Genomic DNA, 55,730 nt, shown 5'->3' on the forward strand with positions numbered 1-55,730 from the left:
AATAGCTTTAGCCATGTCACGCTAGAGACAGCTCAAAACTGGCTTGAAGCCGTCGCCGTCTACCACAATTCACGACAAACTTAACGCGACCAAGAGTGCGGCCGAGCATGGTTGAGTTGGTGACTCGAAGATGCTCGACCGCGTGGTTGCGAAAGCAAGCGATCAAGAAGTCTTTTCGTGTGAATATACGCCGACGGAACAGTGCATCGAAGCGGCGCTTTTGTATCATGCCGGTCTCTCATATCGGCGCGTTGAGCGGGTAGTCGGGCGTTCATACGAGGTCGTGTGCCAGTGGTATCACCGCTTGGCGCACCTATTCGACCCAGAATGCCATCATCTCACCTTGACATCCTCTCGATCTAAACATTATATTTAACTCCTTTTGAAATAGTGTACTGATATGAACATTGGTGTGCTGTATATTGCGTCGGGACAACAATATATTGACGAGGCGATTTCATCTGCATCTAACTTAAACACCTATGACATATCATCTACTCTAATCACACCGGCAGATGAGGAATTTGATGCGAGAGATGAACTTCCATTTGATAATGTAATTCGAAAAGACGGATTCCGAAATGATCTCGGAGATAAAGTTAAATATATTTCTGAATCTCCTTACGAAAAGACTGTATTTATTGATAGTGATACCGCGATCGTTGGAGATATTTCTCCATTATTTGAGTTATTGAATCGGGTAGATATTGCAGTGGCTCGTTCCCCTGTTGATGTTGTTGAATTTGATGACATTCCAGATTCATTCCCCGAGCTAAATACGGGTGTGGTTGCTTATGGAAATTCTAAAGAAGTTAGAAATTTGTTTGAAAAATGGGAAGAAATATACAATATATATTTGAAGAGTGGCTTTCCGGATGACAAGGATAGGAACCCTAAAAAAAGGCTACTGAATCAACCATCTTTCCGTAAAGCGCTATATGAAAGCGACATCTCTTATTCGATTTTACCTCGGGAGTATAATTTTAGAGGCCCAGGTGCATCTGCGTCTAATAAAGTAAAGATAATTCATCATCGAAGGCTTATTAGTAACTCTGAGTTTTTAAACGAAATAAACGAAGTAGAGGTTCTCCGTTGTATATGGAGAGATAAGTTGTATCGAAGAGGTCACAAAGATGTTGTATTCGGCAATAATTCGCTACTTGTTAGATCCATTTACCATCTGAATCAAATTCTCCCTATAGAAGATTGGCTACAAGCGACAGGCCAGTTTGAGAGAGCCAAGTATTATTATAAAAAATATGTAGACAGAAGCGACAGATCTATTTAAGACTAGCTCTCTTATTTTTTAGCACGAATAGAATTTATTGCTTTTCTTGTGGTAGTCCAAATCCCTTCTTCTTTTGCAGATTGTAGTGTGAATTTGCCAAGTCTTTTCAATTTGATTAGATATTTGACTGGAACAGTGATTGATTGTGCAATGGCATTGCCTATTGTTGATGTTGGGACAGAAATAGTGAATCCTGCCCCTTGAATGGATGATGGATCCCCAGACCCGTAGAAACTACGTATATCGCTTGACCCATTAATCCGGTTCGAGAGTGTTTTGAGCGTCTCTAAATCTTTGATATAGTTGGAGTGAAGAATTTTCACTTCACCGACAGCGTGGATTGGCCAGTTAACTGGGAAATTGTAATTGTGTGAAAATGAAATGTATTGAACGTCTGTTTGATAGAGAGCAGGCCTGAAAGAGGCTTGATCTCGCTCAATCGCGCAGTCCATATGAATATCATACCAATTTTCAAATAGCTCTCGGGTTTGATCAGTATCCTTGTAGGCAATTACACCTGTTTGAAAGATCGGGACGCTCTCGGGCACCTCACTAAATGAATAATGTTTGGCTACTCGATGTTCCCATTCATAGGGATCAATCGCCGTGGCAACATCGGCATGATCAAGCATTTCAAGTAGTTCAGTGATATTAGCTATTAGAAATATATCGGTGTCAAAGTAAAGTGTACGTTCAAATGGGGACTTAGTGATGTATTTCGGTTTGTCTGCAAACGAATCTTCCGGATCTTCAGCAACTATTGTGTAGTCAAAAACCTCATCTTCAACTGATCGGTGAGAAACAACGGCAATAGGAAGTTCTGTATGCCTATTTACAGTCTTCGCTGAAAGCTTTGCTTGGTCAAGATACTTTTCGCCGGTTGCTATATACAGTATTCCTTCTGATACCATGATGCTAGTATATTAGATGATAACTGATATAAAATGCTTTGTACATGGGTATGTTGTACTGAGTGATTGGTGTGTAGAAACTACCAACTACCAACTACTGAGTATTTTAACAGAACATGAAAAATGTTAGTTCCACTGGGAACCCACGATTGGAGAACGATCGTTGTAGCAGTGAATACACTCTCAATTTTCTCTAATACCAACGATTATTCCGAATATTTGTCTGTGTTAATTTATTTCAGATGTTATTATTCACTTAATGGTCAGACTATTTCATTTCGGATGTACTTGAGCTCGTCCCGTTGTGTTTGCTTTGCTTCATCAACGGCTTCCCTTCTGATTGTGGCGCCTTCTGTTATTTCACCACTTACGTATCCATCGAATAGGAGATCTCGGTCAGTATCAATATGAAGTTGCGCCGTCCCACCGTATACAAGCGTGGGGACACATGCGTGGATGCGATCGGAATGCGTCATTTCAGCATTCTTGTAGAGGTGGAGATACTCACGCAGACTATCCGAGATGAACAAGTCGTCAGAATTAAGCTTCGGTGTCGGCCGACCCAACTGGCGACCGAAGAAATCTCGGAGTACGCGCCGACCTGTACCTCGGAAAGGATCATCATATGGTCGATGGCTAGCAGTGACTGTATTAGGTCCTGGTTCAAGATGTTCTGGTTGCTCTCGTTTGTCAAAGGTATACGCCACGAAGGATTTTTCCAAGTCTGGTGGGGAATACCAGTCGTCGATAAAAAATCCACAATCTATACCATCGTGTGCAAAGTCCACGCAGTCTTGGTAATTAGTGTATGCGGTGGCATCCCGTGTAATCATAGCGCGTACGGGGTACGATTCAAGAAAGTCACGGGCGAATGAAACCGACTCTTGATCGTAGCTCAGACTGCCTGTTCCCAACAAGACGATAGGAGTATCGTTTCGTTTGCATTTGTCGAAGAGGTATCGATGGAGTTCGATCTGAGCGGGAAGAAGAAAACACCCAACAGCCACGAATAAGTCGAAGTCCGTATTCGAATATAGGTCGGCGAACTTCCTTGATGAGTAGTGGTCGTACGAGACAGGAAGCCCTAATTTTTGTTTGATGCCATACCAGAGACTCCGCCGTTCGCGGCGATCGGCAGCCCACGCGGAATAACCACTGATGGGGACGAGTGTGGCATCTGGAAAGGCTTCTCTGAGGAGGTTCTCGCCTCCACGATAGACAACTTCCTCACCAACATTATAGAATGGAATGTGAAGGACACCTATTTTCTTCGTACCCATACGGTGTCAGACCACAAAGAAATACTAAAATATTTCGAGTGAAATTTACATTAACATTTGTTTAGTAAAATCTCTTACGTCCAATGAGATGTACATTATGATAGCGTCCTAAGCCCATCTTTGTACCGTGTTGAGCTCTCGTATCGGCGCGCTGAGCGGTTAGCCGGGCACTCATTTGGGGCCGTGCGCCAGTGATATCACCGCTTGGCGTACCTATTTGAACCGGATTCCGACTACCATTCGACCGTCGCTATGAGACCAAACTGAAAGTCGAAGAGACCGAGGTCTACGTCTGGGCCGCAGTCGATGTGGAGACGTTTGAACTCATCCAAATCGAGGTTTCTCCCGGGCGATCTTACCTCGACGCCTTGCTGTTCGTCAAACAAGTTCTCAAGCGGTGTCTCGGTGAACCAGTTGTTCTCGTGGATCGCGGACCGTGGTACAACTGGGCGCTCAATGACCTCAATCGCTGTGAATCACGTCGTGAAACGTGGGGGAACGGTCTCTAGTCGAAGCTTGGTTCGGCCTTCTCAAGTACCGAACCAGGCTCTTCTATAGCCGGTTCCCCCACCATAGCTCCTGGAAATCAGTAGATCGCTAGGTCAAAGTCTTCGCAGCTCTTCACAATGCCATCATCTAACCTTGACACCCTTGTTCAGAAATAGCCAAAAAATTATAACAATTGAATCATATACTACGCACAATGTCTAAACTTTATATCAACGATTATTCACCCATTCTGTATCCCAGGAGTTGCTTGATTCTCTCAGATTAAATGTGCACTCCGACATCTCCATCAACGGACGACTGAAGTTCTTGCAGGAGACTTGACGATCTCAGCAGCAGACGCGGAAGCCACATATTCGGAAACGGTAATACCCGGAAATGAACCGGACGAACACGAAATGATTGTAGACCTTATTTCTAGGCTTGACTTTTTGATGTATTCTGGGACGTAGGGGCGGATAAAGGCCTCTATACCTATTTGTCAGGTGATGTTATTGGAGATGGTAACATCGTAGCTTTTGAACACATCCGGTACGACGAGCGGCGTTAAATCGGAATATCGACAGAAACGGTATTTCAGTCCCAACCCGATCTGAAAATCTATCAAATATGATAGGATCTATTGGATTCGGGTACCTCATCGTCCCAGAATCAGAGGGGAGCAAAGGAACATTCACAGCGGATACTGCCGAAGGAGATTGACTTGTCGCCAATGGGGAGGTCCTTACCCCAAACATTCTCAAAATCGATGTACGAGGGGGGGGGCTGAGCACGATGTGCTCAACGGATTGTCTGACACACTTTCCAATACGACATGCCGTCTTGTGTATTGCGAGGTCCATGATCAAGTGACAGAATACGGCGAGACAAAGGCCGGTGTGCTTGATTTAATCGATTCTCATGGTTTTGATGTTGAGACGCTATTCTCACGGGATGGATCTGGAGAGAGATTCATTCGTGGCATAAAGAATTGAGTGATGCTGTTACAGCCATCATAGTTGATCAAATGACATTCTGACACTTCAACAGACTATTTGACTAAGAACATCCCGAAATCTTCTCGAATCAACCCGAATGTCTCTCTCCCTTCCGTTGGGTATGTCTCCGACGGGCTCCCCGGAGAGCGCCGTATAGTCGTGACCGAGAACGTGTGCTAACACGTAGTATGGACCCTTCACAACGTTGTTGAATATTTCGACGACGTCGAGGTCCGAACTCCATACCAGTCCCGTCAGCCCCGCACCGTGGGGTCCGACAATTCCCTCGACACTACTGAACAGACGGATCTGTTCGTCTAACGAGAGGGTCTCACATTCGACAGGCTCTATCCCGTACTCTTCGAGTACGGGCTGTATTTCGGCGTAGTTCGCGACGCGTCGAGTGTCCGCGTTCTGTCTCGAAACGTACACCCAGTCCGGACCGGTATCGTCCGATAGATCCAGTCCATCAGTAGCCTCGTTTCTGAGCCACTCCATCGCGAGTGGCGTCGGATCGGGGAACGACGGAACGATCAGGCGGTCCACGTGTAAGGGCTCTCCATCCCACTCGATGTAGTCGGCATCGTCGTACCCGAGCAAACGCAGCGATTCGGTGACGTACGATTTCGGATCCGACGGGATAAGTAACGGAACGTCGCGTCCGGTCCGTCGTTCGTACTGCTTGATTCCGCGAAGTTTCAGCAGCTCTTCGAGCGTCCAGTGGTAGAAGTTCCCCCAGTATCCGTTGACGATCGCCGCAACGGGGATCGCTCGCTTCGACGTCGGAGCCCGTCCGCGAAGAAGTGCTGTACCGACGGTGATCGGCGAGCCGGATATCGCCTGCTTGATTGCGCCCCCAGTACGCCAGCCAGCCCCGTCTGTGAACGAGTTGAGCGTGTCGACGAGCACTTTTCCGTCGTCCGCTATCGCGATCGGAAACTCTCCGGCGACGGTGACGTCTGGGACCGATGCCACGAACGGTTGTTCGAACGAAAATCTGGGATAATAGTTGTATTCGAGCGACGGATCGTCCTGGAGCGGTGCGATCTCTTCGTTGAGTCCGTAGTGGAGACCGTCGAGATCCTCCGCAAGCTCCTCGTACGTGGTACAGTACTCCGATTTGAGCTCGTCCGACGTAACGAGGTATCGGGGATACGCGGAGTTGATCGCGTGTCCGACGACTGGCCAGTCGGCGAATACGGGATGATTGAACGTTGAGCGAACAAGCGAACGGGCGCCGTTTTTTTGGTAATGTCGTCGGATATCTCGGAGGATTGACTGATTCTTCATCTGTTATCGTTAGAAGAACGTTGTTTGATCCCGTACGAGCGATTCAGAGATAACCGAGCGCTTCCAACTTCTCGTCTCGATCCGTCTCTTCCTCCTCGGTGTCGTAACTTTCCGGCGTGTACGTGTCGCTGTCGGTAGCCGTCGTCTTCCACCACGGGACCTCTCGGACCGCGGGGTGGATGTGATCGCGCGGATGCCCCCAGCGTCCTTTTTCACCCAGATAGTTGCCGTGGTCGGCCGTAACCACGACCTCGCGTGCGTCGATATTGTCGAGCAGTAGCTCCAGATCGTCGAGCACCGGATCCAGGTTCTCCCGATACGCCTCCCGTGCGGTGTCGGGGGCGATGGCTCCGGACTTCACTGCCGCCCACTCGGCCTCTTCTCGCTCTTCTCCGGGTTCTCCCTCCTGTGGACTGAACCCCGTGAACCGATCGGCGTGTTTTCCGATCGGCGGCAGGTGTGGCTGCATGTAATGAACGACGTACCGATCGAACTCCCCCTCCCTGATTGCGGTTATCGCACGGTCGGTTATCGGTCTCGGCGGAACGGTTTCGAGCTCTTCGTCCCACCCGTACTGCCAGACTCGATCGACGTCCCCGAGTTGGGATTTCGGGAGTTCGTTCGTAAATACGTTCCCCGTGATGTACGCCGTCTCTTCGAGTAGGTCTTCCGGAGCGGACCCGAAGGTTCGTCGTATCCAATCGGGCGACCACGAGCTCACGCTTGTCACCTTCTCGGGTTTCCCGAATCCGATCGAATGAGATGAGATCCGGTCCGCAGCGAGGTCGTACCGACACGCGTCCAGAATGACGGCGACGTCCCAATCCTCGTCGAAGAGATGTCTCGACTGTCGTGGCGTGAAAACGAACTCGTCGTAAACCCCCTGAAGACGAAAGTAGAGCCAGGTCGGGATTTGCGTGGGATTCCGGATCCCTTTGGAGATGAGCTCTCCTAAGTCCATCACTTCACCCTCACGTGTCAGTGGATAAATACGCTTCGGGATTTGACTCTACAGAACTTATGACCCAAGAGAAATATATCCGGGTATGGAAGTTGAACGCTGGCAGTCGGGGCCGGATCCGTCGATATCCGTCGTTCTAGCCACGATTCCGTCTACGGACCATTCTGACGTTGTAGAGAAATTGAAAAACCAGTCGTTCCCAAGGGAGTGGGAGATCGTGGTCGTTGTAGACAACGAACCGACAGACCGACGTTGTGAAGCCCGGAATATTGGACTCCGTGAAGCGAAAGCGGATATCGTTGCGCACACAGATGATGATGTTTCACCCCCAGAGGACTGGTTAGACAACATCTACTCGGCATTTGAAGCGGACATCATTTGTGTTGAGGGTCCTGTTCAAGGCGGGATGGACTATACAGGGACTGGTCTCTACCGGGGTTGTAATATGGCTGTCCGGCGGGAGGAGGCCTTACGTGTTGGCGGATGGGATGAGGAATACGCTGGATGGCGGGACGATACGGAGTTCGGATGGAGACTTGAGGAAGATGGACATGGACGATGTATCTATGCCGATTCTGTTGTTATGGTGCATCCCCCAGCTCCGAGAACCGATTTGAGAATCGATCAGGAGATTGAATTATTTCACAGGTATCCTGATCGATATCGGGATCGATTACCTGACAGCACGAGAAAAGACGTATTCTTGCTATTGAACAGGAGCGTGTGGGGTCAACACCTACTCAGGGCACTGTTCTAGCACAGTATTATATTTACTTCCTGAAATCAGCCACGGTGAGATCCAGCTACGCATAGAACGCTGTCGTCCCGCCGTTCTGATATACCCGATTATCTGACGGTCGCTCTGGTGATGGAACGAACACGTACGTACGTCCTCCGATAGTTAGCCCACCCGATATCCCAACCCCCCTCCTGTGGGACCATTCCGAATACACGACCAGTGTTTCGGCACCGATACCCGTGCGATTGGCGACACCTCGTGCTGGACTTATCCTATCTATCGGTACGTCACTGGTCGGAGCGACAATACGTGACTCGTTTACGGCATACTGCTCAGACCACTGATCACCTTCCGTTATTGAATTTGTATCGAACTGCCTGATATCGGGGATTTCGTCACTTACTGGCGACGTGGCCCGTTCCGCTATTGGGGAGGCGAGGCTGGAGACCGCGAGCAATACGACGAGACTGGTGACGATGAGTCTGCTCCAATTGATCGACGTATCTCCAAATATCTGTAACTCCCGTTTCCTCGCGACATCGAATGCGACTGCGATCGCGATATTAAACCCGAACAACATCAGAACACCGTAGAACCGTTGCGGTGCCGTATCGACCGAGTTCCGTAAGAGGGCGACCGCGAGAAGTGCCCCTAGGCAGACGAGCCAGAAGAGGACGAGATCGTATTCCCACTTCCGCCGCTGAAACATCCAGATCGAGCCGATGACAGCGAGGGCAAAGACGATCGTCTGTGCCGCTGTACTAGCGATTAGTACATCGATCGCAAGCTCGGAGAACCTACCTGGACCTCCTGATCCTCCTCCTTGTTCGGATGGAATAACAATAGAGGTGATTAGGCTTGAGAGGCGACCAGCCAAGGGCCCCTGATGGAGCGGATTTCCAATAACTGCTAGAAAGTATACCGCTACAAATGGCCCGAGAAGCCTTCGCGACACGAGATCGTACTCATCTGCGAAGACACGTCGAGCTATTACAGCGTACCCAAAGATTGCGAACAGAAGTAGCAGTGCTGCTCCGGCACTGAATCTGTGACCAAATACCACGGCCGGAATAATGGCTATACCAGCGATGAACCACCGGCGAATCATTGATTTCGGTATTCGACCGGATTTATACAGATGAATGGCAGTGATTCCGAACAAAACTATCAGTGGATAGAAATAATTGAGCTTATTTGGGTGCATTCCTCGGCCGATTGTCCAACTAGATATCGAGAAAATGAGCGCAGCAAAAAGGGCGACCTCCCTTGAGAGAGCTGATAATGCCCGATCAAGTATCGAAAGAACGAGGATCGTCCCCGTCAATAATGACGTTGCAAGTACAAAATACGCAGTCTGTGGATCAAATCCAGTGAGTCTGGCAAACAGACCGGTATGAATGAGATGGCCCATATATGCACCCGTGTCATCATAATACCCAATTCTGAGGATTCCTTCGATTTGTGGAATATATCCATAATACGTATCGATAGCGAACATCCCTGCCGGAAACAAGAATTGAACGCTCCAGAATGTGAGAAATGAGAGAACTAGGATTTGTGGAATAACTCGAGATCGAGAAGCCCCACCGGCGATCTGATATCCAATGAATCCCGCAAACCCTCCGAAAAAGACGTACTGGGCAACTGGACGCTGATGTAACGTAAAGCGAAAGACCCAGATCATCAACACGATATATATACACGTCACAATAACCGGTACTTGTACGGGAAGTTGAGCTGATTCGATAGGTTGTTTGTTTTTATTTTTGAACCAGGGCCGTATTACTGCCCAAATAAGCATAAATAGGGATCCAACGGTGAACCCGGCGATCGGTCCGACAATCGACCAGAACCCTCGTTGTACAAAGACGTAGAGAAGACACGCACCGAAAACGAGCGCGATAAATGGAGACGCATTACGTACCCATCGAAGCCCACGGATGTGATACCGCATCTAACTCACCACCGGACACAGACACAGTGCTACGACAGATACTGCCCGGATCAGATCTCTTCTCATTTATATCCGAGATTTTTCAGTCGTTCATTCACGGCGTCCGAGCTGCTGCCCGTCTGAAGGTCCATCGACAATGCGTGTTTGTGTTCACGCATGAATCGGTCCAGCTCGGTTTCGAGTTCCGATACATCGACAGACCCATACTCATTAGCTCGCTCCTGTGGATCGGTCTCCAGTTGGTAACACTCGTTTCGTACGTTTTCACCAGTGTTTCGATCAAACGTTTTAATCAATTTTCGATCGGGCGTACGTACTGCACATTGGAACGTCTCGGTAGATGGGCGGGGAGTCATCATATACGCGGTCCGACCTGCGGTTAGTCTGTCACCGTTCCATTCATCTGGAACAGGTTGGTCCGCTACCGAAAGCAACGTTCCGGGGATGTCGATCTGACGGACGGGATCAGTTCCTTGATCGGCAGGCAGGTTCTTCGAAAAGAACGGTACTCTCACACATTCGTCGTACAGGCGCTCATGACCGTAGTGACCGTGATCGAACTCGTCGCCGTGATCACCGGTAACGATAACAGCAGCGTCATCATCAATGAACTCGAACAGGCGTGGCAGTTCCGAATCCATTCGCTCGACACACTGTCTGTACAATCGATGTTGTACGTCCATGTGCCGCTGTGCAGTGTCGTCTCCGTGGCGCTGGTACTCAATAATGGAACTATACGATCGAATCAATCCGACATCTGCTCCTCGTCGTAAGCCCGGATAGTACGGTTTGTGCGGTTCCATCAAATGTACCCAGAGAAACCGCGGACCGGACTGCTGATCGTACCATCGTTCTGCGCGGTCGAGAACTTCAGTCGCTGAAACCCGTTTTCGGAGAAGTGCGGTTCGATACCCGCGGTTCAGCCATTTCATTACCGAGTTTGTATGCCACTCTTCGTCCGTTCCCGACAACCCGCCGTTCCAGAATTCGTCGAATCGGTTCCGCCACTTATTGAGATACGGATTGAATGCCAGAAATGCCCCAGTACTGTATTCGTTTTCACCGAGAAGATCCGGGAGCGATCGAACGTCGTCGCGTACCAATCCAGAATCATCGTATGTCTTCGTATAGTACGATCCGCTCAGAATTGCGGGAAAGACCCAGTTGGTCGCAGCTCCCGCAGTGACGGCATCCGTTTGAATCCCGTCACTGAACGCCTCTGTAACGTTCGGCATGTGGTCGACCATGTCGTGACGGAGTGCATCGATCGTCACGAGAATGATATCCTGAGTCATGAACCTTGGTTAAATTCGTTGTGGGTGTCCATTTTCAAGCGTACCCGAGGTCTTCGAGTCGCTCTTGTACTGCACCCCGATCTGACTCCGGCATCACCAGATCGACCGCCCCACGGTCTTGTGGAACGATCTCTTCAACACCCAGATACTCCAACAGTGCCGGAACGACATCGAGATGTCGCTCCAGATCGAGTGGCTCCGTCGCGCCCCAGACCCCCTGTCTCGTGTCGTGATCCATCCGCATGTCCTTGTCGAACCGGTAGTCCGATGCTGGACGCATTCCGTGGTCCGAGAGCACGAGCGTCGCGTCCGGATCGATCGCATCAACGACATCGGCAGTCAGCGTGTCGATCAATTCGTACGACTCCTCGAGGATGTCCATATCCGTCGTCGCGTGCATGATGTCGTCGAGTCCCCGCAGCATCAGGAATCCGAACTCGAAGTCCTGATCGGATTCCGTCTCCTCGTAGAGCTCGACGTACTTGCGCGCGTTCGCTTCCATCCGAGATTGGTGAGTAGTACAATATGGCTCTTCAGCAACTGACGAATCATTGACTGGTGAGTTCATGTCGACGTAGTAGCCCGCGTTCTCGTCGTCGTACACGAACTCCTCGTACTCGCTCGGATAGACGACAGGGCTCGACGCTTCGGAGGGTTTCGGTGCCGGAATCCCCGACACCATCACGCCGTTCGTCTCCCACGTCGGATACGTTAGGGGGAGTCCGTATATGAGTCCGTCACCGTCCAAGTACTCCCAGATGCGCTTGAAACCGATATCCGTACTGTCGATCTTTTCGCCCTTCGATCCCTTCTCGCCCGAACCGACCGTTCCCAACACCCGCCCGATCATGATACGGCGGAGCAACGGCGGGAGCCACTGTTGAGTGGCAATTTTCGTTATGAGGTTCGAGGCCGGATGATTGGAGTACGGACCGTACACGAACCCGAGCATTCCGTGCTCTTCGAACGACGCTCCCGTCGAGAGCGTCGTCCACGCGTTTGCGCTACTGATGTACCCTGCCTCGTCGAACGGGTACTCAGGGAGGAGTCCACCTCCGTGTGGAAGTGACTCCCAGAACGGGAGATCGAACCGAGAGAGATGTTTCTCGGTCGCAGCATCCCATCCGACAACTAACACGTCCATCGTTGTGTCTGTCTAACATAACCCCCGTCTTAGAATTAACGAATATACCACGCTTTTTGTCCGTACCGTCTACGATATATCACGATCGATAGACCTCTTTGACGCGAGCCGCGATAGTGTTCCAGTCGTGGGCTTCTGCCCACTCGCGAGCGTTACTCGCCAACCGGTCATACGCAACCGGGTCGTGGAGAGAGTCATCGATCCGCTCCGCTAACTCCTCGACCCCGTTCTTCGGTACCAAGTAGCCCGTCTCGCCGTCGTCGATCGCGGTCGGAATACCACCCACGTCGGTTCCGATCACGGGCGTTCCACACGCCATCGCCTCCATGAACACGATCCCGAACCCCTCGTACTCCGAGGGCAACACGAACAGGTCCACCGAGGAGTACAGCGACGGCAGTTCCTCGTCGGGAACGAACCCGAGGAACCGAACGCGATCGGCCACGCCGAGCTCGGTCGCTAGCTCCCGGAGCGACGCCTCCAGTCGTCCGGTCCCACCGATCAACAGCTCGGTGTCGTCCCGATCCAACTGCGCGAACGCCCGGATCGCCTTGTCGATCCCCTTCCGCGGATCGAGTCGGCTCACCACGAGGACCGTCCGCTTCGACTCGTCCACGGCTGGATGTCCCTCTTCCGTCGGCCGAAACCGCTCCGTGTCGATCCCCGGCGGCACGGTCGTGAGCTTCGCCTCGTCGAATCGGTACAGGTCCCGCAACTGCTCGCGCGTGTGGTCGCTCACCGCGATAATGTGGTCCGCGCAGCGCCCGCTCACCGCGTCCATGGCCACGTTCACCGGATGGAAGAAGTACCGAAACAGGTAGTCGGCGACCCCGTCCGGGTCCACCGACCGCGCCTCGTCGTAGGACGTGCCGTGACTCGTCAACACCAGCGGCGCGTCTAACCCCTTGACGAACCACGGCCCGAACGCGATCGTCGAGGCCGGCATCAACGTCCCGTGGATCACGTCGTACCCCTCGAAGTCGATCCGGAGCCGACACGCGATGCTGAAGTACACTGTCGAGAACACGACGAGCGGCCGAGCCTTCGTGAGCCGGGTCACGTCGACGTTGGGGTGTGTCTCGACCGACTCGTCCGCCTCGGACACCGCCTGCGTGTACACGTCGACGTCGTGGCCGAGCTCGCCGAGCGCGTTCGCGAGCTCGTACGCGTACGTCGCCCCGCCGCCCGTCCGAGGCGGGTACATCTTCGTGATCAGACAGATTCGAAGCGGATCGTCGGTGTCACGCTCCCCGCCGCTGTCCCCGTCATTTCTACCCACCACATCCACTTCCTCGCTCACAGCGATCCCTCCGTTGCGAGCAGGTCGCTAGTCGCCGCCTCGATCGTCGCTTTCTCCGTTTGGGTCGTCTCGTGTCGATCGAGCAGGTCCGCGAACAGCGACCCGACCTCCGGATACTCGGCCCGAACGTCGGTCGTCTCGTCTGGATCCGCAGCGAGATCGTAGAGCCGCTCCGCTCCGGTCTCGACGTCGCTGACGAACTTCCAACGGGACGTTCGGACCGATCGCGTCCGGTTGTTCTCGGTCTTCGAGATCACAAACCGTCGCGTGTGATCTCNCATCAGAGATGTGTATGAGAGACAGCTCGTCGACCGTTGCCGACGCGTCGAGCCCGTGAACGAACAGCGGCACCCGGAGGTTCTCCTCGAACAGCGTCTGCTCGTGGCCGAAGTTCCCGTGTTCGCCGATCGCCTCGCCGTGGTCGGAGGTGAACACCGTGATCGGGTCGCGATCTCGGGTCGCTCCGTGGATCGCGTCCACGAACGCGTCGACCGACCGGACCGCGTCCCGGTACGCGCCGCCGATCAGCTCGCGGGCGCGCTCCGGCAGCTCTTCATCGGCGGTCTCGCCCTGCCAGTAGCGTAAGATTGCGTAGTACATCTCCCACGCCGCGGACTCCTCGCGGTACCGTCGCGGCGTGATGTACGGCTGGTGGGAGTCCAAGATGAACACCCAGAGGAAGAACGGCTCGGGGAGGTCGGAAATCGCCTCCTCGACCAGATCGAACGATCCGGGCCACTGTGAGAACCACTCCTTCTTCGAACTCCATCCGAAGGGATCCCCGGGAAGGGTCTCGATCCCCGTATCTGCGAGCTTGAACAGCGTCGAGTCCGAGAGGTGTTTCGCCGAGACGTCCGGACTGTCCGCGCTGATCTCGGTGAACTCGTCGAACCCGAGATCGAAGCTGCTCTCCCTGGTCGTCCACGGATTCGCGGTGAACGCCGCGGTCTCGTACCCCTGACGCTGGAGCCGCTCGCTCAGGTGGGTGAACCGCCGCATGTGCTCGCCGATCCGTTCTTGCCGACCCTGCCAGTCCGCCATCGTCCACGACTCGTCGTCGGTCATGAACTCTCCCGTGAAGAACACGGGCACCGATGACGGCGTTCGAGGGCCGGGCGCGACCGCTTGCGTGAACGAGACCCCCTCGTCGGCGAGCCGCTCGATCGCCGGCGTCAGATCCGACTCGGCGTTCACGAACCCACAGTGGTCCGCACGAAGGCTGTCCGCCGTGACCATGACGAGATTCCGCTTATCTCCCGCCACGTCACTCCTCCAAGTAGCCGAGCGACTCGAGCCGCTCCTGAACCCCTTCTCTCGAAGTCGACGATTCTGCGGACCGGTCTGCTTCCCGCTCGACGCGCGTCACCACTTCCGAGAGCACGAACTCCGCATACTCATCGACGGTTTCGAACTCCGTGTCTTGAATGCGTGTTTCGATGCGGTCCGCGAGGTCCTCAGAAACAGTTAGGTCAGTCATGTGTGGTGATCCGACTCGTTCGGTCGAGTGATCTGCGCGTATATATCCCGTGTGACCGTTCTGTGCGTCATCTCGTCCGCGTCTTTCGCTGTGAAATTCTTCGAGTCGCTCATTTGTATCCCAAGGCATCGAGCCGCCGTTCGATCTCCTCGTCGACCTCCCCATCGTCCTCGACCGACTCCCCGTTCTCGACGCGGACCCGCTCGTCGACGTGCTCTTCCAACTCCTCACGCAACGCCGACCCCGCACACCCCCCGAACTCGATCGTCCCCGACTCCCGGTCGCGCTCGCAGAAACACTTGCCCCCGGCAATCCGTGACGCGTACCGCCGGAGATGGCTGTGCTCGTCCTCGCCGCGCGCCTGGCAGAATACCGTCCGGTCGTCCGGGAACTCCTCAAACAACGACACACCGTCTCCCGCCTCATCCACACCGACTATCGCCTCGATCGTCGCGGCCACGTCCAGCGTGCTCGCGGTCGTCGCAACCTCCTCGCCACGACCACCTGGCGGCCGCACGTACAGCGGCACCTTGGTGATCTCGTCGTGGAGGTACCGCGGGTGTTCGTAGTAGCCGTGCTCGCCGAAGGCGTCGCCGTGGTCCGCGGTGACGATCAACAGCGACTCTTCCAACAGGTCGCGCTCCCGGAGCGCCTCCAGGAACTCCCCGATCTTGGCGTCGTTGTACCGGATCTCGGCGTCGTATAGGTCGATCAGCAGCTCGCGCTCGTCGTCCGTGATCGACTCCGGGTCCTTGATCGCGCGCTGGTACAGCGACTGCGCCTCCCGTCCGGACACCGACTCGTCGGCGTATAGCGTCGCGTACTCCCCGGGCGGCTCGTAGGGCCCGTGGGTGTCCATGTAGTGGTTCCACAGGAAGAACGGCTCGTCGTCGTCCACCGAGTCCAGCCACGACAGCGACCGCTCGTTGATCTCCTCGGCCCGCGCGTAGTGCCGGTTCCGGAGCTTGTCCCACGCCCGCTGGGCGAGCGCGACCAGCTTGTGCTGGCCGAGATGGAGGTCGTCGTCGAAGTGGTCGAACCCTTCGTCGAACCCGTACGCCCGCGAGACGAACGGGTTCGAGTGGAATCCGGCGGTCGCGAACCCCTCCTCTGAGAGCGTCGACGCCACCGTTTCCGTCGCGAGCCGATACCCGTCGTCGACCGCGACGTCCGGGTACTCGCCCGTCAACAGCGCGGGCACCGCCTCCCGGGTGTGCGAGCTCGCGCTGTAGGCGTTCTCGAACCGGATCGCCTCCTCGGCCAGGTCGTCGAGGACCGGCGAGGTCTCGCGGTGGTAGCCGTACGAGGAGAGGTGGTCCGCACGGAGCGCGTCCGCGGAGAGGAGAACGACGTTCCGCGGTGAGTCAGTCATACACCTGATTCTGACAGTCGGTCAACTTGAACGTGTCGGGCTCGGAGTTTACGAGGCGTCACCGAGTTTCGGCTCTCGCGTTCGATACCGATGGACGCCCCAGATCAGAAGCGCGATCGCACCCGTCAGGAACATCGGCTCCGGCTGGGTGCTCAGATACAGCCCCGGACTCGGGACTCGGTACTGTGAGAGCGGCCAGACGAGCTGGACCGAGCGACCGGTCGGCGTCAGTAACAGGCTGTCGGCGAGCAGGTGACTCCCTGCGCCGACGCCGAGGAGAAGCCCGCCCCGGCGGCGTTCGCTCGAACCCAGTAGCACGAGTCCGATACACACGCTCAGCAACGTCCCCCCACCGGTGGCTAGACTCCCCCAGTCGAACGGCACACCGAGCAGCCCTTCGACGGTCTCGCTCGGAAGGGCGAGATCGATCTTTACGATGTCGGGGATGAACGCTCCGACCATCCCGAGGGTGACGTACGGGGTGGTGAGCCACTCGACGCGCCAAGACGCGACTCGACAGAGGCCGTACGCGATGAAGACGTGCGCCAGCAGGTCAGGCATCGTTCGACCCCCACCGCCGCTGAACCCACGCTACTCCCTTCCGAACCGTCAGCGGTTCCGTTCGCGGTTCGAATCCCAACGTCGACCACTCCATCGTCCAGTGACGAAGTAACCGAGTGAGTACCCATAACCCGGCCAGAAACGAGATCCCCCACGCGTACCACCGGCCCTGTTGTGGGACGACGAAGGCGTTGTGCGCGTCGATAGTGGTCCGATCCACCAGCGTGCCGTACACCCGGACCTTGTCACCCGGTTCCGGTTCGATCGTCGCGCCGGTGATCGTGACTCGGTCCGTCCCGTCTATCGTCTCGACGCGGATGACCACTGGATCGGTGTCCTGGACGATCCCACCGGACTCAACCGGGCCGTCGAGATAGCGATCGGGGTCGTCCAGGAACTCCGTTTCGTCGGCGAGCTCCCACGCGTCTTCGTTGACGGGCTGGACTGCGTACAGCGGGAAGAGTGCCGCCTGTCCGAGCAACAGCAGGCAGACAAGCGCGATGCGAGCGCGCGCGGTTTCGAACATCAGACAACTATCGTTTGGAATCATTTAATAAATAACCTGGAATTGAAACGCTACGAATATGAATCCGTTTTGTCTCGAACGGTATCCGCTCGTACAGAATCGGTAACGCCGAAAACGATCCACGAGATCGGTACCTGCCTCGCCGATCAAGGCCACGAGGCCCCCTGTACTGACGGCAATTTCGGGATAGACCCGCGTGATCACCACGGGGATAACCCTTCGATAGTTGCGCCCGAAACGGGCCGCTACGCGGAGGATCGACGCTCCATCACAAGCCCTCGACTTTGCGATCCGTGCACTCCAACACTACAAAAACAGCTCCGAATGACGAACGCGACGTTGTTGTACGAACGAGTGATCTAATCACCTCCTCCACGGGCTCGAGAACATCACTCGACTAGAGACGGCCGACAACCCGTTCAATTAATTCGCGAATTGAAAGATACTCCCGAAGCGCCGTGTTCAAGATGCCACCCCGCGACGCTACAATCACTTGACAATGCGCATCGCTTTTGTTAGTAATGTGATTTTTCCGTTTATAAAGGGAGGCGCCGAAAAGCGCATCCACGAGATCGGCACGCGCCTCGCCGATCGGGGCCACGAGGTCACCGTGTACGGCCGGCACTTCTGGGACGGCCCCGCGGAGATCACCCACGAGGGGATGACGCTCCGCGCGGTCGCGCCCGAGGCAGACCTCTACGAGGGGGATCGGCGCTCCATCACCGAGGCGATCGACTTCGCGGTCCGCGCGCTCCCGCCCCTCCGCAGGCGCCTCCGGAACGACGAACACGACGTGGTCGTCGCCAGCGTCTTCCCGTACTTCCCGGTCCTCTCGACGAAGCTCGCGAGCCTGCGGACGGACACGCCCGTCGTCACGACCTGGCACGAGGTCTGGGGCGACTACTGGGAGGAGTACCTCGGGCGCCTCGCGCCGTTCGGCAAGGTCACCGAGCGCGTCACCGCGCGGACGCCGCAACACCCGACCGCGATCTCGGCGATCACGGCCGACCGGCTCGCCGCCATCGGTCCCGACCGCGACGACATCGAGATCGTCCCGAACGGGATCGACGTCGAGCAGGTCCGCACCGCGCCGCTTCCCGGCCAAGGCTACGACGCGCTCTTCGCGGGCCGACTCATCGAGCACAAGAACGTCGACGTGCTCATGGAGGCGTTCGACGCGGTCGCCGCCGACCACGACGCCACGCTGGGGGTCATCGGCGACGGCCCCGAGCGCGAGCGACTCGAAGCCACGCGCGACGCGCTCGCGCACCCGGACCGCGTCGACTTCCTCGGCTTCCTCGACGACTACGAGGACGTGCTCGGACACATGCGGGCCGCCGACGTGTTCGCGTCGCCGAGCACCCGCGAGGGGTTCGGGATCACCTTCCTCGAGGCGATGGCCGCGGACTGCACCGTGATCGCGGCCGATCACCCGGAGTCGGCCGCCGACGAGGTCATCGCCGACGCCGGCTTCCTCGTCGAGCCCACGGTCGACGCGCTCGCGGAGCGACTCGACGCCGCGCTGGGTGGCGCCCGACCGCCGGCGTCACCCGCCGACCACGCCGAGCAGTACGACTGGGACGCGATCGGCGCGCAGGCGGAAACGGCCTATCGGCGCGCGATCGACGGCGCGTGGTGATGACTCTACCCAACTATTGTTTTCTCTAGCAAAGATATTTTACACGTGACCACGTACCCATCACTATGCCTACCAGCGATCCCCCGGAGAATCTCTGGGAGGGCGACGTCAACGAGGCCGTTATCGAGCAGTGGACTGACGACACGACGGCATTCGACCGGATGCGACAGGTCGTTACCGTTACGACCGAGCCGCAATCCGCCGAGGAGATCGCCGATCGCGCCCGCGTCAGCCCGCCGACGGCGCGCAAGTATCTCTCGACGATGGCTGCGGACGGTCGTGTCAAGCGCATCAACACTGACACCGGCAGTCAGTACATGCGCGCCCCCCAGATGCTCGCGATGCGTCGTATCGCCGCGATCCACCGCGAACACACGAAAGCCGAGATCCGCAAATCGATCAAGGAGCTCCAAGAAGAGCGCGCGAACATCAAGGAGACCCACGAGGTCGGAACGATCGACGAACTCACCCTCGTGCTCGACGCGGGCGACGACGGCTGGGTTGATGTCGCGCGCTGGCGCCAGATCGAGCAGAACCTCGAGATTGCACAGGCCGCGCTCGCGCTCTACGGGTTCGACCCCGACGATAGCCACGCAGCCGCAGTGCGCATCGCTGAGTCCACAACCGAGCGCCGAGAGCGTGGTGCATTCGATGACGAAGCCTCACGCACCACCGCGTAGATGGACGAAGACATCGAGGGGGATGTCGGGTCGCTCGACATCGCAGCTCTCGAAGAGATCCGAGAGGAGTTCCTCGCACTCGATGGGCTCGTCGACGACGCTAGCTTCGACAGCCTGCTTGACCCGACCGAACTACGAATCCACCTCGCCGACGGCATCGCTGACGCAACGTGGTGTCGGTTCGACATCCGCTGGTATCAAACGGGGTGCTACAGCGTCCACCACACGGACGAGAACGGTCTCGACTTCCGGTTCGACCATCATCCAAAACCCGATGCCCCGGATCGACATTTCCACCACTCGCCCGACGCCGATTCCGTAACGGTGTCCTGTATCGAGGTAACAGAACCGAGACTCGTAGCTCGAGCTGTCCACCAACTCTGGCGACGCGCCTATGAAACCGGAGAGACTGTCTCCCTCAACATGGCCGAGAACCCACCCTAATCGGAGACTGGGCCCGGTTCACACGACTCCAACGGGTACAGAGAGGACGCGGCACTCGCCGCGAGGCTGACAAAAAACTCCGGGCCGCGACCGCGTCAGTTCACGGCGCTCAAGAAGAACGACGAGAACACGAGCTGGACGCCGATGACGACCGACGTGAACGCGATCAGTGCGCTCGGCGTGAACGGGACCGCGCCGAACCCGCTCAGGGTCCACTGCACCACCAGCCAGGTCGCGTACACGGCCCCGCCGGTGAACACGAGGAGACCGATCGTTGCCCCGCGTTCGAGCGTCGCGTGCTCGGTGATCCAGTTGGTGACCGAGTCGGACGGGCTCTTGATCGGGTCGCTCGCGACGCTGGCGAAGACGCCGAGCGACCCGACTTGGATGCCGAGGATCGTGAACAGGCTGCCGGCGATCATCGAGTTGATTCCGAGGCCGACGCCGTTGATCGGCGTTCCCGTGTGTCCGATCCCCATCACGAGCGCGCCGAACAGCGTGAGCAACAGGCCGGGGATCGAGAACAGGTACGCCGGCGCGTTCACGAGCATGAACCTGACGTGTCGCCACCCGTCGCGGAAGCTGTCGAGCGTCTCCTCGCCCTCCCGCTCGTGGTAGACGATCGGGACCTCCTCGATCTCGAGGTCCCGGGCGCCGGCGTCCATGATCATCTCGGAGGCGAACTCCATCCCGGTCGTTTCGAGGTCCATCGCCTCGTACGCCTCGCGGGTGAACACTCGGAACCCGCTGTGGGCGTCGCTCACGCCCGCTCGGTAGAAGGTGTTCAGGAACCGCGTCAACAGCGGGTTGCCGATGTGTTGGTGCAGCGTCGGCATCGCGCCGTCGCGGATCTCGCCGTCGAGCCGGCTCCCCATCACCATGTCCGCGCCGGTCTCCTCGAGGTGGTCTAAGAGCCGCGGGATCTGCGTGAAGTCGTACGTGGTGTCCGCGTCGCCCATGGCGATGTAGTCGCCGCGCGCCCGCTCGAACGCGTACCGGTACGCGTAGCCGTACCCCGTCCCGTCGGGCTCGACGACGACCGCGCCCATCTCGCGGGCGATCTGGGGGGTTTGGTCCGTCGAGCTGTCGCTGACGACGATCTCGGTCGGGATCTGCAGCTCCTCGATCGCGGTCCGGATCCAGCTGATACACGTCTCGATACCCTCCTCCTCGTTGAGCGTGGGCATCACGACGCTCAGTCGAGGTGTCGTCTCCGAATCGGGGCCGACGAGGAGGTCGTCGGCGGAGCCGCGTTCGTGGGTCGCCGTCGCCGCGGCTCCGGCTGCCCGGTCGTCTGTCTCGCCGTCGTGAACGTCGGTTGACGTTGCCATTCAGCGTCTTCTGGATTGACATTACCTAACTATTTTAAGGTTTTGTATGTCGGTGTTTCGTGGTCGTTTGGTGGGTAATTCAGACGATTCTGTGACGAACGCGCAGATAAATGTCACGGACGATCAAACAATACTGCCATCGAGGGGACAGATCGGTCGCGAGACGCCGGCCGATTCGGGGGTTTCCGCGGAAGAGTTATATTCTCGATAACACTATCGCCTCCCGAGATGGCGCAGACACCCAGCGAGGGACTTGCCGCGCTCGCGGGACTCGCCGCGTCGATCGAGGCGGCCGGAAACGAGATCGAGGACCTCGACGTGACGTTCGAGAACGAAGCCACAAGCGGGAGCGCCCGCGTGACGGTCCCGCTCGTCCGCGGCGACACGCCTTCGGGCGTCCGGATCGACGCGGAGCGGGTCGCGATCGCCGACGGGAGCCTCCGGATCGACGTCGACCTCCGCACCGAGCCCCCTGACGCCGCGGCATCGGCGACGGGCGACGCCTCCGCAACAGGCCCCTCCGCAACAGATCCGTCCGCGACCGGGTCGAGCACCGCTGACACGGCCGAACCGCCCGTCACGGACGGACCGGAGGAGACGACCGAGCGGCCGGAAGACACGGGTGACGAGTCGAGCGACGCCACCCGAGACTCCCCGCCGCCGACGACTCGCTCGGACGACGGAGCGGAAGCGGACGCGGGGGTCGACGACGACCCGACTGCGGCGAGAAGCGACGGGGCGGGGGTCATGGCCGTCCAGAGCGGCTCGGCGGACGGCCCGGGCTCGGCGGACGCCCCGAGCGCGGACGTCGACTCCCGACCGGCGTACCGGGACCCCGATCGGCTCGAAGCGGTCTACGACCCGGACGCGACGTTCGCGGAGATGACCGAGGAGCTCGGCGTCGACGTCACGCCCCAGACGGTTCGCAAATACATGGTCGAACACGGCGTTCACGAGCCGAAACCGCGAACGGACCGCCTCCTCGAGGACGCGGCCGTCGATTCCCTCGACTCCCCCGACCGCTCGCCCGAGGCTGGCGGGTATCCGAACGAAGAGGTCGACAACGGCGCGAGCGACGACGACTCCGATATCGGCGGTGACGCCACCGCCTCCGACGCCAGCGACGCAGAAAACGGCGATGTCGATAATGGCGACGCAGAAAACGGCGACGGCGACGGTGGCGATGTCGACGGCGGCTCCGCCGCCGGCGACGAGGCTGGAGGCGGCGCGGACAGCGGAAACGGGAAGCTGGCGGACGGAGCGTCGGCGGAGACGGCCGCGGCGCGCGAGGCCCACGACTCCGAGCCATCGGTCGATGCGATCCCCCACACCGCGCTCCCTCAGGGAGTCACGCCGGCGGAGCTCGTCGACGCCGTCACGGACTCGCGGACCGTCTACGAGGTGCGGCGCGAGCTCGGTCTCGAGGACGAGCGGGCGCGGGCGCTGCTCAAGCGCTGTGACCTCATCGATCTCGTCACCGGCCGGATCGATCGCGGGGAGATCTCTCCGACGGAGCGAGAGGTCGTGGCGCGGCTGGTTGACACCGCCGAAAACGCCGACTCACTGGAGGCTTGAGACGCGCTCCGGTGGGCCCGATGAACGGGTCCGACCGACGCGAGCGGAAGGCGAGGACCGACCCGCTCGACGCGGCGCTTTCCGACGGGGACTACCCCGAGAGATACGGCTCGCACACGCGGGCGAGCCCCTCTTCGAAGGAGATCTGGGGTTCCCACCCGGTCTCGGAGCGGAGCTTGGAGATGTCCGCGTACGTGTCGTGGACGTACACGTCCTCCGGGATCGGGTTCTCGACGTACGTCGGCTCGATGTCCGTCCCGAGCTCCGCGTTGATCAGCTCGACGAGCTCGTTGAAGTCGTACGGCTCCTCGGTGCCGACGTTGTAGATCCCGTCGAGCCGCTCGTCGCCCGCGACCTCGAGCGCGCGGACGATGTCGTCGACGTGCGTGAAGTCCCGGGTCTGAGTCCCGTCGCCGTACACCTCCGGCCGCCGCCCGTTGGCGATGTCGTCGGCGAACTGAGCGATCACGTTGGCGTACTCGCCTTTGTGCTCCTCGGCGCCGTCGTATCCCTGGTACACCGAGAAGAACCGCATGCCGGCACACGACAGGTCGTAGTGGTTCGAGAAGTACTCGGCGTAGCGCTCGCGGGCGAGCTTCGAGGCCTCGTAGCCGGTGTTCACCGCGACCGCCATGTCCTCGGGCGAGGGCTCGGTCCGGTCGCCGTAGATGGAGGATGTCGTGGCGTAGACGACCGTGTCGCACCCGTCCTGTCGCGCCTGCTCGACGGTGTTGACGAATCCCTCGACGTTGACGCGGGCCCCCAGCTGCGGGTTCTCCTCGTGCATCGCGTACGAGGAGAGCGCCGCGAGGTGATACACCGCGTCGACGTCTGTGGGGAGGTCCTCGTCCAACACGCTCGCCGAGTGGTAGGTGACGCTCTCCTCGAGGTTCTCCGGCGTCCCGAGGTACTCGTCGTCGACGACGATCACGTCGTTGTCGGCCGCGAGGTGATTCGCCAAGTTCGACCCGATGAACCCTGCGCCGCCCGTGACCAACACGCGCTTGTCCTGCATGGTTCAGGAACGACGGGGGACTCTCAAAAAATATCCGGTTTGACAGGAAAACGGGGCGTGCACGTGAACGGTATATCGCCGTCTCGCGCTATCGGCGCCGGATGTCAACTACGCCCCACCCGTGACGAGCGTGGACGGTCGCTTCCGCGAGGCCCGTCGGCGATCGCGCGGTACGGGCGGTGCCGCCGTCACTGCCGACGGCGCTTCTGTCTGGAGTCGAGTTCTCTCGGGCCGACGTATCGGTCGGGGACGGTTGTGGCGGGTCGTCTCCCGATTCGCGTCCAGCTCTCAGTCGAACCACTCGACGTGACCACAGTTGGGGCATTCGAGTTTCGTGACCCACTCGCTCCCGCGGTCGTGATTGTGCGGAGGAACACTCAGAATATTCACCTGTTCGCTGCCGCAGGACAGACACGTCGAAGGTTTCATCACACAAATTTATATGAATTTACAATATCTATTAAATTTTTCTATCACCCAATAATGCAAAAATAAATCCGAGAAAACTATAGCTAATACAGTCTAATGTGGCTGTTGAATCCATCAGATCACTCTCGAAGAATACGGACGGCAGACGCGGGGCCGTACGTACTGTTCGCACCGGCGGGTCGTGCGATCGGGGTCAGCCCAACACTCGATTAGTTCCCGTCTCGGTCGTCGACGAGCTCGTCGGTCGCGGCAACGGCCTCGTCGGCCGTCTCGGCCGACACGTCGTTCGGCGCGAACGCCGCTGCCTCATACGCTTCGGTAATCTGTTTGAGCCGCGTCGTGTCGATATCGTCGTCCCGCTTTCGGCGTTCGTAGAACTCCCTGTGGGTGTCCGTCGACGGTCCGCTTCCCGACGACAACCACGCCCGGACGCCCGCATACGCCAGCTGGACCGCCCGGTTCAGTCCGCCGGCCGACAGCGCGGTACGGACTCGTTCGAGGAGTGACGGACCCGCAGTTGCGCCAGCGTGTGCGTCCGTTTTGCCCGCTCCGGCTCCCGAGCGAGACCCCGATCCGCTCGCGGCAGCCGCCCCCGCTTCAGTGGGCTCACCAGTCCACGGTCCGATCGGGCCGAATCGGGCGAGCAGACGCTTTCGGAACGCGACAACCAGGAGCGCGACGAGGGCGAACGAGACGATACCGATCAGGACGCCGTCGGTGAGTTCGATCACCGGCTCGTCGGCGCTCCCGGGGCTCGATCCGGACCGCTCCGCCGGAAGCGACAGCGACTGGCTGTCGGAGCTCTCCTCGAGGTTCGTTCCGGTTCCCGAAAAGGTCGCGGTGAGCGTGGGCTCGTCGCCGCGCTCGATCGCCTCCGGCAGCGTGAACGTCGCCTGGTAGCGGCCGGAACCGTCGGTCACCGCCCGTCCGAGGTCCGTTCCCCCGACGGCGACTCGGACGGAGCGTCCCGAGATTCCGGTTCCGTCCGCGGTCGTCAGTCGCCCGGACGCAACGACGGATTGGTTCGTCGCGTTGAGCGCCGCGTCCGCGGAGAGGTCGGTCGGCGTCGACTGAACGGCGACCGGGACCGACGCCGTCGATGCGGCGACCGCGAGGTCGTCTCGATCGACCGCGACCCGGAGCTCACGCTCGCCGGCCGGCACGGTCGCCGGCAACTGTCCAGCGAGGACGGCCTGGCCCTCCGAGTCCGTCTCGGCGGTCGCGATCCGGTTCCCGGAGGCGGTGAGCACGAGCGGGATCCCGTCCAATCGGCCGTCGGCCGCGGCCGGCACTCGAACGGACGCCGCGGTGCGAACCGTCTCGTTGAACGCCACGGTCTCGGTGGCGTTCGAGACGGCTATCGCCGTGTCCGCTTGGTCGGTGATCCGCACGGAAACCACCTCGCTCGTCGGGAGGTACGGATCGGTATCGGACGGCTCGTACCGAACGGTGAGGTTCGAGTCGTTCACTGGTGCCGACACCGGCCGGTACGTCGCCTCGAACGTTCCATCGCCGTTCGTCCGCGTCGTATCCGTGTCGTCCCCGTATCCGACGCGTATCACGCCGTCGTCTATCGCGGTGCCGTTCGCCGTCGTGAGCCGACCCGAGACGGCGACGGGCTCGCCAGTGGAGACGGTCGTTCGGTTCGTCTCGACGGCGAGCTGACTGTCGGTGAACTCCCGAGCTTCGATCGCGACCGCCGCTTCCCCGGCGGTCCGGCGGATCTCTTCGACCGCTCCCTCCGCTTCCTCGAGGTCGACGCCGGCCTCATCTCCCAGCACCGCGTACTGCCGTTCGAGACCGGTCGTCGTCTCGTTCACCTCCGCTGCGGTCTCCAGAAGCTCACGAGCGAGCTCACGGGCCCGCTCGTCATTCCCGTTCTCAACGGCCCGCTGATACTCCTGAACGAGCGCGTCGGTCTCCTCGATCGAGCCCGCCAGCTCGCGCTGTTGTTCTCGCGTCAGATTGAACTCCCGTGCCAACTCATCTTCGTCGAGGTCGCTGGCGACGACGCCGTACTTCTCGAGGAGGTCCCCGTACTCCTCGCCGAGGGGTTCGCGGCCGGATTCGTACTCGCCGTCGCTGAGCGCGATCGCGCTCTCGGTCAGTCGGTCGCCGAGTCGCGCGGACAGGTGGCCGGCGACGCGGCGGTCGTCGCCGGCCTCGTCGACCTCGTCGGGGTTCTGGTGCGGGACGGTTGCGTTCGCCGTCTCGTTGCTGGTAGCCGGGGCCGATCCCGTGGGGGTCGCGACCGCGACACCACCGATGACGGCGCTCGTCACGACGACTGCGGCGAGGATCGCAAGGAGACGAGACGAGCGATTCGACACGATTCTAGTCGCGTCCGAATGAACATAAAGACCACGAGGCAAATCCGATCACGTCGATCTGAGACGCCGCGTCGGCGCGTCGGCGCGTCCGTTCTACCGGAGGGGCATCATGAAAGCCAACGTTCAGTACGCTTCGAATTAACGGTAACCCAATGGAGGTCACAGATCGCTGGTGGGCGACCGCCGGATCCGGCGTCGTCCTCGTCGTTCTCGGGGTGCTCACCGAGCGACCGATCCTCCTCCTCGCCGGAGCGGGTCTCGGCGCGTGGCTGCTCGGCGTCGCCGGGGTCTCCAGCCGGGAATTCACACGGTTGGGAGACCGCCTTGAGATCGCCTACGCACTCGAGGCGGACACCGCGATAGTTGGAACGACCCGTTCGGCGACGCTCGCGGTCCGTCGGCCGACCGCGGCGACGATGGGTCCGGTGTCTGTCCGAGCGGGGACGCCGCCCGGCGTCGCGGTCGACTCCGAGGGCCGAACGGTCGAACTCGGACCCGACGAGACGACGGGCGAAACGACGTTCGACGTCGAGTTCCCGGTGGCCGGCCGGTTCGTCTTCCCGTCGCCGCGCATTCGGGCGACCGACCCGTTCGGGTTATACCGGGTACAGTTCACCCGAAGCGGGTCGCCGACGGCGACCGTTCGGGCGGAGACGCTGGACATCCGCATCGGGCGAGGCGGCCGTCGTTCGCACAGCGTGTACGGCCAGCACCGCTCCACGCAGCGCGGGCCTGGCGTGACGACCCACGGTATCAGGGAGTACACCCCGACGGACGACCTCTCTCGGATCGACTGGAAAACGACCGCACGACTGGCGACGGCGTACGTCCGGGAGACGGAGCGGGAGACCGATCGGCGAACGGTTCTCATCGTCGATCACCGCGGCGTGATGGCGGCCGGCGACCCGGGTGAGACGATGCTCGATTACGCCCGTGAGGTCGCGACGAGCGTCGCGCGCACGGCGTTCGAACACAACGATCCGATCGGACTGTACACGACGGGCGATCAGGGGCTCACAGAGACGATCGATCCGGGAACGACGGTCCAGGCGTTCGACCGCGTCGAAACGCGACTGTACGAACTCGTTCCGACCGACGACCCGTCGACGTACGGTCGTCGCTCGGCCGACCGCGCCCGCCGACTGGCGACCCGGATCGAGGGCGACGACAGTCGGTTCGCACGCGTGCTGACGCGATACGTGGGCGACCCGAACGCCTACGTGCGACGCACTCGAGGGCATCCCCTCGTCGGCGCCGTCAGAGCGGTCCACAGCCGAGTCGGGACGGACGGACTGCTCGTGATCGTCGCCAGTGATCACGACCCCGCCGGGATCGAACAGGCGGTGAAATCGGTGGTTCGGGCCGGCGGACGCGCGCTCGTCATGCTGACGCCACGGTGTCTGTTCGACCCGACGGACTTGACCGACCTCGACGACGTCTACGAACGGTATCGGGCGTTCGAACGGTTCCGCCGCGAGCTGGACGCCCACCCTCGCGTGACCGTGTTGGAGATCGCCCCGGGGACACGCCTGGACGCAGTGCTCACACAGCGTCGAGCCGACCGAGGGACGGTCCAATGAGCGACTCAGTATCACCAGGCTCGGCATCGGGCGACCTGCCGGTGCTCCGCCAGAGGCGCGTCCGCGATCCGGTCAGCCTGCTCGGGCTGGTCACCGTGCTCGCCGTGGTCCTGGTCGTCGGTCCGCTCCCTGCCGTCGGGCTGTCCGTGCTCCTGTTGCTCGTCGCCGCGTTCGTTCCGTCACCGCTCGCGTTCGTTGCCGGACAGCTCGCCCTCCTCCCCGGGCTGACGAGCACGGACCTCGTTGCCGTCGGCGTCTCCCAGCTCGCCCTCGTCGCGGTCCTCACCGAACCCGCGCGATCGCAGAACGCGTACGCCGCCGTCGCCGGGACGCTGCTCGCGTACGCGGTCCTCGCGGCTCTCCTCGTCATCGGTCTGCGACGCGGTCCGCTCGTCGCTGGCGGGCTCGTCTGTCTCGCGGTCGCGTTCGGAACGTATCTCGCGCGCCGAGTCACGCTCGTCCGTCTCGGACTCGTCGACGGCGAGTCACCCGGAGAGACACGCGACGGCGACGGCATCGAGGCCGCAACCGATCGCTCCGCAAACCAGACACGCTCCGAGTAGAGACGAAAGAATGAACCAGTGGCTCACGGAATGGATGACAGCACGATGAACAGCCCCAGTGAAACGGAATCGCCCGCCGAGACGGTCCCAGGCGAGTTCGAAGCGCGGACCGACTCCAGCGAGCTCCGGACCCGACTCGCGATACTCGAAGCCGAGAACCGACAGCTCCGCGAGGAGTACGTCCGCGCACAGCAGGCGACGTATCGGCGGACGGCGGTCGGGCTGTTCGTCGTCGGGGCGCTCGCGATCCTCGGCGGCATCGGCTTTCCGGACTCCCGAAGCGTCCTCTTCGCGCTCGGTGGCACCGGGGTCTTCGCCGGCGTGTTAACCTACGTGCTCACGCCGGAGCGGTTCGTGTCGGCTCGCGTCGGGTCTCGCATCTTCCAGGCGCTGCGCGCCGACCGAGACGCCATCACCGACGAGCTCGGTCTGAGCGGTGACCCGGTGTACGTCCCCGGCGACGACGTCCGGCTGTTCGTTCCCCGGTACGACGCGAAACCGCTGCCCGACGAGTCGGCGTTCGCCGACCTCTTCGTCGTTCCCGACTCTCCGGAGCGAGGCGGCGTCGCGTTTCATCCGACGGGAGGCCCGCTGTTCGAGGAGTTCGAGAACGCCCGGGACCGATCGCTTGAGACCGATATCGACGCGGTCGCACCGGCGATCGCAGACGCGCTCGTCGAGCTGTTCGAACTCGCGGACGGCGTCGATTACGACGTCGACACCGCGACCGGTCGTCTCACCTTCGAACTCAGTCGTCCGGGACTCGGCGATCCGACGAGTCTCGACCATCCGATCCCCTCGTTCCTCGCCGTCAGCGTGGCTCACGCCCTCGATGAACCCGTTCGCGTTGACGTGACCGACGCCGACTCGCTTTCCGTGACCTGTCGATACGGTCGGCTGGAAACCGGGCAGGAGACGGAGAAATCTGTATAAAAACGGTGGGTTTAAATATTAAAAACTGGGCCGATCTCACTCCTCGGCGCGCGTCTCCCTGCCGTCACCGGCGTGAGGTCCGCCGTCGCTCTCCTCCGAAAGCGACAGATCCGCGCTCGGCGGAGCGACGCTCTCGAGTATCTCGTCGATGACCTCCGTCTTCGATCGATCGGCGAGTTCCGCGTCCGTCGTCCTGATCACACGGTGAACCAGTACCGGGACGGCGAGCGCCTTGACGTCGTCCGGGATCACGTACGATCGGCCGCGGATCGCCGCCCGGGCCTTCCCCCCTCTGAGGAACGAGAGCGTGGCACGGGGGGACCCGCCGTATCGAAGCGCCGACGCGTCTCGCGTCCGGGAGACGATGTCGAGGATGTACTCCTTGACCGGCTCAGCGACGAACACGTCGCCGACCGCGTCGCTCGCTGACGCGAGATCGTCCGGTTCGACGACCTGCGAGACCTCCGTCGCGTCGAGCGTCAGTAGATCGTCAAATCGGTCCAGAACCTCCCGTTCGTCGGCCCGGTCGGGGATCTCGACCGTGTACTTGAACTGGAATCGGTCACGCTGTGCCTCCGGGAGTTCGAACACGCCCTCCATCTCGATCGGATTCTGCGTCGCGACGACCATGAACGGGTCCGGGAGTCTGAGCGTCTCTCCCTCGATGGTCACCGTCGACTCCTCCATCGCCTCGAGCAGCGCGCTCTGGGTCTTGGGCGTCGCGCGGTTGATCTCGTCGGCGACGACGAGGTTCGCGAACACCGGCCCCTTCCGCAGCTGGAACTCGCCGGTCGCCTGCTGGTACACGTTCGTCCCCGAGATGTCCGCCGGCACCATGTCCGGGGTCATCTGGATCCGGTTGAACGACAGCCCCGACGCCTGCGCGAACGCCCTCGCGATCGTGGTCTTCGCGACCCCGGGGATCCCCTCGAGGAGGACGTGCCCGTCAGTGAGGAGCGCGATGGTGAGGCCCTCGATGACCCGCTCGTTCCCCACGACGACGTCGTCCATCGCCCCACCGATCGCTTCATGGATCTCTGCCGGACTACTCATTCGTTTCCTCTCGTGACTGCTTGGTTAAAGTGTCTGTCATCATACTCCGGAGGCGCGCCTCGTCCAACTCGGGGTACCGGCGTTTCAACGAGGAAAGCACCGCGGCCTCGTCGACGACGCCGTCCGTCTCGTCACCGCTCGCCCCGACCAGCCAGACCGGGAGCCGTTCGCGTCCCCGTGGCAGCACCGCGAACAGCCCGGCACGTGCCGTCGCGCCGAGCGTTCGGGATCGGCCCAGATACGCCCACACGGCGACGACACCCAGAACACCCGCCCCGATCTGCAGCGGTGGCGACGACCGCAACGCCAGGGACGCGACCGCAAGCGGGGGCTGGTCTCCCGACCGAGAGTAGTCCAACAGCACGCGTTCGCGTTCGCTCAACAGCCCGGTCGCGAACGCCTCGTTATCGGGCTGCGTCAACATGACGTTGATGAACACGCTGGGGTCTCCGACCGCGATGACTCGCCCGTCTCCCACGCTTTCAGCGGTCACGACGGGATACGTTCCGAGTTCGTCGGTGAGCGAGAGGTTCCCCGTCTCGTTGCGATCGAGATAGGCGAACTCGGAGGTGGTCGCGATCTCGGTCGCGGAGTTCGCGTCGATCGCCGTCGGGTAGTTCAACGTCAGCTGTTGGACCGCCTCGGTGTACGTGGCGTTCGCGACGTTCGTCGCGATCGGCAGCGACGGCGATCGGTAGTAGTGTCGCTCGTCGCGGATCGGCGAGCCGTTGAACCGCGCGTCCGCCCCGATATCGGCGAGCAGAGCGTTTCCGTGCGGTCCGAAATCGTCCGCGACCACCAGCGTCCCGCCCGCTTCGACGAACCGTTGGACGCGCTGGGAGTCGTTTCCGGTGTATCGCTCTTCCGGGGCGATGACGACGGCGACCGTCTCGTTCGCGGATGCGGTCTCGTACGCCGTCGTGTCGAGCGTGATGTTGCTGACGGCCTGCTCGTCGGCGTGTTCCCGGAGGTCGCTCGTTCCGTCCCACTCGAGGTTGTACGCGCCGAACGCGGCGGTGGTCGTGCTCGCCGCGACGACGAGCGTGAGCCCGACCGTGATCGCCAACGCGTACAACACGAGCCGCGGGACCGGTGGCGTGCGCATCTAGATCACCCCCTCGGGGAGAATTTCGAGGATCCGCCTGACGACGATGTAGCCGAAGGCGGCGAGGCCGACGCCGATCACCGGCAGCAGCCGACGCCGCCAGCGCGGCGTCACGTTGAACGGCGCCGTGAGCTCCACGACGACGAGCAGACCGATGAGCGAGACCACGAAGAAGAGCTCCAGGGTCAGCGACCCGAGCGCGGTGAGGAGGACGATCGCGCCGAGCATCCAAGCGACGACCCCGTACACGAACCGGCGTCGCTTCCCGAGGGCCATTACCCTCGTGTTCGTGTACCGAGGCATCAATCCACTGGTGTGTACTCCGCCGGGAACGAGTCGTAACCGACCAACCCGCTTTCCGAGACGTCCTGACGACCGAGTCGCTTTTGTCCACCGTCCCGCTTCGACTGGGTATGGTGGACCGTCGGGAGAGCTGGCTCCTCCTCCCCCAACCCGTTCGTCGGCTTCCGGCGGACCTCGCCGCGGTGGTCGTGTTGACAGCGCTGACGCTCGCGGCCGTGTTCGTGCCGGTAGTCGACGAGACGCCGCTTCGAGTCGGGTTCGGGCTCATCTTCGTGCTGTTCCTGCCCGGGTACGCGTTCATCGCCGCGCTCTTCCCCGAAGCGGGGTCGGGCTCCGCGACGGACGAGACCGACGACGGGTCGGACGGAACGACGGTCGACGACGACGACTCGAAGCCGCGTCCGGTTCCCGGCACCGAGGCGGCCGACGAGAGACGGACGGCCGCCGAGAACGCCGGAAGTGAGCCGTCCGGCTCCGGGGCTCCCGACCGGTCGGGGATCGACGGGGTCGAACGGGTCGCGCTCTCGTTCGGGCTCTCGATCGCGATCGTGCCGCTGATCGGGCTGGTGTTGAACTTCACGCCGTGGGGGATCCGCCTCGCGCCGGTCGCGACGAGCGTCGCCGGGGTCACGCTCGTCTGTGTCGCCGTCGCCGCGCGTCGGCGCTGGGAGCTCCCCCCGGACGAGCGGTTCGCGGTCCCGTACCGCGACTGGATCGCGACCGGGAAACGGGAGGCGTTCGATCCGGACGATCGGACCGACGCGGCGCTCAACGTCGTGCTCGTCGTCTCGGTCCTGCTCGCGGTCGGGAGCGTCGGCTACGCCGTGGCCGTCCCGCCGCAGGGCGAGCAGTTCACGGAGCTCTACCTCCTCACCGAAGATCCCGACGGCGAGCTCGTCGCGGACGGCTACCCCGAGACCATGTCGCCCAACGAGAGTGCGGAACTGATCGTCGGGATCGGCAACAACGAGTACGAAACGACGGAGTACTCCGTCGTGGTCCAGCTGCAAGAGGCCGTCACTGAGGGCAACGAGACGACCGTCGTCGAGCGGACCCGGCTCGATCGGTTCGAGGCGACGGTCAGCCACAACGAGACGCACCACGAACCTCACACCCTCCGACCGACGCGGACCGGCGAGAACCTCCGGGTCCAGTACCTTCTGTACGACGGCGAGGTTCCAGACGAGCCGACGGAAGAGAACGCGTATCGAGAGGTCCACCTCTGGATCGATGTCGAACCCGAGTCATCGAACGAGTGATATCGGCGGGGGTTCTCCCGTTCCGCGCGAAGGGTCGGATCGCCAGCGAGGTAGCTCCGATTACTTCACGCGACGGCGGCGGACCCGCACGACGAGCGCGATCGAGAGGAGAGTGGCCACGATGATCTGGACTCCGTTTAGCGGAACCGACCCGGAGGACTCGGACACGGACTCGGAATCGTTTGGCTGAATGGCCTGCCCGTCGGTTTCGTTCTCGGTCGTCGAGTCAGTGCCGTTCTCGGTCGTGGAGTCGGTGTCGTTTTCGGCCGTGGAGTCGGTTCCGTCGTCGGTCCCCGAGTCGGTTCCGTTCTCGGTCGTTTCGGAGCCCGTCTCCCCGGTGTCGTTTGTCGTGTTGTCGGTGGGATCCTCGCTTCCGTCGTCGGAGCCGTCCCCGGTGGTCGGCGCTCCACCACCGTCGGTCCCGTCGGTCCCGTTTTCGCCCTCGCCGTCGGTCGTCTCTCCTTCGGTGACCGTCACGGTGTGTCTGTCACTCACCGAGATGATGTCCAACTCCCCGTTCGCGGTCTCTTCGTCCTCGTAGACGACCCCGTAGAGCCGATACTCGCCCGGTTCGTACGCAGCGCTGACGTCGGCGACGTACTCGCCGTCGCCCGCCTCGGTGGCCTCGATCCGAGTCCGCGTCGAATCGTTCGCGATCACGGCGTCGACTCGTTCGATCGCCGGAGCGTCCGCGTCGTCGTGTTCGCTCGTCTCGATGTCGATCGAGGCGGTCTCCCCCTCGGTGATCTCCGCCGGAGCTGACAGCGTCGTGTCGTACGCCGCGATCACGACCGGTTGGATGGTTTCGAACTGATCCGTACTGACCACGACGCTGTAGGTTCCCGGATCGAGGTCGGTCGTCTCGAACGTCGTGGACGTCTCACCGCTGACGCCGAGCTCGCGGCCGTCTGGGAGCCCGTCGCTGTTGTAGAGGAACACGTCGTACGGGTCGTCCGTGCTCGTCGAGATCTGCGCCTCGATCGCCTCTCCGGGGTCGATGGGGGCGACCGACGTGACCGTGAACTCCTGGCCAGCGATCTCCGTCGTCCGATTGGGGACGTCTATTTCACCGTTCTCGACGGTGATCGTGAAATCGCCGTCCGCGTCGGCTACTCCCGGGACACCCACGACTAGAACGGCGACGAGTAGAAGGCCGGCGATAGCGGGGCGGCGCATGAATACGTCATATCGACAACAGAGTTGAATCTTTCGTCCGTCTGCGTTCGTTCGCGGGAGAGCTGAACGAACGGCGGCGTTCAAGGAGAGAGCCGAAGCTGCTCGGTAACGTCCGCGATCAGATAGTACGCGGTCACCGCGAGGACCGCGACCGAAAACGCCGTAAAGAGGTGGAGGTTGATCGAGTTCGGTCCGGCCCAGTACGGCGCCGGCGGTCGAGGAACTGGAGCCAGAAACGGCCAGAGCAGATCGCTCGGTACCCGCCCGGAGGCCAGGGCCGCGTAGTTGTCCGCGATGAGGTGTGACGCGTGCGCGAGAACGAACACGACGCCGCCTCGGCGGCGATCCGTCTTCCACCCGTACGCGAGGACGACGAGCCACACCGGGATCGCGAACGGCAGCGAGTGCATGAACACCCGCCCCGTCGGAATCAGGTGTAACTGGTGCGCGAGCGGTTTGTCGACGAGGTCGGGGAACTGACTCCCGACGAACGCGACGGCGCCGAGTTCGAGCGACGGGAGTCGCCGGGTTCGAACGAGGAGATAGAAGGAGACCAAAAAGAGGGCGACGATGAAATGCTCGATGGGACGCATTCGTCTCTGCGTTCGTCTCATCGTTCATAGCTTCACCGTTCGTGCGGTCTGGTTCCGCGGTTAACCGGAGATTTCGCTGACGAGTCCGGGCTCGAGTCGCCGACACGGATGCGTCGGCAGAAGCTCGCGGACACACTCACGAACGCCGAAGCCGGTTCGCAGGCACCGTTGAACGCTCCTCTCCAGGCGGAACACCGCACGAAACGGTCGGTCGCTGGAGACCGCTTCCTGATCGAGAGCGGGAGTGGGCGCTGCAGTCTGGTGGCGGCGACACAGTATTTAAATGGCGACGAGCGACGGCGACAATCGCGTATAAAGAACGTGCGGTCCGCGCGCCGCCGGCCGCCGACGAACGCGGCTAACAGCAGCCGTCGTCGTCGGCGCCGCAGACGCTCCCGTAGTCGATGCCGGTCTCGTCGCCGATCGCCTCGTTACACTGCATCACCATGGTGGTGAACGCGAACTCCGAGGAGGACTCCTTCGCCGCCGCGAGTTCCTCGCCGAGCCTTTCGGCGGCCGCGACGACCTCGTCGTCGGTGACTCCGTCGTCGCCGGCGTCCTGACCGGAGGCGCTCAACAGCACCCACCTCCGGTGGACCGCGCGAACTCCTCGCCGATCTCGTCGCTGACAGCGTCGTTCGTCCGCTGGAGCAGTTCGACCAGCTCTGTCTGTGCTGCCTGCTGGCGCTGGATCGGCTCGGTGTTCGACAGTTCGGTCTGGAGCTGCTTCAGCTCGGCCATCACCGACTCGTCGAAGCCGCCGCGCTGCAGCTGCTGTTGCTTTCGCTGGTACTCGCGAAGCAGCGCCATCGCGTCGTCGTCGTCCTGTAACGCCTCGTCGGCCTCGGTGAACCGCCGATACGTCTCCGACTCGCCGAGTGCGTCGAGGAACTCGCGGAGCGCCGCCTCGACGTTCGCCTCGGCGTCTTCCTCAACGGACACGCCGGTGTCGCCTTCGGCCGCGTCCTCTACATCCTGCACGTCGCTCACGAGGGCGTCACCTCCGGTGCGTCGGCCTCGGCAACGTCCGCGAGCCCGGTGATCTCCTCGCCGAAGGCGCTGAGTTCGTCGAGTCCGATCGGCTCGTCCCGCCGGAGCGGCGCCAGCATGAGCGGCGCGTCGAACCGGTCACGAATCTCCTCGAGGTACTGCGCCTGCTGAGCGCGCCGGTTCGCGAAGAAGGCGTTGTCGCCGTACTCCTCGGGGAGGAGGTAGTTGGCGACGACCAACGAGGTCTCGATCCCGACCTGGTCTTCGAGGTCGGCGGCGGCACGGTACGCCTCCATCATGGGCGTGTACTCGGGGTACATCACGAACGCGAAGGTGCTCCGTTCGGGATCTTTCATCGTCTCGATGACCGCGTCGTACTGGTCGCCCTTCGCGGGGGCGGCGCCCTTCGTCAGCGAGCCGAGGTCCATGAACCCCTTCCAGTCGGAGGGGAGTTCGAGCAGGCGGAGGGTGTGACCCGTGGGTGCCGTGTCGAAGACGACGACGTCGTAGCCGTCCTCGTCGAAGTAGCTCACGAACTTCTCTAAGGCGGCCATCTCCTCGGCACACGGCGATTCCAACTCCTCTTCGACGTTCGCGATCGCGGCGTCGACGTCGATCTGGGTGTCCGCTTTGTCCTCGTACATTTCGGTGACGTGGTCGAGGACCTGCTCGCGGTACTCCGCGAGCGCCTTCTCCTGGTCGATCCGCGCCGCGTCGAGGTTCTCCTGGCCGACCGGGGTCGGCTCGTGGCCCACGGGCTCGCCGAAGATGTCCTCGAGATGCGCGGCCGGGTCGGTCGTGACGACGAGCGTCTCGTGGCCCGCCTCGGCGAGCTTCGTCGCCGCCGTCGAGGCGACCGTGCTCTTGCCGACGCCGCCCTTGCCGGTGAAAAAGAGGTACTGCGTCTCCTCGCCCGGCGTGAGCTGGTCGACGACGGCGTCGGCGTCCGTCATTGACTCGAAGTCGACCGCGCCGTCGGAATCGACGTGTTCCGTACCGTCACCATCGACATCGGTCGCGGTCCCGACGTCGACGGTCGCCTCCGCGCCGTCGTAGAGGACGCCGCCCACGTCAGCGAGCAGGTCGAGCCCGGCGATCTCGCCCGGCTGGAGCGGGTACGTCGCCGTCGCGTCGGCGTCGAACTCCTCGCGGGCGCGCTCGATGACGGCTTGCTCGTCCGCGCGTTTCCCCTCGAAGAAGGGGTCGTCGCACACCGACTCGGGGAGGTAGCCGTTGAGGATCAACAGCTGCGACTCGATCCCGAGCTCGCCGAGGTCGCTCGCGCTGCGTTCGATCTCGTCGATCGAGGAGCCCTCGGGCTTGCCGACGAAGGCGAACGATGTCCGCTCGTCGTCTTGGAGCGTGTCGATGGCGCGCTCGTACTCCCGCTTTCTGTCCTCCATCGAAGCCGCCGGGCCGATACAGGTCGAGCCGCCCTTCTCGAGTTCGGCGTTCCAGTCGGAGGGGAGCTCCATGAGCCGGATGGTGTGGCCCGTCGGCGCCGTGTCGAAGACGACGGCGTCGTACTCGGGGCTGTCCATGAAGTCGACGAAGTTGTCGAAGGCCGCGATCTCCTCGACGCAGGGGCTGTTGAGCTGCTCTTCGACCGTCTCGATCTCCTCGTCGCCGAGCAGTTCCCGCATCGGCTCGATCGTCTCCTGGCGGTACTCTTCCGCGGCCGTGTCGGGGTCGATCTCGATCGCGGAGAGGTTCTCGACCCCGTCGATCGCGGTGACCTCGTGGCCGATCGCCTGGCCGAAGATGTCCGAGAGGTTCGGCGCGGGGTCGGTGGTCACCAGCAGCGTCTCGTAGTCGTTGTCGGCGAGCCAGGTCGCGGTCGCGCAGCTCACCGTGCTCTTGCCGACGCCGCCCTTCCCGCTGAAGAAGACGAACTCGGTGTCGTCGCCGCTCGGTTCGACTATCTCGCGCGCGCTCGTCGCCGCCGACTCCGCCGACCGCTGTGTCCGTGCCATCTGTCAGGCCTCCTGTGGCGCGGCGCTTCCGTCGATAGCCGCGGTCAGTTCGTCGTACGAGAGGTACTCGCCCTCGGCGACGATCTCGTCGTCGACGACCGTGATCGGGAGGACCGACGGGCCGTCCGCCTGCACGCGGTCGTAGATCCGCTTCGTTTCGAGGAACTGGTCGATGTTGTGCTGCATGTTCGCCCGAGTGACCTCGAGGTCGTCGAACGCGTCCTCGAGCTGGTCGAGCGCCGCGCTGACCGCGACGAGTTCGTCGTCGGGGTCGGGGCCGCAGACGCCGGTGGAGCAACACATCGCTTCTTCGTACAGGGTGAGTTCGGTCATGGTGGTGTCGAGTCGTCGTCGTTCGTCTGAGCCATCGGTCACAGCGAGGCGCGCCGTCGGCGCGGCCACTGTGACCAACTCATTTGAACGATCCCTCATACAATGATAAGCCCTTCGGTCGGGCGGCTCCGCGGTTATAGCGTGGCAGAAAGCCAGCTAAGACGGGAAAAACACTTTTCAACAGATCTTCTCTCGCTGATTGTCCTCGCCTCTATCTGGCCAATAGCTGAATTATTTTCGTATCGTTTTCCCAGCGGCCGCCTTGGTCGGGACGGCGTTCCACAACGCTTAATCTCGGATCGGCTCAACTGTGACGTATGTCATCGACCGATCGCCTGCGGCGGTACGTCGTCGACGAGTGCGGCTCCTGTACCGACGCGGACCTCTCCGAGCGACTGGCGGAGCTGGAGGAGCTGAACGAGGCCGCCGGCGGGTCAGCCCTGGAGAGCGACGTCGAGCTGCTGTCGGCGCTCGGGAACGAGACGCGGTACGAGATCGTCCGGATGCTCCACGCGGCCGACGACGACGAGCTGTGCGTCTGCGAGCTCTCGCCGCTGCTGGACGTGAGCGACAGCGCGATCAGCCACGCCCTCTCGAAGCTCACCGACGCCGGTCTCGTCACGCGTCGGAAGGAGGGGAAGTGGCGGATGTACCGCGCCACGCCGCGCGCGAACGCCGTCCTCGTCGCGCTCGACGGCTCGCGGTCGCTGTGAACGCCCGGCCCCGATAGGTCGTCGCGTCGGTCGAGCAAGAAAACGCATATCTCCCTCGCCGTCACACGGTCGGCATGTCCCGTTCTCTGAGCTGTTACCGGTGTGGCGACCGCTACGACGACGACACCCGCGTCCGGTGCGCCTGCGGGGAACCGCTCTGGATCGACGCGCGGCCGACGGCCTCCTCGTGGGACGACCGTCCGGACCGGGGCGGGATGTGGCGGTACGAGGCGCTGTTGCCGATCGATCGGCCGGAGGGCGTCGCGGGGGCCGCGGGCGGCACGCCCCTGGTCAGAACTCCCGGACTCGACGACGCGACCGGGGGCCGGGCGTTCGTCAAAGACGAGGGCGAGAACCCGACCGGCGCGTACAAAGACCGCGGGAGCGCGGTGGCGGTTCCGCACGCGATCGCGGCGGGCGACGACGTCGTCGGCACGGTCTCGTACGGCAACATGGCGATCAGCACCGCCGCTCACGCGGCGAGCCTCGACCGCGAGTGCGTCGTGTTCGTCCCGGCGGATATCTCGGGGGTGCGGCTGGAGCTCATCGCGCAGTACGAGCCGACTATCGTGCGGGTCAGCGGCGAGTACGGGAAGCTGTACGGCGACGCGCTCGCCCTCTCCGAACGGCATCCGATCAGCGTTCTCGTGAGCGACGCGCCGGCCCGCATCAGCGGGTACAAGACGGCGGTATTCGAGATCTACGACGCCCTCGCCCCGGAGACGCCCGACGTGATCGCGCTGCCGGCGAGTTCCGGCGGGTTCGCCTCGGGGGTCTGGCTGGGGATCCGCGACCTCGAGAGCGCGGGCCTGCTCGCCGAGCGACCGCGCGTGTGCCTCGTCCAGACCGCCGCCGCCGACCCGCTGACGCGCGCGTTCGAGGCGGGTGCGACGGAGCCGACGCCGATGTCGCCCGACGAGACGGGCGAGACGATCGCCCACTCGATCGGGAATCCGGACCCGCCGAGCGGCGCGCGTGCGCTCGCCGCGGTCCGCGACACGGGCGGCGCCGTCGTCTCCGTCACCGACGACGAGATACGCGCCGCACAGCGCCGGTTCGCCGTCGACGGCGGCTTCTGCGTCGAGCCGGCGTCCGCGGCGACGCTGGCCGGCGTCTCGCGCCTCGCGGAGCGGGGCGAGGTCGCGGCCGACGACTCCGTCGTCCTCGTGCCGACCGGGACGGGGTTCAAGGAGATGGGGACCGGCGAGGCGGCGGTCGAGACCGAGGCGGTCCACCGGACCGACCTGTCGGACCGGCTCGAGTCCCTGCTCGGTTCACGGCGCCCGTGAGAGCGTCGCTTGATGCGGTCAGACGCCCCAGATGACCGCGATACCGGCCGTCGCGACGACGGCGAGGAGCAGCTGGAGCGGGCCGCCGACCCGGAGGAAGTCGGCGAACTCGTAGCCGCCGGGGCCGTACACCATGAGGTTCGTCTGGTAGCCGACCGGGGTCATGAACGAGGTCGCGGACGCGAACATCACCGCGAGGAGGAACGCGAACTCGTTGGCGCCGAGCTGGGCGGCCGCGCTGACGCCGACCGGGATCATCAGCACCGCCGTCGCCACCGGCGTGATGACGCTCGCCAGCAGGCCGGCGACGGCGTACAGGACGAACATGACGCCCACGGTCGGGAGGACCTCGTCGGTCGCGACGAGGAACTCCGAGACGACGGCCGCGCCGCCCGTGGACTCCAACGCGATCCCGAGCGGGATGACCCCCGCGAGGAGGAAGATGACGTTCCACGAGACGGCGTCGTAGGCGTCGGCGGTCGTCAGACAGCCGGTGACGACCATCACCACCACGCCGGCCAGCGCCGCGATCACGATCGGGAGGACATCGAGCGCGGCGAGCGCGACGACGCCGACGAGGACGCCGACGGCGATCGGGGTCTTCGGCGAGAGGGGTGCGATCTCGTCGATGTCAGCGTCGGCCAGCCGGTCGAGCGCGCGCTCGTCGGCGATGACGAGGTCGCCGGTGTCCGTGAAGTACCGGACGGACGCCGGCGTCGTCCGGACCAACAGCAGGTCGCCGGCCTCCAGCGTGCGGTCGGCGAGGTCGGTGCGGAACAGGTCGCCGCCGCGGCGCACGGCGAGCACGCTCGTTTCGTGGTAGTCGTGGAGGCCGGTCTCGGCGACGGTCTCGCCGACGAACGGCGACCGGTCCGGGACGATCGCCTTCGCGAGCATGCCGTCGGTGGCCGATGACTCGAACGTCTCCTCGGTCACCGTCTCGCGGGCCCGCCTCCCGAGCGTCGCTTCCCTCCGGAACTGCGCGACCGCCTGCAGGGGGCCGTGGACGACCACGCCGTCGCCCGCCTCGATGACCCGGTCGGAGTGCGGGCCGGCGTACGCCTCGCCGTCGCGCCGGACCTGCAGGATGCGGACCGCCGGGTGCGCGTCGTCGAATTCCTCGACGGACAGGCCGACGGCGACGGATCCCGGTCGCACGTACAGGTGCGTGAGGTAGTCGTCGAGGTCGAACTCCGCGACCGGGTCGCTGTCGACGGGGACGCGGGCGGGCGTGAGCCGCCAGCCGACGGTCAGCAGGTACGCGCTCCCGACCGCGAGCAGGACGGCGCCGAGCCCCGTGAACTCGAACATCCCGATCCCGTCGCGTCCGTCGATGAGGAGGCGCGCGAAGTCGCTGGCGAGGATGTTCGTCGACGTGCCGATGAGGGTGAGCGTGCCGCCGAGGATGGCGGCGTACGACAGCGGGAGGAGGAGCTTCGAGGGGCTCAGCTTCGAGTTCTCGGCGAGCCCGGTGACCATCGGGATGAAGACGGCGACGACCGGCGTGTTGTTCACGAACCCCGCGATGGGGCCGGTCGTGCAGACGGTGGCGACGAGCGCGCGGAACTCCCGGCCGGCGGTGAACTCCGCGAGGTAGACGCCGAGCCGTTCGACGACCCCCGTCCGCTGGACGCCCGCGCTCAGCATGTACATCGCGATGATGGTGACCGTCGCGGGGTTCGCGAACCCGGAGATCGCCGCTCCCGCGCCGACGCCGGTCCACGGTTCGAGGACCACGAGCGCGGCGACGACGCCGATCGCGGTCACGTCGTTCGGGACGACCTCGGTGACGAACGCCACCAACACGGCGACGATGAGCAGGAAGACCACGGCGACGCCCGACACCTCGACGATCGGCATACGCGGACGACTCCCCTCGACCCCTTCACTGTTCCCCTCGATCGGCGTCGCCGGCGGCGAAGCCGCCGGCTGTCAGAGGGACCGAAGGTCCCTCGCTCCTCGCGAGTGGAAGGCCCGCGCTGAGACGCGCGACACGGCTCGTTCCGTGATAAGCGATCGTCGAAATCGCTCACTCAATTATCAATATCCGCTTGCCAGCGACGATCCGCAACACCCTCTCCCGTTCTCGGCCACGGTGGTCTCGGCAGTACACTCTTTTCAGTTGGCGTCGAACCGCGACCTAATGCCCGACACCGTTCTCGTCGCCTTCGACGGGTCGCTGCTCTCCGAGCGCGCGCTGACGTACGCGCTCGAGACCTTCCCGGAGGCGACCCTCACCGCGATGTACGTCATCGATCCGATCGACTCGGTCGTCGACGTGGAGGTCGGCGGCCTGCCGGTCGCCGAGGACTGGCACGACGACGCCCGGGACCGCGCGACCGACATCCACGCGACGGCCGCGGAGCTCGCGGCGGAACGCGGGATCGACCTCGCGACCGTCACGGAAGTCGGCAGGCCCGCCCGGACGATTCTGGCCTACGCTGACGACCACGATGTCGACCAGATCGTCATGGGTAGTCACGGTCGCTCGGGCCTCGACCGGGCGCTCCTCGGCAGCGTTGCCGAGACGGTCACCCGCCGAGCACGGATTCCGGTGACGGTCGTCGGATGACGCGATCAGGGAGGGACGGACGGCCGATCGCTCCCGCGGCGAGCCCGACGACCGCGGCGACCGCGCGACCGCGGCGAACCCGACGACCGCGGCGACCCCGGCGGCCCCTGACAGCGGCCGTGACCGCCTCTGACCCACCCCCGCGCTCGACGTGTACCGTCCGCATCGAACGACGAGGCGGTCGCGGCGCGGCGGGGGCGCGGGCGCTCGAACGTCACCTCCCCGTCGCGCTCGTCAACGTCGACGTCTCCTTCCGAACGGGGAGCGCTCGGGTCACCTACGACGGGGAGCGCACGTCCGAGGCGTCGATCCGAGACGCGGTCCGCGACGGGGTGAACGACGCCCCGGCGCTGGCGACCGCAACGCTCCGGATCGCGATGGGCGGCGCCGGGATCGGCCACGCTGCCGACGGTGACCGCCGACTCGCCGCCGGTCGTCGCTTGTGCCGACCGATCAAAACTGGTACGACGCTGTCTCACCAACCCCCACGTATGGGCGAGTCTCTCGGCGGATCGAGGTGGGTGAAATGAACCGACGGCGATCCGATACGGTCGTCGCTGGCCTGGTCGCCGTCGTCCTCGTCGGCGGCGGCGTGCTCGGCTGGCAGGCGTACCAGCAACAGCAGGCCTTCGACCAGATGGGACCGATGATGGGCGGATCGATGGGGGCGGTCCACGGAACGAACCCGCTCTGGTACGTCCTCGGAGCCCTCCTCGTCTCGGCCGTCCTCGGTGGGGGATATCTCGCGGTTCGGGACGATCTCAGCGGCGCGGACGAACCCGATCGATCACGGGACGGCTCGGCGAGTCCGACCGACTCCGAGGGCGCCGAATCTCCGGCGGAGGCCGCTCGCTCGGCGGGAGATTTCGATCCGGAGTCTCGGCCTCGCGACCGCGTACTGGACCTCCTGCCGGAGGACGAACGTCGGGTCCTCCGACCGGTCCTCTCCTCGCCCGGCATCACACAGATCGAACTGCGGGACCGCTCGGAGTTCTCGAAGAGCAAGGTCAGCCAGACGGTGAGCGCGCTCGAGAAGCGCGGCCTCCTGTACCGCGAGCGTCAAGGGCGGACGTATCGCGTCTACCCGAGCGACGACCTCCAACGGAACCGGGCGAACTAGCGGACCGTTCCCGCCAACTCTCGCCGCGTCCAACACGCGATCGCGGGCGCCGGTCGCGGCGGTGTCGGTGCCCCCCCTCGCAGTGGTGTCGGTCCCCTCTCGCAAAGGGGTCGAGCGCCGATCCGGCGAATTCGGGCCGCATGAACGGTCCGGCCTCTAAAAAACGGTTAGATCGGGTTATACACGTTCTCGAACGTTCTCCTGATCGGATTCACACCCAGCAGAATAACTCCGGAGGGGTCGTACGGGTAACCGAGGAGAAAAGCAATGACCACACTCACACTCGGCCGCTGGCTGCTCGTCGCCTTCGCGATCGTCGGACTCGCGCTCGCTGTCCCCATGGTCAGCGCACACGGCAACGCGACCGCTGACGACGCTCCGATCGCCGACGACGTCCCTCCGTCTGACGCGACCGCCGACGACTGGGCGGTCTGGATGGAGGCGCAGATGACCGAGCACATGGGCCCCGACGGCGTCGAGTGGATGGAGTCGCACGCGGGTGCGACCGTCGACGAGATGGCCCGGGACATGGCTGACGACGGCAACAGCGGAATGTACGGCCACGGCGGGACGCACGAGCGGGGCGGGACGTACGGCCACGACGGAACGTACGAGCGGGGCGGGACGTACGGCCACGACGGAACGTACGGCCACGGCGGGGCGTACGGGCAGGGCCACTGCTGACCGCCCTGACCGCTTCGGCTCGACTGCTGACCGCCCCGACCGCTTCGGCTCGCTCCGATCGACCGCCGCTCGCGTCCCGCGGTGACGGGCCGAGAACCGTACTACTATGTGGGCCCCGCTAGGACCCACACACGGTTGATTCGGTGACGAACGCGTTACTCGATCTCGCGCTGGCGACGCCGACACTCCCCCGGCAGCTCCCGGTAGCGCTGCCCGTGTCTCCCGACGTGTTCGTCGTGCTCGCCGTCGTCGCCGTCGCGCTCGTCCTGTTCGTCCTCCAGCCGGTCTCCATCGACACGACCGCCATCGCGCTGATGGTCGCGCTTATCCTCCTCGGTCCGTGGACGGGCGTCTCCCCGGAGGAGGGCGTGTCGGGCTTCTCGAACCCCGCGACGCTCACCGTGCTGGCGATGTTCATCCTCAGCGAGGGGGTTCGACAGACCGGCGTCATCCAGATCCTCACACAGAAGATGGAGGCGTTCGCGGGCGACAGCGAGTTCCGACAGCTCCTCGCGACCGTCGGGCTGTCCGGTCCGCCGGCGGGGTTCGTCAACAACACGCCCATCGTCGCCGTGCTCATCCCCGCCGTCATGAACCTCGCCCGGAAGACGGGAACCTCGCCGTCGAAGCTGCTGATCCCGCTGTCCTTCGCCTCGATGATGGGCGGAACGCTCACCGTCATCGGGACCTCGACGAACCTGCTCGCGAGCGATATCTGGGCGCAGATCGGGCCGACGGGCGAACCGTTCTCGCTGTTCGAATTCACGCAGTTGGGAATCGTCGTCCTGGCCGTCGGTCTCGTCTATCTCCTGACCGTCGGGCGGTACCTCACGCCCGCCCGGATCACCGCCGAGGGGTCCCCGACGGACCAGTTCGGGATGGCGGACTACCTGACCGACGTCGTCGTGCACGAGGACTCCGACCTCGTCGGCTCGCAGGTCCGAGCGCTGCGGCGCGGCGAGCTCGACCTCGACGTGTTCCAGATCGTGCGCGACGGCCGCAGCATCGTCCGCGGCCTCCCGAGCGAGCGGATCAGCGCCGGCGACGTGCTCTCGGTGAGAGCGGACCAGGAGACGCTCGAACAGGTCATCGAGGACGAACACCTCGCCCTCCTGCCGGAGCTCCGCGACGCCGCGACCGACGAGAGCGAACCGCTGCCCGAGGGGTTCGTGCCGGAACACCACGCGTGGAACCGGTCGCTGGCGGCGGCCGACGCCGCCCCGCCGGCTGACGGGAACGGCGACGGAGACGGCGGAGGCCAAGCCGACGGAGACGACCGGAGCGAAGCGAACGGGGACGACCCGGGCGAAGCCGACGGGGACGAAAACGCGGACGCGGACGAGACCGCGTCGGAGACCTCGCTCACGGAGGTCGTCTTGCTCCCCGGGCCGTGGTCGAACAGACGGGACGGCGTCGCCGGCTTCGAGCGCGAGTTCGACGCGACGGTCCTCGCGATCCGGCGGGGGGACGAGGTGATCCGCCAACGCCTCCGCGACGTCGACTTGCGGGCCGGAGACGTGTTGCTCGTACAGACGAGCGCGGAGGTCTTAGACCGGCTTCGGTCCGACACCAACGTCGTCGTCTCGAGCGACGATCGGTGGGAGGAGTTCGATCGGACGCAGATCCCCATCGCGCTGGGTATCGTCGCCGGCGTCGTCGGGCTGGCCGCGCTCGACTACCTCCCGATCATGGTCAGCGCGCTCGTCGGCGTCGTCGCGATGCTGTTCTCGGGCATCCTCAGGCCGGCGGACGCCTACGAGGCCGTCGACTGGAACGTCATCTTCCTGCTCGCGGGCGTCATCCCCCTCGGGATCGCGTTCGAGGCGTCCGGGACGGCGGACCTCATCGCGACGGGGATCGTCGCCGGGAGCGCCGTGCTCCCGCCGATCGCGATGCTCGCGGCGTTCTACCTCGGCACCGCGATCATCACGGAGATGGTGAGCAACAACGCGAGCATCGTGCTGATGCTCCCGATCGCCGTCGAGGTCGCGGGGCAACTCGGCGCCAACGCCTTCGCGTTCGCCCTCGCGGTGACGTTCGCCGCCAGCACGCCGCTGCTCAGCCCGGTCGGCTACCAGACGAACCTCATGGTGTACGGCCCCGGCGGCTACAAGTTCACCGACTTCGCGCGCGTCGGCGCGCCGCTCCAGCTCATCCTGACCGTCGTCACGACGGCCGGTATCGCGTTCTTCTGGGGGATATGAAACATCACTAAGCTGTCTTTTTTTATATTACCTCATACAACCATAATTATTCACTCCCGATTCCCGTCTCGTTCGACTCTGCGATCGAGGCCGCGTTTTTACGGATTCGACGGGGCGGATCGGCGGAGTCACCGAAACAGCGCGGGTTGTCAACACACTGTCGTCACTCGGTTCTGTGAGTAAGTAATCTAATTACACCCATTTACGTTCGGATAAATATTTATATATGTCAGATCGTTTGTTCCAAGTGATTATTTCGCATCGCGTTGTGTCTTTCACGTGATTGCGATCGCCGCCGGCCACCTCGATTTGGAGACGGACGCCGATCGACGAGCTGACGGACGAAGCGGTACCAACGTCCCAGAATCATATGTAACCAGTTATGACGATATATTTGATATATTGAGCCGATCGCTATCGGTCGATCGTTCGTCACCGAGCGAGCGGTCGAACGGCGCCCTCGCGGGAACGGCCGGATCACGTCGCGGGCGAGTGCGCCGCGAGCGGGTCACCGGAATCGGTCGAAAGCGCGCGGTGCGTCCGATGGTGTCGTCGCGTCCGTCGACGCCGCCGCGTCCGTCGACGGCGTCGCATCCGTTGGTGTCGTCGCGTCCGCCGTTCGTACCGAGACGCTCGTCGGCTCGTCGCGAAGTCGCCTGCGGGCCCGTGTGAGCATGTTGCGGTAGATTTAATATCGCGAATACGGATTTTTAACCATATCGATGGCTCAGATCTCGAAATCCGCCGTTCGCGTCGATGTCCGAAACATCGGCGGGATCGACGAGGCGTCGGTGACGCTCTCCGACGGCGTCTCGATCTTGACCGGGCGAAACGCGACGAACCGGACCTCCTTCCTGCAGGCGCTGATGGCCGGACTGGGAAGCCGACAGAGCTCCCTGAAGGGCGACGCCGAGGAGGGCGAGGTGACGCTTGAACTCGGCGACGAGACGTACACGCGGACGCTACAGCGCCGCGGCGACGCCGTCGCCTTCGGCGGCGACCCCTACCTCGACGACCCCGAACTGGCCGACCTGTTCGCGTTCCTGTTGGAGAACAACGAGGCGCGTCGGGCGGTGGCCCGCGGCGACGACCTCCGCGAGATCATCATGCGCCCGATCGACACGGACGCGATCGACGCCGAGATCCGCGAGTGCAAGCGCGAGCGCGACGAGCTGCAGTCCGAGATCGAGACGCTCGACAGCCTCGAACGCGACCTGCCCGACCTCGAAGCGGACCGCCGCGAGAAGGTCGAAGAGCTGGAGGCGGCGCAGGAAGACCTCGAGTCGGTCCGCGACGAGCTCGACGACCTCGACGCCGGCGTCGAGGAGAGCCGGACGCGGAAACAGGAGATGGAGGAGGCGTTCCAGCGGGTCCGCGACGCCCGCTCCGAGCTCGACGACCTCGAGTTCGACCTCGAGACCGAGCGCTCGACGCTCGCGGAGCTGAAGTCGGAGCGCGAGGAGCTCCGGGAGACCGTCGAGGAGGCGGAGGACCCCGACGAGAACCCGGACCGGCTCGCCGGGCGCATCGACGAGCTGCGCCGCCGGAAGCGCTCGCTCGACGACGACATCAACGAGCTCGGGAGCGTCATCGGCTTCAACGAGGACATGGTGGACGGCTCGGGGATCGACATCGAGGAGGGGACGGCCGGCGACGACCCGACCGACGCGCTGACCGCGGGCGACCAGACGGTCTGTTGGACCTGCGGCTCCGAGGTCGAGAGCGACCAGATCGAGGCGACGCTCGACCGGCTCCGAGAGCTCCGGTCCGACAAGCTCGACGAGCGCAACGAGATCCGCGCGGAGATCCAGGAGCTCACCGACCGGCAGTCGTCGATCAAGCAGGCCCGACGCGAGATCGAGCGCGCCGAGGAGCGGCTCGACGCGGTCGGGACGGAGATCGAGTCGACCGAGTCGCGGATCGCTGAGTTGGAAGACCGGCTCGAGTCGAAGCGGTCGGAGATCGAGGAGCTGGAAGACGAGGCCGAGTCGATCGACGTCGACGGCTACGACGAGGCGTTGGAGCTCCACCGCGAGGCGAACGGGATCGAGCTCCGGATCGAGCGGCTCGAAGACGAGATCGACGAGATCGACGACGAGATCGACGAGCGGGAGGACGCGATCGAGCGGCGCGAGGACCTGAAGGCCGAACGCGAGGAGCTCGCCGACCGGCTGACGGAGCTGCGGACGCGCGTCGACCGCATCGAGGAGGACGCCGTCGAGGAGTTCAACGAGCAGATGGAGACCGTCCTCGACATCTTAGAGTACGAGAACCTCGACCGGATCTGGATCGAGCGCCGGGAGACGGAGGTCCGCGAGGGGCGCCGCAAGGTCACGCGCCCCCGGTTCGACATGCACATCGTCCGCTCGTCGCCCGACGGGACCGCCTACGAGGACACGGTGGACCACCTCTCGGAGAGCGAGCGAGAGGTGACGGGGCTCGTGTTCGCGCTCGCGGGATACCTCGTTCACGACGTTCACGAGACTGTCCCGTTCATCCTGCTCGACTCGCTCGAGGCGATCGACTCGGACCGGATCGCGCGCGTCGTCGACCACCTCCGGACGCACGCCGACTACCTCGTCGCCGCGCTCCTGCCGGAGGACGCCGCCGCCCTCTCCGAGGAGTACGCCTACGTCGAGAACATCGACTGAGCCGGGACCACCGGCTGGCCGATCGTCGACCGCGAACGCCGACCCGCCGACGGGGCTTCGGTTCTCCGTTTATCGTCCCTTCGGTCGCTCCGGAGGGACGAGAGTGTTACACCGGTAAGTTTGTAACACCAAGTGTTCTGACATCGCGAACGCTCGGTGGCGAGCGGTGGGGTTCGAGAGCCCGGTGCGTTACCGATCCGGGCGCGACAGGTCGGGGGTCGTCGCCAGCGCCCCGCCCCAGCCGAACGGGGCCGCGAAGCCGAGGTGGTGGTCGTCGACGGCCGCCTTCACGTCGTCGAGGTCGTGCGCCTCCCGGCGGCGCTATCTAAAAGTACTGCGGCGGTCGCGGTCGGCCGAGACGGCGGATACGAGCCGACCGGTCCCCCGGGCCGGAGATCTCGACGCCTCGACGTTCTCTATCACAGAATCCTGATCGATGAATCAAACTTTTAAAATCAACTCGTAAGGCCCCCGATTTTCGGCGCGAAAGCGGTTCGAAGCCGCCGATTCGAACGAGATTCGCCCCGTCGATCGGCGTAAGCGTTCTGACAACGAGAACGACCGCGTCGCTCTCGCAGTCGCGGCGGCGAGGGCGTCGCGTCCGTGCTGTTCGGCGAGCACAACCCCGCCGGCCACCTCCCCGTCTCGGTCCCGCGGTCGGTCGGCCAGCTCCCGGTCCACTACAGCCGGTAGCCCAACACCGCGAACGAGGAGTACGTCTACACCGAGAGCGACCCGCTGTTCCCGTTCGGCCACGGCCTCAGCTACACCGACTTCGAGTACGGCGACCTCTCGCTGTCGGCGACCGAACTGGCGCCCGCGGGGACGATCACCGCCGGGATGACCGTCGAGAACGTCGGCGACGTTTCGGGCCGCGACGTGGTCCAGCTGTACGTCGGCGCGGGGAACCCCGACCAGGCCCGCCCCGTCCAGGAGCTCGTCGGGTTCGAGCGCGTCGCCCTCGACCCCGGCGAGACCGCGCGCGTCGCCTTCGAGGTCGACGCCACCCAGCTCGCGTACCGCGACCGCGACATGGATCTGGCCGTCGAGGCCGGCCCCTACGAGTTCCGAGTCGGCCACTCCGCGGCCGACATCGCCGACGCCGCGGCGTTCGAGGTGACGGGGACGAAGGAGGTGCCCGCAAACGGGCGGACGTACTTCACCGAGACGCGGGTCGCGGACGACGCGTAACTCGGCCTCGTTTTTAAGTGGAACTCAAACAGCTGTTAAATTGATTCCGTGCGGCTCCCGGCGACCGCCGCGTTCGCGTTTCGCGGACCGTTCCGCGGTCTCAGACGTCGACGGTGTCGTTGACGAGCTGTCCGATCTCGTCGATGTCGATCGCGATCCGGTCGCCCTCGGCGAGCGTGAACGACTCCGGCGGGACCAGCGCGGTGCCGGTCAGCAGGACGACGGTCTCCGGGAGGTCGTTGTGTCGCCGGAGATAGCTGACGAGCCTCTCGCAGGTGGTCGCCATCTCGCTCGTCGACGTGGAGTCCTCGAAGCAGACCTCGCCGTCGCGCTCGATGGTGAGCGTCATCCCGAGGTCGTGGGGGTCGTCGACGACCTCCGGGGTCGCCACGCACGGACCGAGCGCGCAACACTTGTCGTACACCTTCGCCTGCGGCAGGTACAGCGGATTCTCGCCCTCGATCGACCGGCTCGACACGTCGTTGCCGATCGTGTAACCGACGACCTCCTCGCGGTGGAGCACGACGCCCAGTTCTGGCTCCGGAACGTCCCACGTGGAGTCGCCGCGGATCCCGACGGCGTCGTTGGGGCCGACCGTCCGCGAGGGCGTCGCTTTTAAGAATAGCTCGGGACGCTCGCTGTCGTACACGTCGATGTACACCTCCGGCTTGCCGCTCTCGGCCTCGCGGGCCTGCTCGCTGATCCGGTACGTGACGCCCGCGGCCCACACCTCGTCCGGGGTCACCGGGAGGAGCACGTCGGCGGGGTCGAGCTCAACCCGGTCCGCGTCGGCGATCCGGTCCCGAGCGATGGCGTCGACGCCCGCGCCGCACGCGTTCGCGGCGCGGGCGAGTTCGGTGAACGAGCCGAGGTCGTCCGACGCCGTCGACAGGTCGTAGGCGTCGCCGTCGTCGACGACGACGAGCGAGTCGGACCCCACGCTATGCTTTCCGCCGGGGAGTCGATAATACCGCATATCATACCGATGCGCAGACGCCGTTATAAGAGTACCGCCGGCGCGACAGCGGACCGGGCTATCCCCTCCGGCGGTTTCGATTTCGGTCCGCACGAGTCACACGCACGCCGGACCGAGCGGTGACCGCGCGCGTCGGCCGAGCACGACGAAGCTACGCTTCGTCGAAGAGGGTCTCTCCTTCGACCATGTGCTCTCCGACGGCGTCGAGGTCCAGCGTCAGGCCGAGGCCGGGCTCTTCCGGGATCTCCATGCGACCCTCCTCGATGAGGTCGTCCTCCTCGACCAGGTCCTCCCACCAGCCGAGTTCGTAGGAGTGGTACTCCAGCGCGAGCGAGTTGGGGATGGCCGCGCCGACCTGCGCGGACGCCATCGTGCCGATCGGCGAGGAGACGTTGTGCATCGCCACCGGGATGTAGTACATGTCCGCCAGGTCCGCGATCTTGCGGGTCTCGCGCATCCCGCCGACGCGCGGCAGGTCCGGCGCGACGATGTCGACGGCCTGCGGTTCGAGGAGGGTCCGCTGCCCGTGCTTCCGGTAGACGTTCTCGCCGACCGCGATGGGCGTGGTCGTGCTCTTGGTGACCTCCTCCTGCACGTCGTGGTTCTCCGGCGGCACGGGGTCTTCGAGCCACCACACGTCGTACTCCTCGAGGGCCTCCGCGAGGCGCTTCGCGGAGCCCCCGGTGAACGACCAGTGGCAGTCGAAGGCCACGTCGGCCTTGTCGCCGACGGCCTCGGTGGTCGCCTCGACGATGTCGACCTTGTGGTCGATCTCGGGGTTGCGGAGGTGCCGGTTGGCGCGGTCTTTCTCGTGACCGGAGGGTACGTCGAGGTCGAACTTGATGGCGTCGTAGCCGAAGTTCTCGACGACGCGCTCTGCCTCGGCGGCGCAGGCCTGCGGGTCGGCCTCGTTCTCGGTGTGGAGGTCGCAGTAGACGCGGACCTCGTCGCGGTACTTCCCGCCGACGAGCTGGTAGGCGGGCACGTCGAGGAGCTTCCCGGCGGCGTCGTGGAGCGCGATCTCGATGCCGGAGATGGCGGAGATGACCTTCCCCGAGATCGAGCCCTCGCCCGACATCTTCTGGACGAGGTGCTCGTAGAGCCGGTCGATGTCGAGGGGGTTCTCCCCGACGAGGAACGGTTTCATGCGCTCGATGATGGCGGTGTCGCCGCCGCCCCAGTAGGACTCGCCCGTCCCCACCACGCCCGCGTCGGTGTAGACGCGGACGAGGATCCACGGGTAGTTCCCGTCGACCATCGTCGTCTGTACGTCCGTGATCTCGGCGTCGCGGACGCCGCCCCGCGAGTTCGTGATGTCCATCGTCTCCGCCGAGAGGTCTCGCATGGTGTACTCCGCGTTCGGGTCGCGAAGCTTGTCGTGATCGACCATTAGCGTCTGTATATCCCTGAACCCGCTAGTAAAGCTTGTGGATACCCCACCGTGTGCTCCGGCACGGGCGACGGGTCACTGCGGTGGCCGGGCCGACCCCCACGTATCTATTCCGCGACGCGCATCGTTCGAGTATGCCAACGGACACGGACCCGCTCAGTGGTGTCGATCCCGATTCGGTCGCCGCCGACGCCGTGCGACCGCCCCTCGACGCCGTCGTCCGCTGCCCGACGACGACAACGCCGCGATCGGGCTGCGCGCGATCGCCGTCCTCGACGCTGTCGCCGAGGGGGCACCCTCCGCGCTCGACGGCGCCGAGGAGTCGCCGAGCGTGATGAAGTAGCGCGTCCGGGGCGCGCCCGACCGATCGCGCCCGGAGCGTTCCCCTCGCTGTCGGTCTCGGACGACAACGAGGACGGTTCCGGACGACCACAGGATTATTATCCGTACGCCGTAACGTCGAGCCATGACACGGTACGTCCCACACTGCACCGACGGTCAACTGGCTCTCGTCTCGGAGACGAGCGACGACCGCGTCGAGATCGGCGCGGTCGACGACGTGATCGCCGCGATCGGCGACGCCACCCACTCGATCGAGTACGACCAGAAACAGCGCACGCAGCCGTGGCTGGACACGGACGACGGGCGGCTGGACATCGACGTTCGCGAGACCGTGACGACCCTCCCGCACACCGGCGAGACGGTCGACGAGCTCCGCGAGTACGACATGGGCACGGAGCGGTACGGCCTGCCCCTCCGGACCGTCATGTTCGCGAACGAGGTGCTCGACATCCTCGACGCGCAGGGCAGCGACGCGTCGGACGCGTCCGAGTAGCGCCGGGTGACGGCCCGCCGGGGCGACTCCGCCCTACACCGACACCGCGGTCCCGGTCTCGGCGGCCTCGTAGATCGCCTCGAGGGCGCGCATGTCGACCAGGGCGTGGTCGCCGTCGGGGCCGATCGCTGCCTCGCGGAGCACGCGGTCGGCGAAGTAGTCGAACTCCTCGGTCATCTCGTCTCGCATCACGTCTCGTCTGCCGTCGTCGATCTCGAAGCGTCGACCGTCGCTGCGGAGCGTCAGCGTCCCCTCGGGCTGCCCGAGGAAGGACGGTTCGAGGACGAGCTCCCCGTCGGTCCCGACGACGCGGAAGTGGCCCGTGTACGCGGCGTGCTGGCCGGCCGTGCAGGCCGCCTGCGTCCCGTCGTCGAACCGGATCGTGAAGGCGGCGTGCTGGTCGGGCACGTCGCGGAACGCCTCGTCGACGGACCGCATCTGGGCGGTCACGCTGACGGGGTCGGCGTCGAGGACGAACCGCGCGGTGTTGAGCGGGTAGATGCCCAGATCCATCACGCTCGCGCCGTACCCGACGAGGTCCGGATCGAGGCGCCACTGGTCGGGGTCGCCGGAGACCGTCTCCAGCATCTGCTGGCTCATGCTCCCGTGGACGCCCACGGGCTCCCCGATGGCGTCCTCGGCGACGAGCTCGCGCATGCGACGGACCTGCGGGTCGGTCTGCATCCGGTAGGCGACCATCAGCGGCACGTCCTCGGTGGCCTCGACGAGCCGCTCGGCGCGCTCGCGCGTCGACTCCACGGGCTTCTCACAGAGGACGGCCTTCCCGTGTTCGGCGGCGGCCTCCGCGTACGGCAGGTGGAGCGCGTTCGGCGTGCAGACGTAGGCCGCGTCGTACTCGTCGGTCGCTTCCCCGTCCGTGAACTCCTCGTAGGTGAGCGCGGCCTCGACGGTCGGAATCTCCTCGGCGGCCGCGCTCGCCTTCTCGCGGCTCCGGCTGACGAGGACGGTGGTCTCGCAGAACTCCGAGTCGGCGACCGCGGGGATCGCCTGTTCGCGGGTCCACCACCCGAGGCTGATCATCGCGATCCGGAGCGTTCCCGACTCCAACCGCTCCCAGTCTCGGTCTCTGACGGTCTCGAGGTAATCGGCGGCTGACATGGCTCGACGTTCGCGGCTATCTTCAAAAGTGTATTGGACGAGCGCGGACCGCGCGAACCGTACAGGGACCACACCTGTCTCTTATACACATCTCTGATGG

Annotated in this window: 49 protein-coding genes and 2 pseudogenes; 22 read left to right on the plus strand and 29 right to left on the minus strand. The window is 63.2% G+C overall.

Annotated elements, in window-relative coordinates:
- Both C469_RS17690 and C469_RS16855 read left to right on the plus strand, forming a co-directional pair.
- Nucleotides 1-84 (plus strand): annotated as a pseudogene (locus tag C469_RS17690) (IS6 family transposase); the annotation flags it as partial.
- A 316-nt stretch (nt 85-400) separates the two neighbouring features.
- Nucleotides 401-1,288 carry a hypothetical protein gene (locus tag C469_RS16855; RefSeq protein ID WP_147587305.1) on the plus strand — a complete coding sequence of 296 codons (888 nt, stop codon included), beginning with the start codon at nt 401-403 and terminating at the stop codon, nt 1,286-1,288.
- An 11-nt stretch (nt 1,289-1,299) separates the two neighbouring features.
- Here C469_RS16855 and C469_RS16860 read toward each other — a convergent pair whose 3' ends face one another.
- On the minus strand, nt 1,300-2,199 hold the full coding sequence (locus C469_RS16860; protein ID WP_147587306.1) for a hypothetical protein: 900 nt from the start codon (nt 2,197-2,199) through the stop codon (nt 1,300-1,302).
- A 263-nt stretch (nt 2,200-2,462) separates the two neighbouring features.
- A complete protein-coding gene (locus C469_RS16865; RefSeq protein ID WP_147587307.1) occupies nt 2,463-3,479 on the minus strand; it encodes a polysaccharide pyruvyl transferase family protein in 1,017 nt (338 codons plus the stop codon).
- Between the two features lie 263 nt (nt 3,480-3,742).
- On the opposite strand from C469_RS16865, the gene C469_RS17770 reads away from it, so the two are divergent.
- Nucleotides 3,743-3,988: a DDE-type integrase/transposase/recombinase gene (locus C469_RS17770; protein ID WP_082230150.1), complete on the plus strand. Its 246-nt coding sequence runs from the start codon at nt 3,743-3,745 to the stop codon at nt 3,986-3,988.
- A gap of 1,020 nt (nt 3,989-5,008) precedes the next feature.
- On the opposite strand, the gene C469_RS12880 is transcribed toward C469_RS17770, so the two are convergent.
- Nucleotides 5,009-6,253: a glycosyltransferase family 61 protein gene (locus C469_RS12880; RefSeq protein ID WP_008007281.1), complete on the minus strand. Its 1,245-nt coding sequence runs from the start codon at nt 6,251-6,253 to the stop codon at nt 5,009-5,011.
- A gap of 43 nt (nt 6,254-6,296) precedes the next feature.
- Nucleotides 6,297-7,214, minus strand: a complete 918-nt coding sequence (locus C469_RS12885) for a hypothetical protein (protein WP_008007283.1) — start codon at nt 7,212-7,214, stop codon at nt 6,297-6,299.
- Nucleotides 7,215-7,299: 85 nt separating this feature from the next.
- On the opposite strand from C469_RS12885, the gene C469_RS16440 reads away from it, so the two are divergent.
- Complete coding sequence (locus C469_RS16440) at nt 7,300-7,971, plus strand: glycosyltransferase family 2 protein (RefSeq protein WP_008007285.1); 672 nt, start codon at nt 7,300-7,302, stop codon at nt 7,969-7,971.
- 46 nt (nt 7,972-8,017) lie between these two features.
- On the opposite strand, the gene C469_RS16870 is transcribed toward C469_RS16440, so the two are convergent.
- The 9 genes from C469_RS16870 to C469_RS12930 form a co-directional block, all read right to left on the minus strand.
- Nucleotides 8,018-9,637 carry a hypothetical protein gene (locus tag C469_RS16870; protein ID WP_147587308.1) on the minus strand — a complete coding sequence of 540 codons (1,620 nt, stop codon included), beginning with the start codon at nt 9,635-9,637 and terminating at the stop codon, nt 8,018-8,020.
- A gap of 332 nt (nt 9,638-9,969) precedes the next feature.
- Nucleotides 9,970-11,202 carry a sulfatase-like hydrolase/transferase gene (locus tag C469_RS16445; protein ID WP_082230151.1) on the minus strand — a complete coding sequence of 411 codons (1,233 nt, stop codon included), beginning with the start codon at nt 11,200-11,202 and terminating at the stop codon, nt 9,970-9,972.
- 34 nt (nt 11,203-11,236) lie between these two features.
- A complete protein-coding gene (locus C469_RS12900; protein ID WP_008007289.1) occupies nt 11,237-12,346 on the minus strand; it encodes an alkaline phosphatase family protein in 1,110 nt (369 codons plus the stop codon).
- Between the two features lie 79 nt (nt 12,347-12,425).
- On the minus strand, nt 12,426-13,550 hold the full coding sequence (locus tag C469_RS12905; RefSeq protein WP_008007291.1) for a glycosyltransferase family 4 protein: 1,125 nt from the start codon (nt 13,548-13,550) through the stop codon (nt 12,426-12,428).
- A 123-nt stretch (nt 13,551-13,673) separates the two neighbouring features.
- On the minus strand, nt 13,674-14,882 hold the full coding sequence (locus tag C469_RS12910; protein WP_008007295.1) for a sulfatase-like hydrolase/transferase: 1,209 nt from the start codon (nt 14,880-14,882) through the stop codon (nt 13,674-13,676).
- 28 nt (nt 14,883-14,910) lie between these two features.
- Nucleotides 14,911-15,123: a hypothetical protein gene (locus tag C469_RS12915; RefSeq protein WP_008007297.1), complete on the minus strand. Its 213-nt coding sequence runs from the start codon at nt 15,121-15,123 to the stop codon at nt 14,911-14,913.
- A gap of 109 nt (nt 15,124-15,232) precedes the next feature.
- Nucleotides 15,233-16,495: a sulfatase gene (locus tag C469_RS12920; RefSeq protein ID WP_008007298.1), complete on the minus strand. Its 1,263-nt coding sequence runs from the start codon at nt 16,493-16,495 to the stop codon at nt 15,233-15,235.
- Nucleotides 16,496-16,543: 48 nt separating this feature from the next.
- Entirely contained in the window at nt 16,544-17,056 is a 513-nt protein-coding gene (locus tag C469_RS12925; RefSeq protein ID WP_008007299.1) for a metal-dependent hydrolase, read from the minus strand.
- Nucleotides 17,049-17,582 carry a hypothetical protein gene (locus tag C469_RS12930; RefSeq protein ID WP_008007300.1) on the minus strand — a complete coding sequence of 178 codons (534 nt, stop codon included), beginning with the start codon at nt 17,580-17,582 and terminating at the stop codon, nt 17,049-17,051. Before C469_RS12930 ends, C469_RS12925 begins: the two co-directional genes overlap by 8 nt.
- 499 nt (nt 17,583-18,081) lie before the next feature.
- On the opposite strand from C469_RS12930, the gene C469_RS12935 reads away from it, so the two are divergent.
- From C469_RS12935 to C469_RS12945, 3 genes are all read left to right on the plus strand, one after another.
- The gene (locus C469_RS12935; RefSeq protein ID WP_049911428.1) at nt 18,082-19,221 is read left to right on the plus strand and encodes a glycosyltransferase family 4 protein; all 1,140 of its coding nucleotides are present in this window, start codon (nt 18,082-18,084) and stop codon (nt 19,219-19,221) included.
- Between the two features lie 65 nt (nt 19,222-19,286).
- The gene (locus C469_RS17535) at nt 19,287-19,901 is read left to right on the plus strand and encodes a DUF7342 family protein (protein ID WP_008007302.1); all 615 of its coding nucleotides are present in this window, start codon (nt 19,287-19,289) and stop codon (nt 19,899-19,901) included.
- Entirely contained in the window at nt 19,902-20,345 is a 444-nt protein-coding gene (locus C469_RS12945; RefSeq protein ID WP_008007303.1) for a hypothetical protein, read from the plus strand.
- 95 nt (nt 20,346-20,440) lie between these two features.
- Here C469_RS12945 and C469_RS12950 read toward each other — a convergent pair whose 3' ends face one another.
- Nucleotides 20,441-21,676, minus strand: coding sequence for a glycosyltransferase family 2 protein (locus C469_RS12950; RefSeq protein WP_008007304.1), 1,236 nt, complete (start codon nt 21,674-21,676; stop codon nt 20,441-20,443).
- 228 nt (nt 21,677-21,904) lie between these two features.
- Here C469_RS12950 and C469_RS12955 point away from each other — a divergent pair, with 228 nt between their 5' ends.
- Nucleotides 21,905-23,251 (plus strand): hypothetical protein, encoded by a 1,347-nt coding sequence (locus C469_RS12955; protein ID WP_008007305.1) that lies wholly within the window; start codon nt 21,905-21,907, stop codon nt 23,249-23,251.
- 91 nt (nt 23,252-23,342) lie between these two features.
- Here C469_RS12955 and C469_RS12960 read toward each other — a convergent pair whose 3' ends face one another.
- Nucleotides 23,343-24,266 carry an NAD-dependent epimerase/dehydratase family protein gene (locus C469_RS12960; protein WP_008007306.1) on the minus strand — a complete coding sequence of 308 codons (924 nt, stop codon included), beginning with the start codon at nt 24,264-24,266 and terminating at the stop codon, nt 23,343-23,345.
- 638 nt (nt 24,267-24,904) lie between these two features.
- Entirely contained in the window at nt 24,905-27,025 is a 2,121-nt protein-coding gene (locus C469_RS12965) for an Ig-like domain repeat protein (RefSeq protein ID WP_008007307.1), read from the minus strand.
- Nucleotides 27,026-27,177: 152 nt separating this feature from the next.
- On the opposite strand from C469_RS12965, the gene C469_RS12970 reads away from it, so the two are divergent.
- From C469_RS12970 to C469_RS12980, 3 genes are read left to right on the plus strand one after another with little or no spacing between them, the layout of a single operon-like run.
- Complete coding sequence (locus C469_RS12970; RefSeq protein WP_008007308.1) at nt 27,178-28,605, plus strand: DUF58 domain-containing protein; 1,428 nt, start codon at nt 27,178-27,180, stop codon at nt 28,603-28,605.
- Nucleotides 28,602-29,168 (plus strand): hypothetical protein, encoded by a 567-nt coding sequence (locus tag C469_RS12975; protein ID WP_147587309.1) that lies wholly within the window; start codon nt 28,602-28,604, stop codon nt 29,166-29,168. The genes C469_RS12970 and C469_RS12975 overlap by 4 nt, the downstream gene beginning before the upstream one ends.
- 30 nt (nt 29,169-29,198) lie before the next feature.
- Nucleotides 29,199-30,101: a hypothetical protein gene (locus tag C469_RS12980; protein ID WP_008007310.1), complete on the plus strand. Its 903-nt coding sequence runs from the start codon at nt 29,199-29,201 to the stop codon at nt 30,099-30,101.
- Nucleotides 30,102-30,137: 36 nt separating this feature from the next.
- On the opposite strand, the gene C469_RS12985 is transcribed toward C469_RS12980, so the two are convergent.
- The 3 genes from C469_RS12985 to C469_RS12995 are packed head-to-tail and all read right to left on the minus strand — an operon-like array spanning nt 30,138 to nt 32,535.
- Nucleotides 30,138-31,154, minus strand: a complete 1,017-nt coding sequence (locus C469_RS12985) for an AAA family ATPase (protein WP_049911429.1) — start codon at nt 31,152-31,154, stop codon at nt 30,138-30,140.
- Nucleotides 31,147-32,259: a DUF4350 domain-containing protein gene (locus tag C469_RS12990; protein WP_008007312.1), complete on the minus strand. Its 1,113-nt coding sequence runs from the start codon at nt 32,257-32,259 to the stop codon at nt 31,147-31,149. Before C469_RS12990 ends, C469_RS12985 begins: the two co-directional genes overlap by 8 nt.
- Complete coding sequence (locus C469_RS12995) at nt 32,260-32,535, minus strand: hypothetical protein (RefSeq protein WP_008007314.1); 276 nt, start codon at nt 32,533-32,535, stop codon at nt 32,260-32,262. It lies immediately after the preceding gene.
- Nucleotides 32,536-32,672: 137 nt separating this feature from the next.
- Between C469_RS12995 and C469_RS13000 the strand changes: the two genes are divergently transcribed.
- Nucleotides 32,673-33,821: a DUF1616 domain-containing protein gene (locus C469_RS13000; protein WP_008007316.1), complete on the plus strand. Its 1,149-nt coding sequence runs from the start codon at nt 32,673-32,675 to the stop codon at nt 33,819-33,821.
- A 60-nt stretch (nt 33,822-33,881) separates the two neighbouring features.
- Here the strand turns inward: C469_RS13000 and C469_RS16875 are convergent, their stop codons facing one another.
- The 6 genes from C469_RS16875 to arsD all read right to left on the minus strand — a co-directional run bounded on the left by C469_RS16875 (nt 33,882) and on the right by arsD (nt 38,886).
- Nucleotides 33,882-34,997, minus strand: a complete 1,116-nt coding sequence (locus C469_RS16875) for a hypothetical protein (protein ID WP_049911430.1) — start codon at nt 34,995-34,997, stop codon at nt 33,882-33,884.
- A gap of 80 nt (nt 34,998-35,077) precedes the next feature.
- Nucleotides 35,078-35,590 carry a metal-dependent hydrolase gene (locus C469_RS13010; RefSeq protein WP_008007320.1) on the minus strand — a complete coding sequence of 171 codons (513 nt, stop codon included), beginning with the start codon at nt 35,588-35,590 and terminating at the stop codon, nt 35,078-35,080.
- A 358-nt stretch (nt 35,591-35,948) separates the two neighbouring features.
- Nucleotides 35,949-36,173, minus strand: coding sequence for a halo-CC-star protein HcsS (gene hcsS, locus C469_RS13015; RefSeq protein ID WP_008007322.1), 225 nt, complete (start codon nt 36,171-36,173; stop codon nt 35,949-35,951).
- Nucleotides 36,164-36,580 (minus strand): halo-CC-star protein HcsL, encoded by a 417-nt coding sequence (gene hcsL / locus C469_RS13020; RefSeq protein WP_008007324.1) that lies wholly within the window; start codon nt 36,578-36,580, stop codon nt 36,164-36,166. Before hcsL ends, hcsS begins: the two co-directional genes overlap by 10 nt.
- Nucleotides 36,577-38,553, minus strand: coding sequence for an arsenical pump-driving ATPase (gene arsA, locus C469_RS13025; RefSeq protein WP_008007326.1), 1,977 nt, complete (start codon nt 38,551-38,553; stop codon nt 36,577-36,579). Before arsA ends, hcsL begins: the two co-directional genes overlap by 4 nt.
- 3 nt (nt 38,554-38,556) lie before the next feature.
- A complete protein-coding gene (gene arsD, locus C469_RS13030; RefSeq protein ID WP_008007328.1) occupies nt 38,557-38,886 on the minus strand; it encodes an arsenite efflux transporter metallochaperone ArsD in 330 nt (109 codons plus the stop codon).
- Nucleotides 38,887-39,203: 317 nt separating this feature from the next.
- Here arsD and C469_RS13035 point away from each other — a divergent pair, with 317 nt between their 5' ends.
- Together C469_RS13035 and C469_RS13040 are read left to right on the plus strand one after the other, a co-directional pair.
- Nucleotides 39,204-39,599: an ArsR/SmtB family transcription factor gene (locus C469_RS13035; RefSeq protein ID WP_008007330.1), complete on the plus strand. Its 396-nt coding sequence runs from the start codon at nt 39,204-39,206 to the stop codon at nt 39,597-39,599.
- Nucleotides 39,600-39,673: 74 nt separating this feature from the next.
- A complete protein-coding gene (locus tag C469_RS13040) occupies nt 39,674-40,888 on the plus strand; it encodes a threonine synthase (RefSeq protein ID WP_008007332.1) in 1,215 nt (404 codons plus the stop codon).
- Between the two features lie 18 nt (nt 40,889-40,906).
- Here the strand turns inward: C469_RS13040 and C469_RS13045 are convergent, their stop codons facing one another.
- Complete coding sequence (locus C469_RS13045; RefSeq protein ID WP_008007334.1) at nt 40,907-42,748, minus strand: SLC13 family permease; 1,842 nt, start codon at nt 42,746-42,748, stop codon at nt 40,907-40,909.
- A gap of 283 nt (nt 42,749-43,031) precedes the next feature.
- Here C469_RS13045 and C469_RS13050 point away from each other — a divergent pair, with 283 nt between their 5' ends.
- From C469_RS13050 to C469_RS17775, 7 genes and pseudogenes are all read left to right on the plus strand, one after another.
- On the plus strand, nt 43,032-43,460 hold the full coding sequence (locus C469_RS13050; RefSeq protein ID WP_008007336.1) for a universal stress protein: 429 nt from the start codon (nt 43,032-43,034) through the stop codon (nt 43,458-43,460).
- Between the two features lie 119 nt (nt 43,461-43,579).
- Nucleotides 43,580-43,990, plus strand: coding sequence for a heavy-metal-associated domain-containing protein (locus tag C469_RS17370; RefSeq protein WP_008007338.1), 411 nt, complete (start codon nt 43,580-43,582; stop codon nt 43,988-43,990).
- On the plus strand, nt 43,987-44,580 hold the full coding sequence (locus C469_RS13060; RefSeq protein ID WP_008007340.1) for a helix-turn-helix transcriptional regulator: 594 nt from the start codon (nt 43,987-43,989) through the stop codon (nt 44,578-44,580). Before C469_RS17370 ends, C469_RS13060 begins: the two co-directional genes overlap by 4 nt.
- Nucleotides 44,581-44,847: 267 nt before the next feature.
- Complete coding sequence (locus tag C469_RS13065; protein WP_008007342.1) at nt 44,848-45,264, plus strand: hypothetical protein; 417 nt, start codon at nt 44,848-44,850, stop codon at nt 45,262-45,264.
- Nucleotides 45,265-45,407: 143 nt separating this feature from the next.
- A complete protein-coding gene (locus C469_RS13070; RefSeq protein WP_008007344.1) occupies nt 45,408-47,468 on the plus strand; it encodes an SLC13 family permease in 2,061 nt (686 codons plus the stop codon).
- 722 nt (nt 47,469-48,190) lie between these two features.
- Entirely contained in the window at nt 48,191-50,119 is a 1,929-nt protein-coding gene (locus tag C469_RS13075) for an archaea-specific SMC-related protein (RefSeq protein WP_008007346.1), read from the plus strand.
- Nucleotides 50,120-50,698: 579 nt separating this feature from the next.
- A pseudogene (locus C469_RS17775) lies at nt 50,699-51,310 on the plus strand (fibronectin type III-like domain-contianing protein); the annotation flags it as partial.
- 100 nt (nt 51,311-51,410) lie between these two features.
- Here the strand turns inward: C469_RS17775 and C469_RS13085 are convergent.
- Both C469_RS13085 and C469_RS13090 read right to left on the minus strand, forming a co-directional pair.
- Nucleotides 51,411-52,286, minus strand: a complete 876-nt coding sequence (locus tag C469_RS13085; RefSeq protein ID WP_049911432.1) for a fumarylacetoacetate hydrolase family protein — start codon at nt 52,284-52,286, stop codon at nt 51,411-51,413.
- A 151-nt stretch (nt 52,287-52,437) separates the two neighbouring features.
- Nucleotides 52,438-53,676 (minus strand): mandelate racemase/muconate lactonizing enzyme family protein, encoded by a 1,239-nt coding sequence (locus C469_RS13090; RefSeq protein ID WP_008007350.1) that lies wholly within the window; start codon nt 53,674-53,676, stop codon nt 52,438-52,440.
- Nucleotides 53,677-54,142: 466 nt separating this feature from the next.
- On the opposite strand from C469_RS13090, the gene C469_RS13095 reads away from it, so the two are divergent.
- Entirely contained in the window at nt 54,143-54,511 is a 369-nt protein-coding gene (locus C469_RS13095; RefSeq protein ID WP_008007353.1) for a hypothetical protein, read from the plus strand.
- A gap of 33 nt (nt 54,512-54,544) precedes the next feature.
- Here C469_RS13095 and gfo6 read toward each other — a convergent pair whose 3' ends face one another.
- A complete protein-coding gene (gene gfo6 / locus C469_RS13100) occupies nt 54,545-55,630 on the minus strand; it encodes a D-xylose 1-dehydrogenase Gfo6 (protein WP_008007355.1) in 1,086 nt (361 codons plus the stop codon).
- Nucleotides 55,631-55,730 lie beyond the last annotated feature (100 nt).

Source organism: Halorubrum lipolyticum DSM 21995, from assembly GCF_000337375.1.
In the GTDB taxonomy this organism is placed as follows: Archaea; Halobacteriota; Halobacteria; order Halobacteriales; family Haloferacaceae; genus Halorubrum; species Halorubrum lipolyticum.

Excerpts from the sequence above, each read along its gene's own strand:
- C469_RS17535 (WP_008007302.1), top strand. The coding sequence starts at position 19,287 with ATGCCTACCAGCGATCCCCCGGAGAATCTCTGGGAGGGCGACGTCAAC.
- C469_RS13035 (WP_008007330.1), top strand. The coding sequence starts at position 39,204 with ATGTCATCGACCGATCGCCTGCGGCGGTACGTCGTCGACGAGTGCGGC.
- C469_RS16870 (WP_147587308.1), bottom strand. The coding sequence starts at position 9,637 with ATGATCTGGGTCTTTCGCTTTACGTTACATCAGCGTCCAGTTGCCCAG.
- C469_RS12975 (WP_147587309.1), top strand. The coding sequence starts at position 28,602 with ATGAGCGACTCAGTATCACCAGGCTCGGCATCGGGCGACCTGCCGGTG.
- C469_RS16865 (WP_147587307.1), bottom strand. The coding sequence starts at position 3,479 with ATGGGTACGAAGAAAATAGGTGTCCTTCACATTCCATTCTATAATGTT.
- arsD (WP_008007328.1), bottom strand. The coding sequence starts at position 38,886 with ATGACCGAACTCACCCTGTACGAAGAAGCGATGTGTTGCTCCACCGGC.
- C469_RS12930 (WP_008007300.1), bottom strand. The coding sequence starts at position 17,582 with ATGTTCGAAACCGCGCGCGCTCGCATCGCGCTTGTCTGCCTGCTGTTG.
- C469_RS12980 (WP_008007310.1), top strand. The coding sequence starts at position 29,199 with ATGGATGACAGCACGATGAACAGCCCCAGTGAAACGGAATCGCCCGCC.
- C469_RS13060 (WP_008007340.1), top strand. The coding sequence starts at position 43,987 with ATGAACCGACGGCGATCCGATACGGTCGTCGCTGGCCTGGTCGCCGTC.
- C469_RS13065 (WP_008007342.1), top strand. The coding sequence starts at position 44,848 with ATGACCACACTCACACTCGGCCGCTGGCTGCTCGTCGCCTTCGCGATC.
- arsA (WP_008007326.1), bottom strand. The coding sequence starts at position 38,553 with ATGGCACGGACACAGCGGTCGGCGGAGTCGGCGGCGACGAGCGCGCGC.
- C469_RS12885 (WP_008007283.1), bottom strand. The coding sequence starts at position 7,214 with ATGGACTTAGGAGAGCTCATCTCCAAAGGGATCCGGAATCCCACGCAA.
- C469_RS16875 (WP_049911430.1), bottom strand. The coding sequence starts at position 34,997 with ATGCGCCGCCCCGCTATCGCCGGCCTTCTACTCGTCGCCGTTCTAGTC.
- C469_RS13050 (WP_008007336.1), top strand. The coding sequence starts at position 43,032 with ATGCCCGACACCGTTCTCGTCGCCTTCGACGGGTCGCTGCTCTCCGAG.
- C469_RS12920 (WP_008007298.1), bottom strand. The coding sequence starts at position 16,495 with ATGACTGACTCACCGCGGAACGTCGTTCTCCTCTCCGCGGACGCGCTC.
- C469_RS13040 (WP_008007332.1), top strand. The coding sequence starts at position 39,674 with ATGTCCCGTTCTCTGAGCTGTTACCGGTGTGGCGACCGCTACGACGAC.
- C469_RS12960 (WP_008007306.1), bottom strand. The coding sequence starts at position 24,266 with ATGCAGGACAAGCGCGTGTTGGTCACGGGCGGCGCAGGGTTCATCGGG.
- C469_RS12985 (WP_049911429.1), bottom strand. The coding sequence starts at position 31,154 with ATGAGTAGTCCGGCAGAGATCCATGAAGCGATCGGTGGGGCGATGGAC.
- C469_RS16440 (WP_008007285.1), top strand. The coding sequence starts at position 7,300 with ATGGAAGTTGAACGCTGGCAGTCGGGGCCGGATCCGTCGATATCCGTC.
- C469_RS16445 (WP_082230151.1), bottom strand. The coding sequence starts at position 11,202 with ATGACTCAGGATATCATTCTCGTGACGATCGATGCACTCCGTCACGAC.
- C469_RS13075 (WP_008007346.1), top strand. The coding sequence starts at position 48,191 with ATGGCTCAGATCTCGAAATCCGCCGTTCGCGTCGATGTCCGAAACATC.
- C469_RS13010 (WP_008007320.1), bottom strand. The coding sequence starts at position 35,590 with ATGCGTCCCATCGAGCATTTCATCGTCGCCCTCTTTTTGGTCTCCTTC.
- C469_RS12925 (WP_008007299.1), bottom strand. The coding sequence starts at position 17,056 with ATGCCTGACCTGCTGGCGCACGTCTTCATCGCGTACGGCCTCTGTCGA.
- C469_RS16860 (WP_147587306.1), bottom strand. The coding sequence starts at position 2,199 with ATGGTATCAGAAGGAATACTGTATATAGCAACCGGCGAAAAGTATCTT.
- C469_RS12900 (WP_008007289.1), bottom strand. The coding sequence starts at position 12,346 with ATGGACGTGTTAGTTGTCGGATGGGATGCTGCGACCGAGAAACATCTC.
- C469_RS13085 (WP_049911432.1), bottom strand. The coding sequence starts at position 52,286 with ATGCGGTATTATCGACTCCCCGGCGGAAAGCATAGCGTGGGGTCCGAC.
- C469_RS13000 (WP_008007316.1), top strand. The coding sequence starts at position 32,673 with ATGGTGGACCGTCGGGAGAGCTGGCTCCTCCTCCCCCAACCCGTTCGT.
- C469_RS12955 (WP_008007305.1), top strand. The coding sequence starts at position 21,905 with ATGGCGCAGACACCCAGCGAGGGACTTGCCGCGCTCGCGGGACTCGCC.
- C469_RS12915 (WP_008007297.1), bottom strand. The coding sequence starts at position 15,123 with ATGACTGACCTAACTGTTTCTGAGGACCTCGCGGACCGCATCGAAACA.
- C469_RS12990 (WP_008007312.1), bottom strand. The coding sequence starts at position 32,259 with ATGCGCACGCCACCGGTCCCGCGGCTCGTGTTGTACGCGTTGGCGATC.
- gfo6 (WP_008007355.1), bottom strand. The coding sequence starts at position 55,630 with ATGTCAGCCGCCGATTACCTCGAGACCGTCAGAGACCGAGACTGGGAG.
- C469_RS12945 (WP_008007303.1), top strand. The coding sequence starts at position 19,902 with ATGGACGAAGACATCGAGGGGGATGTCGGGTCGCTCGACATCGCAGCT.
- C469_RS13090 (WP_008007350.1), bottom strand. The coding sequence starts at position 53,676 with ATGGTCGATCACGACAAGCTTCGCGACCCGAACGCGGAGTACACCATG.
- C469_RS12995 (WP_008007314.1), bottom strand. The coding sequence starts at position 32,535 with ATGGCCCTCGGGAAGCGACGCCGGTTCGTGTACGGGGTCGTCGCTTGG.
- C469_RS12880 (WP_008007281.1), bottom strand. The coding sequence starts at position 6,253 with ATGAAGAATCAGTCAATCCTCCGAGATATCCGACGACATTACCAAAAA.
- C469_RS12935 (WP_049911428.1), top strand. The coding sequence starts at position 18,082 with ATGCGCATCGCTTTTGTTAGTAATGTGATTTTTCCGTTTATAAAGGGA.
- C469_RS16855 (WP_147587305.1), top strand. The coding sequence starts at position 401 with ATGAACATTGGTGTGCTGTATATTGCGTCGGGACAACAATATATTGAC.
- C469_RS13095 (WP_008007353.1), top strand. The coding sequence starts at position 54,143 with ATGACACGGTACGTCCCACACTGCACCGACGGTCAACTGGCTCTCGTC.
- C469_RS12970 (WP_008007308.1), top strand. The coding sequence starts at position 27,178 with ATGGAGGTCACAGATCGCTGGTGGGCGACCGCCGGATCCGGCGTCGTC.
- C469_RS12905 (WP_008007291.1), bottom strand. The coding sequence starts at position 13,550 with ATGTACCCGCCTCGGACGGGCGGCGGGGCGACGTACGCGTACGAGCTC.
- C469_RS12950 (WP_008007304.1), bottom strand. The coding sequence starts at position 21,676 with ATGGCAACGTCAACCGACGTTCACGACGGCGAGACAGACGACCGGGCA.
- C469_RS13045 (WP_008007334.1), bottom strand. The coding sequence starts at position 42,748 with ATGCCGATCGTCGAGGTGTCGGGCGTCGCCGTGGTCTTCCTGCTCATC.